Consider the following 55,910-nt stretch of genomic DNA (forward strand, 5'->3'; position numbering starts at 1 on the left):
TGCCGACCTCCTCGGCCTTCGCCGAGCCCCGCTTCGGCCGGTTGGGCTGTGCGGCCCTGGTCGCGGTTGCGTCCCTGGGTCCTGGCGCTTTCGTGGTGCGGGGTCCGGCCGGGCGGGGCGGGCGGGGCGGTTCGTCCGGGCGCGGGCCGGGCTGGTCACGGTCGGTCCGGCCGTCGCCGAGCGGGAGCAGTATCCGCGTCTCCAGCCGCTCGTAGACGATGGACGTGCGGACGTCGGCGACCTCGCGGCGCTCGGTGAGCTGGTCGATGACGAAGTCGTACAGGTAGTCCGTGTCGGGCACCGCCATGTGGATGAGGAAGTCGTCGCTGCCGGTGGTGACGAAGATGCCCACCACCTCCGGGCGCATCCGCACCCACTCGCGGAACCCCTCCAGCACCTTGCGGGACGGCGGTCGTATCCGCACCGCGATCAGGGCCTGGATCGGGCGGCCGATGGCCTCCAGATCGACCTCGGCCGTGAAACCCTTGAGGACCCCCTTGCGCTGGAGGGCGCGCAGGCGTTCCAGGGAGGTGGACGGGGCGACCCCGGCGGTGGCGGCCAGTTCGCGGTTGGTCTGCCGGCCGTCGCGCTGTATCTCGCGGAGCAGCAGGCAGTCGAGTTCGTCCAGTTCCATCCGGTTCCCCCTGGGTTGTGGACGCGCTATCTACCCCTCTCGCAAAAGGATGCCCGACAATGCATATTCACACGTACGGTCTGTCCGTACGTCCTCGACTCTGACGGAAAGACGTCACGGCTGTTCGGCGGGCACGGCGGAGGCGGGCAGGGCGTCGTCGGCGGGGTCGCGCACGGGGCCGGTGATGGGGGCAACGGCCGCCGGGGGCCGGTGTGCCCGCGTACGCAGGCGGCTGAGCACCCCGGGCGGGACGCTCACCGACACCAGGCCCACCAGCAGCAGGGCCATCCCCGCTTCGGCCGCAACCGACAGCCGCTCGTCCAGCACCAGCAGGCCCAGCACCGCCGCCACCAGGGGCTCGGCGAGACTGAGCGTGCCGGCCGTGCCGGCGGTCACCCGGCGCAGCCCGCCCACGAACAGCATGTACGCCACGGCGGTGGCGACCACGCCCAGCCAGAGCAGCAGCGCCGGCCCGGACCCGGTGGCCAGCCCCCCGGTGTCGCGCACCACGGCCGGCAGCAGCACCACACCGCCGGCCAGCAGGGTCGCGGCGACCGCGGCGGGCATGTTCGCGCCACGGTCGGAGAGCCGCTTGGCGGCCACCGTGTACAGGCCGTAGCAGACGCCGGAGAGGATGCCGAACACCACTCCGGAGCCCGCCACTTCGGCGCTGCCCGGCGCGAGCAGCAGCACACAGCCGGCGACGGCCGCGGCGGTGCCGACCGCCCAGGCGGCGGTGAGCCGTTCCCCGGTCACCACGCGTGAGCACACGCCGGTGGCGACCGGGGCCACCCCGAGCGCCACGGCGGTGGCCAGGGCCGCGCCCGTGCGGTCGACCGCGAACATGAACCCGGCCTGGTAGACGGCGGTCGCGAGGGCGGCCAGGGCGATCCACGGCCACACCGGCCGGGTCAGCAGCAGCCGCAGCCCCGAGCCGCGGCCGGCCATCAGCAGGGCGGCCGCCGCCAGCACCAGGCCGCCGATGAGCAGACGTAACGCTCCCAGGGACACCGGATCGGCGCCGGTGTCGGCCCACACCTGCGCGGGTCCCACGGTGCCCCACAGGCAGGCCGCGGCCAGTACGGGCAGGGTCCCCCGGGTGAAGTGGGAGCGAGCATGAGGTTCGGTCATGGCTCACGACGCTAGGTATCCGTTGGGCCCATGTCGACAGACGCCGAACTTCCTTCGACGACAGGCGAACCGGCCCGCAGATCCTCGAACCGCCGCCCGTGGCACGCCCCTCGCGGGGCAACGAAGTGCGGCGGCCGCCCCGGCTCACGCGGGCCTCACAGCGTGCGCGGCAGCCAGGCGGCCCGGCGCCCCTCGTACGCCCCGATCCGGTCCTCGTGCAGCAGGGTCGCGCCGATCTCGTCCAGCCCGTTCAGCAGCCGGAACCGGCTGTAGTCGTCCAGCGCGAAGGAGGCGCCCGCCCCGGCCGCCTCGACCCGGCACCGCTCCAGGTCGACGGTGAACACGGTCGCCGGGTCGGCCTCCGCGACCGCCCAGAACCGCTCGGTATCGGCCTGGCTCAGCCGCACCGGCAGCAGCCCGTTGCCGATCGCGTTGCCCCAGAAGATGTCGCTGAACGACGGCGCCAGCACGGCCCGGAAACCGTGGTCCATCAGCGCCCACACCGCGTGCTCACGCGAGGAGCCGATCCCGAAACCCGCCCCCGCGACCAGCACGCTCCCGCGCGCGTACTCGGGGCGGGCCAGCAGATAGTCCGGGTCGTCCCGCCACTCGGCGAACAGCGCGTCGGCGTACCCGGTGCGGCCCACGCGCTTGCAGTACTCGCCCGGGATGATCTGGTCGGTGTCGACGTTGGTGCGGCGCAGCGGCACCGCCGTCCCCTGGTGCACGGTGAACTTCCGCATGTCTCCCGCTCCTCGGGTCTCCTCGGCGTCCTGCGCGCCGTACGCGGCACGAACGTAGGAGCCGCGTGCCGCCCGCGGCCGAAGGTCTTGCACTGAGCGGAAAGGCCGGGCCGGGGCCGGCGGCGGGCGTGCTCCACTGAGGTGGCCGGGGCATGCCCCCCATCGCTCTCCCCTCTCCCTCCCCCTCCGCCCCCTCACCCCCAGCCGTGGAGCCGTACATGCCGCTGATCGAGGTCACCGTGGCCGAGGGCCGCTCCCCGGAGCGGCTGCGCGCCCTGATGGCCGCCGTGCACCGGGCGGTCCGGGAGTCGCTGGAGGTGCGGGACGAGCAGATCCGCGTCCTGGTCCGCGAGGTCCCCGCGCACCTGTGGTCGGCGGGCGGTGTGACGCTCGCCGAGCGGGCCGCGCACGGCCGCGCCCCGCAGGACGCCCCCTATGAGCAGCCGATCGGAAGGTGAGTCGCCCGGTATGAGGAACGTCGCGATCCAACGGCCCAGCGGTATGCCCGTCCACCGGTACCGGGCCTACCCGCCGATCGGACTTGCGGACCGCAGCTGGCCCGACGCCGTCATCACCCGGGCCCCCCGCTGGTGCTCGGTCGACCTGCGGGACGGCAACCAGGCGCTGGCCGACCCCATGGACCCGGAGCGCAAACTGCGCATGTTCCGCCTGCTGGTGGACCTGGGCTACAAGGAGATCGAGATCGGCTACCCCACGGCGAGCCAGGCGGACTTCGACTTCGCCCGCACCCTCGTCGAGCGGGACCTGATCCCCGACGACGTCGTCGTGCAGGTCGTCACCCCGTCGCGGGAGGACTTCATCGAGCGCACCTTCCAGGCCGTGGAGGGCGCCCCGCACGCCATCATCAACCTGTACAACTCGACCTCGGCGCTGCAGCGCAGGGTGGTCTTCCAGCTCGACCGGGACGGGGTGCGCGAGCTGGCGGTGGCCGGCGCCCGGCAGTGCGTGAAGCAGGCCGAGGCGACACCGTCCACCGAGTTCACCTTCCAGTACTCGGTGGAGTCGTACACCGGCACCGAACTCGACTTCGCGCTGGAGATCTGTGACTCCGTCAACGAGGTCTGGCAGCCCACCCCCGACCGCCCCACCATCATGAACCTGCCCGCCACGGTGGAGATGTCCACGCCGAACGTGTACGCGGACTCCATCGAGTGGATGCACCGGAACCTGGACCGCCGGGACGCGGTCGTGCTGTCGCTGCACCCGCACAACGACCGCGGCACCGGCATCGCCGCGGCCGAACTGGGCTACATGGCGGGCGCCGACCGGATCGAGGGCTGCCTGTTCGGCAACGGGGAACGCACCGGCAACGTCTGCCTGGTGACCCTCGCGCTGAACCTGTTCACCCAGGGCGTCGACCCGATGATCGACCTGTCCGACATCGACGCGGTCAAGCGGGAGGTCGAGGCCTGCAACCGGCTGCCGGTCCACCCGCGCCACCCCTACGGCGGGGAGCTGGTGTACACCGCGTTCTCCGGCACCCACCAGGACGCCATCAAGAAGGGCATGGACGCCCTCGCCCGCGACGCCGAGGCCGCGGGCGTGCCCGTCGACGAGCACCCCTGGGAGGTGCCGTACCTGCCGCTGGACCCGAAGGACGTCGGGCGCACCTACGAGGCGGTGGTCCGGGTCAACTCCCAGTCCGGCAAGGCCGGTCCGGCCTATGTGCTGCACCGCACGCACGGCTTCGACCTGCCGCGCGGACTGCAGGTCGAGTTCTCCCGCGCGGTGCAGCGGCGCACCGACGAGCTGGGCGGCGAGGTCACCGCGGCGGAGCTGCTGGAGCTGTTCGAGCGGGAGTACCTGTTCGCCCTGCCGGAGACCGGCACACCGGGCGACGGCGCGCCCGGCGTGACCGTGCTCGAGTCGCACACCCGGCCGCGCACCACCGGCGACCGCCCGCGGACCGTCGCCTACCTCCGGTACGCGGCCGGCGGCGCGGAGCGGTGGAGCGTAGGCCTCGGCGACGGCCCCGACCAGGCCCTGACCGCCGCCCACGAACGGGCCCGGCACACCGCCGCCCGGCTCGCCCCCGGCTGACCCCCGCAGAGTTCGGGCCGGCCGGCGGCGGCACGTCACGCCGCCGTGCCCCGCCGGACCGGCACGAGCGATCCCGTCCCGACGACCCCGCAGGAAGGAGGTACGCCATGAAGATCGAGCGTGTTCACGAGGAGGGCCTCGTCAAGGAGTGGCACACCAACGTCATCTGACGACGGACCCAGCGCACCACCGTGGCGGGGAGGCGGCCGGCCGTCTCCCCGCCACGGCGGCGGCCCGGACCGTCCCCGCTCCCGACCACCCGCCACCAGAACAGGAGACGCCGGATGCGGCGACCCAGGGTCAAGGAATTCCTGCGGATCTACCACGTCGCGGGGGAACCCCACCTGTACATAGGGATCGGACCGGAGAAGTTCCGGATCATGGATCCGACCGAGGAGATGGTCTCGTTCGTCCTGGACCTCGACGGCACCCGCACCCGTGAGGAACTGCGCGCACGCTACCCCGAGACCGAGGACTGGCTCGCCGTCCTCGACTCCCAGGGCGTCCTCGACGACGCCGCCGTGACCCCGCCGCTCGACCCGGACGACCTGCGGCGCTTCAGCCGCCAGATCAACCATCTGCGGCTGTACGACCGGGACGACTGGAACGGCTACGAGGGCATGCGCCGGCTGCGCGAGGCCCGCGTCGTGATCATCGGCACCGGAGCGGGCGGCACCACCCTGCTGCGGCTGCTCAACGCGGCCGGCATCGGCACCCTGGAAGCGGTCGACTTCGACACCTTCGCCGAGGAGAACCTGCCCACCCACCCCACCTTCGACGAGCAGGACGTCGGTGTGCCCAAACTGGACGCGCTCGAACGCCACCTCGCCCTGCAGAGCTCCCGCTCCCGGTTCATCGCCCACCACACCCGCATCGAGTCCGCCGACGACATCGTCAAACTCGTCGACGGTGCCGACTTCTTCTTCAACGCCTACGACCGTCCCCGCAACAAGGCGATCCGCTGGTCCAACGAGGCGAGTCTGCGCACCGGGGTGCCGTTCGGGCAGATCGGCATCACCAACAAGGGCGCGCGGGTCGGCCCCACCATGATCCCGGGCCGTACCCCCTGCATGGAGTGCGTCGGGATCCGCGACCTGGACGTGCTGCGGCCGGAGAAGTCGGGCAGTCTCACCGGCACGCTGGTGTCGATGGTCGCCGGTATCGCGGTCAACGAGGTCATCGGCCTGGTGTCCGGCGCGAAGGACACCTCCCGCACCGCGGGCCAGAGCCTCTACGTCAACGCGGAGACCCTGACCTTCGACTTCACCCCGTTCGCGTTCCGGGACGACTGCCCGTGCCGGGAGGGACGACCGCCCCGGTGACCGCGACCCACGACAACGCGCCGCCCGCCACGGAGTGGGCCGGAGTGCGGCGGCTGGCCCGCTCCTGGGTGCCGACCGCGCTCGGCTCCTCCATGCTGGCCTGGGAGATCCCGCTCGTCGCGGCGATCACGGCCCGGACGGCCGACGGGGCGAGCGCGCTCGCGGCGCTCGGCGCGGGCCTGTCCGTGCTGTTCGTCGTCAACTCCCCGGCGCTGGCCCTGGCGCCGCTGACCGTGGCGGAACTCGCCGGGCAGGGCTCGCGCAGGCTGCTGCGCCGGGCCGTGGGCACCGGCCTGGCGGGCTGCGCGGCCCTGCTGGTGCCGGCCGCCCTGCCCGGCGTCTCCACGGGCTTCCCCGCACTGCTCGGGCTGCCCGCCTACCTGCACGACGCCTTCCGCATCTGCCTGCTGTCGTTCGCGACGGCACCGCTCGCGGTCGCGCTGCGCCGGTACCGGCACGGCCGGCTGATCGCCGCCGACACCACCCGCCCCATCGCCGTGGCGACCGGCATCCGCATCGCGGCGACCACCCTGGTCGCGCTGGCCGTCTGGCGGGCGGGCCTGCCCGCCGCGGCCACCGGCGGCGTCGCCCTGTCGGCGGGCGCCTGGGCGGAGGCGGCGTACCTGGCCGCGGCGGCCCGCGCGCTGCCGCCCGTACCGGCCGGGGCGGGCCGGCGGCTCTCCGTGCAGCACGCCCGGATCACCTCGACCGTGCTGCTCAACATGAGCCCCTCGCTGATCACCACGGTCGTCCTGACCCGTTCCGCGGCCGCCGAGGACTCGCTGACCGTCTGGCCGGTGCTGTACGGGCTGGTCTCGCTCGGCATGGTCCCCCTGTCCGACCTGGACTCCGTGGGCGCGGCGTTCCTGCGCCGCTCGGGCTCCCCGCGGATCCTGCTGCGCTTCACCGCCCTGCTGACCGCCGCGCTGCTCGCCCTGGCCGCGCTCGTCGCGCTGACCCCCCTGGCCCGCTGGTACGTCGCCGGCTTCAGCAACGTCCCCGACGGCCCCGCCGACCTCGGCCTGCGCTGGATCGCCGTCCTCGCCGCCGTGCCGGCCCTGTGGGCGGTACGCGGCCGGCTGCGCGCCCTGGTCATCGCCGGCGGCGACACCCGCACCCTGCCCCGCGCCGCCGTCGTCCACCTGGCGGGCCTGATCGGCTGCGGCCTCGCGCTGACCCTCACGTCCCTGCCGGGCGTGGCCTGCGCCTCCCTCTCGCTGACGGCCGCCCTCCTCCTGGAGACCGCGGCCCTCGCCCACGGCCGCGCCACCGCCGCCGGGCGCCACCGGGACGCGCCGACGACCGCGGCCCCCTGACCCGGCTGCCGGAGACCGGGACGATCCGAGGGGCCGGGCGATCCGAGGGGCCGGGCGATCCGAGGGGCCGCGGTCCGGTCAGTCGCGGAGGCGGGCTATCGCCGTGCGCAGCGCCCGGTCGACGGGCTCCGGGACCGGCGTCGCGGCGTTCTCGGTGCTGGCGGTGACCGTGGCGGCCACCGTGCGCAGCTTGGTGTTGGACAGCTGGGAGGCCTCGCGGAGGATGTTCCAGGCCTCCTCGGAGGTGCAGGCGTGGGTGGCCATCAGGATGCCGCGGGCCTGGTCGATCACCGGCCGGGTCGCCATCGCCCGGCGCAGCTGTTCCACCTCACGGCACAGCTCCCAGAAGTCCCGTGCCTGACCGCGCCAGTTGACGGCGGCCACGGGGATCATGTGGCGCTCGCCCCAGTCGCGCAGCAGCTCCAGGAAGCCGCGCCCGGCCGTGTCCATGAAGTCCACCCCGGACATGTCCACCTCGACCCGGCGGGTGCCGGCGGGCAACTCGGCCAGTACCCGCGCCAGGGTGTCGGCACAGCCGTGGACGAGTTCACCGCGGGCGGTCAGCAGCGCCCGGCCCGTGTCGTCCGTGCGGCACTCTATGATCAGAGGGTTCGACTCGGCAGTCCTCACAACCGTCCTCGACTCAACCGTTCTCGTCCGTTCGGCGGGGCCGTCCTCAGCCGTCGGCGTGTCTTTCGCATCTGTTCGCGATACCGTGCGCCTTCCCGGTGCGGTACGTGGTACACCCACCGGGGGACGCTGAAGGGCGCCGAGGGGCGCTGAAGGACGCCGAACCGGGCATGGCCCCCGCCTGCCAGGGGTACGTGCGTTGACGTCCGGACGGAGTGCGGAGACAGGTGTGCAGCTGACGGTGTACCCGCTCGCCGAGGTGAGCGGGGTGCGGGCGGCCGGCGAGGTCGGCCTGAGCACGCACCCCCTCTGGGAGCGCACGCTCGACGGCATCGTCCGGGACGGCGAGGGGGTGTGCCATCTGGAACTGTCCGCCGTAACGTTCGTCGATGTGGCGGGCGCCGGAGCGCTCGCGGCCGCCGCCCGGCGATTGCCCGGGGGGCGGCGTCTCGTGCTGCACAGGCCGCCGGCCGCACTGTGCCGCACCCTGGAACTGTTCTGGCCCGACCTGCCGGCGATAGAGGTGTCGATGTCATGAGTGCCGATGCCCTGGCCGTCCGTGCCGAGGACGCCGCCGGCGACCCGTTCGTCCACCCCGCGCTGTTCTACCGCGACGACAGCGAGTACCTGGCGGGTACCGTCCCGTTCGTCCTCGACGGCCTCACCGCCGGCGAACCCGTCGCCGTGGCCGTGCCCGGGGAACGGCTGGAGCTGGTGCGCGACGGGCTCGGCGACGCCGCCGCCGAGGTGAAGCTGCTGGACATGCGCGAGGCCGGCCGCAACCCCGGCCGGATCATCCCCGGAGTGCTGCGCGCCTTCGCCGACGCCCAGCCGCCCGGCCGCCGGGTGCGGATCATCGGCGAACCCATCTGGGCGGGCCGCAGCGACACCGAGTACCCGGCCTGCGTCCAGCACGAGGCGCTGATCAACGCCGCGTTCACGGGCCGCCCGGTGACCATCCTGTGCCCGTACGACCTCGTCCGCCTCGACGCCGACGTCGTCGCCGACGCCTACGCCACCCACCCGCTCGTCGTCGACGCGGGCACCGGCACCATGACCGGGGAGCGGGTCAGCGACGCCTACGACCCCGACGGGATCGTCGCCCGCTACAACCGGCCGCTGCCCCTGGTCCCCGACGCCCTGGCCTACACGTTCGACTCCGAGACGCTGCCCGACGCCCGGCACACCGTCACCGCCGAGGCCCAGCGCCTCGGCCTCACCGGCGTCCGCCTCTCCGACCTCGCCCTCGTCACCGCCGAGCTGACCACCAACAGCGTGGTGCACGGCGGCGGCAGCGGCACCGTGCGGGTGTGGGCGCAGGACCGGTACGTGGTGTGCGAGGTGCGCGACAAGGGGCGGCTCGCCGACCCGCTGGCCGGACGCCGGCCCGCCCCGCAGGACCAGCGCGGCGGACGCGGGCTGCTGCTGGTGAACCTGGTCGCCGACCTGGTGCGGGTGCACAGCGACGACGAGGGGACGACGGTGCGCTGCTGGTTCGCGCTCTGACCCCGGCCTCGGCCCGCCCCCGAGGCCGGCCGGGACGCGTGCGACCGGGCGGACCCGCGCTCAGCCGGACCCGCGCTCAGGTGGACAGCGGGTCCAGCACCAGCGGCTCGATCTTGCCCTCCAGCATCGCGCCCAGCCCCTGCACCGCGCACACGTCCGGCCGCTCCGCGATGTGCACCGGCATGCCGGTCGCCTGCCGCAGCATCTGGTCCAGTCCCGGCAGCAGCGCGCTGCCGCCGACCATCATGATCCCCCGGTCGGCGAGGTCGGCGACCAGGTCCGGCGGGCAGGCCCGCAGCACCTTGCCGATCCCGTCGAGCACCGCGGTCAGCGGCGTCTGGATCGCGTCCCGGACGGCGGCGGTGTCGACCTGCACGGAACGCGCCAGCCCGGTCGCCACGTCCCGCCCGTGGATCTCCGTCGAGGCCGGCCCCTGCGACGTCAGCCCGTTGCCCGACAGGGCGATCTGCAACGGCCGTACCGACTGGCTCGGCAGCATCAGCTCGTGCTGGTGGCGCAGATGCTGGACGATCGCGTGGTCGACGGCCTCACCGCCGACGGGAATCCGCTCGGCCGTCACGATCGACCCGAGCGACAGCACCGCGACCTGCGTGGCCGCCGCCCCGCACACCAGCACCATCGTCGCCTCCGGCTGCTCCACGGGCAGCCCGCAGCCGACGGCGGCGGCGATCAGGGTGTCGACCAGCTCCACCCGCCGGGCGCCCAGACCCACCAGCGTCTCGATCGTGGCCCGCTGCGCCAGCGGATCCGCGTCGTGCGGGGTGCAGGCCGCGGCGCGCAGCCGGGGCTTGCGGCGCAGACTGCGGCGGATCTTGTCGCCGAGCAGATGCCGGAGCATCCGCTGCGCCATCTCGATGTCCACCACCGTGCCGCCGGACACCGGCCGCACCACACGGATGTAGCCCGGCGTACGGCCCGTCATCTTCTCCGCGAACTCGCCGACCGCGATCAGCGCGCCGGTCTTCGTGTTCACGGCGGCCACGGAGGGCTGATCGACGACCAGCCCGGCGCCCTTGACGTACACCCGCGTCCTCGCCGCGCCCAGGTCGACGGCGAAGTGGCAGCGACGCAGCTGCTCCAGACTGGCGGTCATGGCAGGTCCTCCCGAGGCACAGACCGTGCCCGCCGGACGGCGGGCCACTGTTCGCATCGTGCGCGGGCGGGGGAGGGGCCGCCTTTTGTGGGGGGCCGGGAGGGGAACGGCCGAACGGGCGATTCGGGGGCGTTCGCGGGTCCGCTCACAGGCCGCGGGCGGCATCGAGGAGCGGGAGCAGACCGGTCGGGTGGAACAGCGCCCCCACCGCGCGGGCCGCCTCCTGCTCCGCGGGGGTCACGCCGACCACCAGGCAGCGCGCGGGCGGCACGCCGACCGCGGCGACGGCCGCCCGCAGGATCTCGTCGTCGGGCGGCAGCGCCGTACGCCCCGTCTCCCGGCCGTGGACGCCGCCCGCCAGCAGACCGAGCAGGCCGTGCCGTTCCAGGAACGCGGTCGCCGCGGCGGGGGCGGTGTCGGTGACGACGGCCAGGCGCACGCCCTTGCGGTGGAGGGTGCGCAGCACCGTGTCCGCGTGGGGGCGCAGGCCCGCGTGTTCGGCCGCCGAGACCTCGGCCGCCGCGAGAGTGTCGTGCAGGTCCCGCGCGTACGGGCGCCCCCGGAAGGCACGGAGCAGGTCGACGGGGCGCAGCAGCCGGGAGTCGCGCAAGAGGTCCGGTCCCTCCGGCAGCAGGGGCCGGCCCGAGAGGGCGTCCTCCGGGTGGCGTTCCTCGACCAGCAGGCGGGCCAGCGAGCGGACGGTCCTCAGGCGCTCCGCCGTGGTGTACAGCCGCGTCAGCGTGCCGTCGAACCCGAGGATCACCGCTTCCGCGGCGCGCAGCGCCCGCGCGGCGGAGAGGCCGGAGGAGCCGCGCGGCTCGGGGGACGCGTCCGGGAACAGGCTGTCCGGCACCTCGTCCCGCGGCAGCGGCCGGTCGTCGCGGAACTCCTCGTCCCGGGCGAGCAGCGACGGCGGGTCCTCCTCCGTGGGGAAGGAGCCCGCCGGCAGGTCGTCCGGTTCGGTGCGCGGGTCCTCGTCCGGTGCCGTCGCCACGTCCTCGTCGGGCGGCCCGCCGTACTCCTCGCGCAGCTCCTGGCCCAGCGCCAGCAGCTCGGGACTGCGGCCGCCCGTCAGCTCGTACTCCTCGAACACCTCCAGGGCCTCCTCCAGCCGCCCCTGCCGGCGCAGGGCGATCAGATACAGGCGGCGGAAGTCCTCCCGTGAGGGGTGCTCACGCACCAGCTCCGCCAGGTCGGCCGCCGCGCGGTCCACCTCGTCCAGATCGAGGTCCAGCTCGGCCCGCCGGCGGCTGAGGGTGAGGCGCAGCTGCAGGAGGCGGGTGCGGGCGGTCTGCGCGGCAGGGCCCGAGACGCCCTCCAGCGCGGGCCCCTTCCACAGGACCAGCGCGGCGGTCAGATGGCCGCGCGCCCGCTCGGCGTCACCGGCGGCGCGCGCCACCTCGGCGCGCGCGACCAGCTGCTGGCACTCCACCAGGTCGACGTGGTCGGTGCTGGTGTGCAGGGCGTAGCCGTCGGGCAGCGCGGCCAGCACCCCGGGGCCGAGCGCGTTGCGCAGCCGGGAGGCGTAGGTGCCCAGCAGCCTGGTGGCGCGCGCCGGGGCCCGGGTGCCCCAGATGCCGTCGACGAGCTTCGCGTGGGTCACCTTGCGCCCGTGGGACAGCAGCAGCATGCACAGCATCGCCCGTTCCTGCGGTGAGCCGGTGGCGACCGGCTCACCGGCGCCGCGGGTGACGGCGGGGCGGCCGAAGAGGACGTAGCGCAGCGGGACGTGGTCGGCGCGGGCCAGGTCGAGCAGCGCGCGGCGCTGGAGCCGGGCCGCGCCCTCCCGCTGCCGGGTGAGGCTGCCGGACAGGGTGTCGGCGAGCGCGGCGCTGTACAGGCGGCGCAGCGCGGCCGGGAGCGCGGAGAGCCGGTCGGCGGTGACGCGGGTGCCGGGGCGGAAGGGCGCGCCCGCGGCCAGCTGCCACAGCATCGCCCCGAGCGCGTGCAGGTCCCCGGCGAAGGCCTCCGGGCCCGGCTCCTGACCCAGGTCGGGCACGGTGAGCTTGACCGTCCCGTCGGGCAGGAGCACCACCTGGCCGAGGTCGACGGCCCCGTGGGCCACGGAGGCCCGGTGCAGGGCGATGAGGGCGCGGGCCAGCTGGTTGCCGATCGACACGGTGAGCGGGGCCGGCAGCCGCAGCCCGCCCGGATAGCCGAGGGCGAGGGCGTCGAGGGTGATGCCGTCGGGGTCCTCCGTCGCGACGTACGGCACCCCGTCCCGCACGCCGTGGTCGAGGACGGTGGCGACGCCCGGGTCGTCGAGCCGGGCCAGGGCCTCGGCGTGCCGCAGGAACGCCTCGCGGCGCTCCGGGGTCACCGGTGCCGGGCAGAGCCGCAGCAGGACCTGCCGGTCCGTCCGGGTGTCGTACGCCTGCCACACCGAGCCGTCCGGCCGGCCGGGCCCGAGCAGCCGGTACCGGTCCCCGGGGGCCGCCGGCGGGGCGACGTTCCCGGCGAGCCGCCGCACGCTCTCCTCGCTGACCGAGGCGAACGCCTCGCTCTGCGCCGCGCTCGCCGTGCCGTTCTCCGCCGGGGTGGAGGCCAGGAACTCGCCGGGGGCGCGGCCCGCGCGGGTGTCGATCAGGGCGCCGACCTGTTCGAGGAGTTCGGTGGTCCGGGCGCGGGCCGTGCGGGGCAGGCCGCGCAGCAGGAGGTCGCGGACGCCGGGGCGGAAGGCGTAGGAGCCGGGCGGGCCGGGGACGGCGGTCAGCAGGCCGCCGAGGATGACCTCGGCGAGGTGCTGCGGGCGCGGATCGGGTTCCACCGCCGCCTGGACCAGCCGCATCACCGGCAGGTCGGGGCGGCCGAGCGCCAGATGGCCGGCCAGCCGGAAGGCCTGCGGGGAGGCCGTCGCGCGAAAGCGCAGGACGAGTTCCTCGGGGGTGAGGAGGGCGAGGTCCGTGCGGTCCAGGGCCGCGGCGGGCGCGGTGCCGTCGAGGCGGGCCACCGCCGCCGGGTACGGGGTGCCGCCGGAACCGGCGGTCAGCGCCGCCCAGTTCGCCAGCCAGTGCGGGTCCGGTTCCAGGACCGGGAGGAAGAGGGCGCCCTCGGCGGGGGCCTCCTGCGGGTCGTCGTCGTACGGGGTGAAGGTCAGCGTCGCCGTCGGGGCGGCCGGGCCGGGGGCCGACAGGTGGCCGGGGACCGTCGGGAGGGCCGTGTCCCGCCACAGGTGTTCCGGCAGCGGCTGGACCACCGCGAGCGGCATCCGGTGCGCCCAGCGGCGCAGGGTGGCGTACCAGAGGCCGGCCGCCGGGCCCCTGCGCCACTGCGGGCCCATGCAGTCGCTGACCAGCAGGACGACGGTGCGGCCGTCGGCGGGGGTGTGCGCGGCGTCGGCGGGCACCGAGCCGTCGGGGCCGGCCGGGTGCACGGTGACCGTGCGGAAGACGCCGGACTGGGCGAGCGCGGTGTGCAGTTCCCGCACCAGGGGCCGCCATACGGGCATGGTGGGGCCGGTGTCGTGGACGAGCCGCAGCGACAGCCAGCGTTCCCTCGCGGGGCGCATGACCGGCAGCCACGTGTCCGGGTCGCCGCCCAGGCGGGCGATGCGTTCGGCGGTGGCCCGCTCGTCCAGCTCCTGGCCGAGCGGCGCGTCGGCACGGCGTTTGAGGGGCCGCAGGGCGCGCTGCAGGGCCAGCGGGTGGCGCAGCATCGGCGGCGCCGGGGCGAGGAGGGCGGCGTGCCGGGCGGTCGCCGTCCCGGCGGGCGCCGGGAGGTGGAGGGGCGCCCGCGGGGGGTCGGGCCGCCGTCGCCCGGGTGCGGACGGTGGCGAGTCGTCCCCGGGCGGGGGCGGGGGCGCGGGCGGCGGCTCAGCGGCCGGCGTACGGCCGTCCTCCCGCTGTCCCGCCGCCCCGGCTCCCGCCCCGCCCGCCGCCCCGGCTCCCGCCCCCGCGTCCGGGTCCCGCTCCGGCTCGTGCGGTGCCCGCATGTGCCGGGCCAGCCACAGCAGTTCCGCCAGTTCGCGCGGGCTGGGGCGGTCGCCGCCGGATACCTCGGCCAGCAGGTCGGCCAGGCGGGCGAGACCGTCCGCCGGGGGCTGCTCAGAAGGCATCGGGCTGCGGGCTCCGGCCGAGGTACGGCATGAGCTGTTCGGCCAGTGCGTCCAGGGACTCGGCGCCCAGGTCGGAGGCGCGGGCCAGGTAGATGGCGTTCAGCAGCTGGTCGGTGGCCAGTTCGCCGCCGCCCACCCGGGACAGGAACCGCTCGATCAGCCGCTGCGCGTGGTCGTCCGGCTCGCCCAGGTGCGCGCGGACGATGTCGGCGAGGTGCCGGTCGTCGGGCTGGCGCAGCCGCAGGGTGACGCAGCGGCGCAGGAACGCGGGTGGGAACTCGCGTTCGCCGTTGCTGGTGAGGACGACGAACGGGAAGGCCCGGCAGCGGACCCGGCCCCGGGTGACGGGGACGCGGGCGTCGGTGCCGTCCGCCAGCACCTGGGCGACCGGTGTGTGGCGGGCGGCGCGCACCAGCTCGGGGATCTCGTACTGGCCTTCCTCCAGCACGTTCAGCAGGTCGTTCGGCAGGTCCAGGTCGCTCTTGTCGATCTCGTCGATCAGCAGGGCGCGGGGGCGGTCGTGGGGCAGGAGCGCGGTGCCCAGCGGACCCAGGCGCAGATGGTTCTCGATGCCGGACTCGCCGGGGCCGCCCTCCAGGTTCTGCCGGGCGGCGTACAGGCGGGACAGCGGGTCGTACTGGTAGAGCCCGTCGTGGAGGGTGCTGCGGCTGGTGATGTTCCAGCGCAGCACCGGGCCGAGCCGCAGTTCCCGCGCCACCGCGTACACCAGCGAGGACTTGCCGGTGCCGGGCGGGCCGGTGACCAGCAGCGGGCGGCGCAGGTAGAGGGCGGCGTTGACCAGCTGCACCGTCTCCGGGGTGGCCTGGTAGGTCTCCGCGCGGTGGGTGCGGTCGGGTGAGCCGGCGGAGGCGTCGTCGGCGTCGGACGGCGGGTCGAGCGCCGGGCCGCCGTCGAAGTGCCGCCACGGCGGCGGCGGGGGCAGCCTGAGGATGCCGTCGTGCGGCTCGTTGGTGCCGGTGTAGACGGGCCACAGGGACATGACGGGTCCTTCTCGTGAGGCGCGGGGCGAGGCGCGGGTCGGGGGTCAGGCGCGGGTCGGGGGTCAGGCGCGGGTCGGGGGTCAGGCGCGGGTCGGGGGTCAGGCGCGGGAGGCGACGGGTTCCACGGGTGAGTGCAGGCAGGCGGCCGGCTCCGGGAAGCAGCGCGGGTCGTCCCACAGCAGCTGCAGATCGCGGGCCCAGTGCCGGTCGGGTTCGTCGGCGGCCTCCGCGGTCTCGCGCAGGGTGCGCACATGCCGGGGCAGATCGCCGGGCGGCACGCCGGTGACCGACTCGGTCAGCTCGTCGAGGAACGCCTCGCCCGGGCAGGGGCCGTCGTGCTCGCTGCCGGGGCAGCCGGCGCGCGGCCACAGCAGGATGGGCACGGGCACGTTGAGGCCGGCCTCGAAGTGCTGCCGTACGGCCGTGGGCGGCGCGGCGTAGGCGGCCACCCCGGCCTCGTGGTCGCGCAGCCGCTTGCGCAGGCTCGGCGGGCGCTCCGCGGGGGAGCAGTCGACCCGGTGCGGGGCGGTGCCGCCGCACACGTCCAGCTTCTGCCACTTCTTCGCGAGCTGGTGGCGCAGCCGGCCGCTGCGGTGCCGGGCGCGGTCGGCGACCACGAGGGGGTAGGCGCAGCCCAGCGGCGTCGGGTCGTCGGGACTGCACTCCCAGCGGGCCACCGGCTCGTTGAGCCACTCCCGCGGCAGCACGAAGGTGATCAGCTCCTCGGCGTCCGGGGCGAGCTGGGTGAACGCCGCGTCGATGCGTTCCTGCACATAGGCCCGCACCCCGGTGCGCGGCAGGCGGCGCGCGCCGACCGGGCGGCGGTGGCCGTCGCGGTACGCGGACACCTCCACGGTGACCTGGTCGGCGCCCGCGCCGCTGTGCTCGATCTCCACGACGATGGGCGACCAGGCGGCGTCCGGCGCGTCCGGAGTGCCGGGCCCGGCCGGCCGGGCCCGCCCGTCCCGCGCGTCGAGCAGGTCCGCGAGCCGGTCCGCGAACGCGGTCACCGCCTCCGGGTCCGGCACCTCCCACTGCACGTACGCCGCCGCCCGCGCCGTCGAGCCGAAGCCGCCCTCGGGCAGCGGCGGCCCGAACGGGCCGACCGCGTCGACGTACAGCCGGTCGGGATCGACCCGCAGCCCGGCCTCGCCGGCCTGCCGGACCAGCGCGTACAGCCGCCGGCGGGCGCCCGCGTGATGCCCGGGGGTGGGCACCAGCTCGCCCAGCTCGTCCCAGTAGCGGGCCATGACCTCGGTGGGCAGCATCCGGCCCACCCGGACGCCCCGGTCGCCGGCGACGGCCGCGACCATGCCGACCACGGTCTCGTCGTCCAGCGTCACCGCGGCCCCGCTGAACCCGGCGGCCAGCGGCTGCCCGTGCCCGGTCAGCGCCTCCAGCTGGACCCACTCACCGGCGATCAGCGGGCCGGGCAGCGCCCGGTACTCGGCGAGCATGCCCTCGTCGTAGCCCTTCGGGAAGCCGTACGCGACCAGCCGGGGGCTGCCCCGCTCGGCGCCGGGCGGGGCGAAGACGGCCGGGGCGACCGGCACCTCCCACGCCAGCTCCAGCACGGCCAGGTCGCCGGGGTCGGTGACGCCGCCGCGCCAGCCGCCGTGCACGGCCACGGAGGCGGGGACGGGGTCCAGGTCGCGCCGGCCCGGGAAGGTGACGGCGATCTCCGCGGTGTCGCTGAACCGCACGACGTGCGCGCAGGTCAGCAGGCGGCGACCGGACACCAGGAAGCCCGCGCCGACCTCCTTGCCGCACACGATCCGGGCGTGCCAGGCGTACCCGCTCACGGGCGCCCGGCGGTCCGGTCCGGCGTCCAGCTCAGCCGGACGGTCAGGTGTCCCTCCGCGGTCCCCTTGGCGATCACCGCCCCGGACTCCGCGCTGAGCTTCACGCCGAACTCCAGCTCCACCGCGTCCGGCCGGAGCGTGCCGTCCCGGAACACCCGCAGCGCGGACTCGGCCGCCGCGCGCACCCCGTCGAGGGCGCCCTCGAAGGTGCGGGCCGCCCGCGCGGGCCCGTCGCCGCGCGAGACGAGCCGGGCGCCGGTCTCGTCCTCGACGCCCTCCACGACGACCAGGGCGCCCTCCTCGGTCGTGAACTCCACCAGACCGTCCATGTGTTCGCTCGCTCCCCCGTGTGTGTGGCGTGTGACCTCGGTGAACTCCATTGTTGCCGAGCCCTGTTGGCGGTGTCCCGGCTTCCACCGCGCACCGCGCGTCCCACTGGCGGAAAACCGCCACGGCGTGAGCCCGCCCGCGGGGGCTGGGCGGCTCCCGTGTCGCTGCGGTTCCGCTGCGGCTGCGGGCGGCCGGGCGGGCGAGAGCGGCGGAGCCGCCGGACACGGCCGCCGGGCCCTCGGCGGGCACCCCGGCGGCTTCCCGGACGGCGGGCGCCGCCGCCCGCGTCCTCACCCTCGTCACCGGCCACCCGCCGACGGCCACCGGGTGAGCGTCACCGAACTCGGCGACGGGAAGCGGACCGTGGAGGTCGAGCGGAGGACGGGAGTTCTGGCGGGCGTTCACCCGGCGGGGCACCGTGATCGACGGTGTCCGGCCGGACGGGCGGATCAGCGCCGACATGGCCGAAAGCAACGCCCACCCCGTCGCTCGCGCACCGTGAGTATCGCCGGTCACGCGAGCCACAGGCGATCTCACAAACGGCGCTCACCTGCTCCAGGGGACGGCTCGCCGCCTGTTCGGACCCGGGCGACGCCCAGCCGCTCCAAGTCCTGTGGACGGATGAGGAGTTGTTCCGCCGTGGCCTCCACCTCCGCCGGCGGGCGCTTGAGGATCGCCGCCGCCGACTCCGGCGCGATGACGGAGAAGTAACTGTCCGGAGTGGCCCAGGTGTTGCCGGGCGCGGCCAGCGCCAGCGCGCCGCCCGAGCCGCCCTCGCCGATGACCAGCGTGGTCACCGGCGTACGGGCGGCGGCCACCGCGCCGAACAGCTCCGCGATCGCCGCGCCCGCGCCCTGCCGCTCCGCCTCCGCGTCATTGGCGGCACCGGGGGTGTCGACCAGCGTCAGCACCGGGATGCCCAGCCGGTCCGCGAGCCGGATCAGCCGGGCGGCGGTGCGGTACCCGGCGGGGCGGGTCGCCGTGCCGGTCTGGGCGGCGTAGGCGACGGTACGGCCGCCGGGCTCGTCCTCGTGCGTGCCGAAACCGCACAGCATTCCGTCGTCGGTGCCGCCGCAGCGGTCGCCGCCGATCGCGACCCGCTCGGTGAAGTAGGCGTCCAGGTAGCGCTCGGCGCGGGGGCGGTGGGGAGCGCGGGCGCGCAGCACGGCGTCCCAGCCGGTGGCGGGCAGGTCGGTGGCGCCGAGGGGCGGGGGCGGGGGAGCGGGCCGGGCGGAGGGCGCCGTCAGCAGCCGCAGCCAGCGCCCGAGCGTCGCCCGCAGCTCTGCGGGCCGTACGACGGCGTCCGCGGCTCCCGCGGCGACCTGCGCCTCCGCCGTGTACGCCGCCGGATCGGCGTCCGCCGGCCGCACCCGGGAGCCCGCGAACCCGACCTGGGCGCCCGGCAGCGCCAGCACCACGTCCGCGCCCGCGCCCAGGGTGGCCCAGCCGCCGCCCGTGGTCGGATCCCGCAGGACCGCGATCTGCGGCAGCCCCGCCTCCCGGGTGAGCACCGACTGGCGGGCCACCCGCTGGAGCTGGGTGAGGGCGAGCATGCCCTCCTGCATCCGGCTGCCGCCGGTGGCGATGAGCGGCACGACCGGCAGCCGGTGCTCGCGCGCGTACGTGTACGCCGCCTCCAGCCGGTCCCCGGTGCGCTCGCCGAGCGAACCGCCGAGGAAGCCGAACTCGAAGGCGATCAGCACGGCGGGCACGCCCTCGACCTCCGCGGTGCCGCACACCACCGACTCGTCCTCGCCGGTGCGTGCGGCGGCGCGGGCGCGGGAGGCGTCGTAGCCGTGCCAGCCGAGGGGCCCGTCGGGCGCGGACTCCCGCTCGGGGTACGGCAGTTCGCGGAAGCCGTCGGTGGCCAGGCCGATGACCTCGCGGGCGCTGTGGCGCGGGCGCTCAGCCACGGCCCAGCGCCCGCTTCATGATCTTGCCCATGTCGTTGCGGGGCAGCGCGTCGAGGTGGTGCAGCACGCGGGGCCGCTTGTGCGGGGCGAGCCGACGGGTCACGTGGTCGGCCAACTCGGGCAGTGACGGCGGCCGTTCGGCGTCGGCGGGGACGACCCAGGCGACGATCCGCTCGCCCAGATCCGGGTCGGGCTCCCCGGTGACGGCGGCCTCCCGCACCGCCGGGTGTTCGAGCAGGGCGTTCTCGATCTCCCCGGCGCCGATCTTGTATCCCCCGCTCTTGATCAGGTCGGTGGCCTTGCGCCCGACGATCCGTACATACCCGTCCGGGTCGCGCACCGCCACGTCCCCGGTGCGGAACCAGCCGTCGGCGGTGAAGGCGGCGGCGGTCGCGTCGGGCCGGTTCAGATACCCGGTGAACAGATTCGGGCCGCGCACCTGGATCTCCCCGACCGTCTCCCCGTCGTACGCCGTGACGACGCTGCCGTCCTCCTCCACCAGCCGCAGCTCCACACCGGGCAGCGGCACCCCCACGGTCCCGGCGCGGGCCTCGCCGTCGGCGCGCACGCTGGTGTTCATCAGCGTCTCCGTCATGCCGTACCGCTCGACGACCCGCCGGCCCGTCGCCGCCGCGATCCGCTCGTGATCGTGCACGGGCAGCGCCGCCGACCCCGACACCAGCAGCCGGGCGCCGCTCAGCGCCCTGACCAGCTCCGGATCACCCGGCAGCGCCTCCGCGATCCGGTGATACATCGTCGGCACCCCGAACAGCATCGTCGCGCCCGAGTTCAGCTCCCGCGCGACGCCCTCCGTGCCGAACCGCCCGAGATGCCGCACGCTCCCGCCGCGCCGCAACGGCCCGAGGATCCCCAGCACCAGCCCGTGCACATGGAACAGCGGCAGTCCGTGCACCAGCACGTCGTCCCCCGTCCACTGCCAGGCGTCCGCCAGCGCGTCCAGGGTCGCGGCGACGGCGCGGCGCGGGATCACGGCACCCTTGGGCGGGCCGGTGGTCCCGGAGGTGTAGACGATCAGGGCCGGGTCGGCGTCGTCGGCGTGCTTGTCGGGGAGGGGTTGTTCGGTGTCGGAGGGGGTGCAGGTGTCGGAGGGGGCCCCGGAGCTGGAGGGGGCTGCTGAGTCGATGTCGGCGTCGGTGCCTGCGTCGACGTCGATCCGCCGGAGCGCGCGCAACGGGCCGGGGAGTCCGTCGCCTGGCGCGGCGAGGACCGCCGCGGGCGCGCTGTCGCCCACGATGTGCGCCAGCTCCTGCTCGCCCGACTTCGGGTTCAGCGGCACCACCGGCACCCCGGCGAGCAGCGCGCCCACCACCCCGACGGCCGTCTCCGGCGTCGGCGTCGCCCACACGGCGACCCGGCGCACGTCACGCACCCGCCCGGCCACAACACCGGCCGCCGAGGCGAGCTGCGCGTACGTCAGCGAACGGTCACCGAAGCGAAGAGCGGGACGTGCACCGGCCGCACGGTCGGCGAGTGCGGGGAAGAGGGAGGACACGCGGCGTACTCCTTGCGACTGGGGGACGACACCACCGTTCCTATCAGGCGCACCCCCGCGCCAGGCCCGACCGCGGGTGGACTCCCGCCACGACGGACGCCGAACGCCGGCTCCCGCCGGAGGGACCCCGCGAAGCCCCCGCTCCTGACCTCTCCGACCTCTCCCCGACCTCTCCGACCTCCTCGACCTCACCACCCCGCGCGGACGGTTGTTACCCTGCGCGCGGCCGACCGCGGTCCAGTCCGCCGTCTCCTCGTCACCCGGAGGGAAAGCAGCCATGTCACCCCGAATAGCCCTCGTCACCTGCCGCCCCGGCCCCGAAGTGGCCGTCGACAAAGACCTCCCGCGGCTGGAACGGGCCCTGCGGGAAGCGGGCGCGGACGCACGGACCGTGGTCTGGGACGACACGGCCGTCGACTGGTCCGCCTTCGACCTGGCGCTGATCCGCTCCACCTGGGACTACAGCTGGCGGGCGGCGGAGTTCCTGGAGTGGACGCAGAAGTGCCAGGCCGTGACCCGGCTGGCCAATCCCGCCGAGGTGGTGCGCTGGAACGCCGACAAGCGCTACCTCGGCGACCTTGCGGCGGCGGGGGTCCCGACGGTCCCCACCCGCTACCTGGCCCCCGGCGACCCGGTGACGGACCTGCCCGACTCCCACGACTACGTCGTCAAGCCGACCTCCGGCGCGGGCGCCCGCTTCGCCGCCCGCTACACCCCCGGCGAACGCGAGACGGCCCTGCGCCACCTGGAGCGGATGCACGCCGAAGGCTTCACGGCGATGCTCCAGCCGTACATGCCGGCCGTCGACGTCAGCGGCGAACGAGCCCTCCAGTTCTTCGGCGGACGACTGCTCCACGCCAGCCGCAAGGGCGCCGTCCTCGCACCCGGCACCCCCTACGACGCCCGCAAGGTGGCCCACCCCCGCCTGGAACCCTGGACCCCGACCCCCACCGAACTCGCCGTCGCCGAGCGCGCCCTGGCCGCCGTACCGGTTCCGACGGCGGACCTGCTGTACGCCCGCGTCGACCTCGTCGACGGCGAGGACGGACGCCCGGTGGTGATGGAACTGGAACTGGTCGAGCCGAACCTGTTCCTGAGCCTGCATCCGGGCTCGGTGGCGGGGGTGGCGGAGGCGGTGCTGGGCGCCGCCGGGTGAGCGAGCCGGGCGGGCACGGCGATCACCCGCCCGGTGCGGCCGCGTACACCCGCAGCGGGTCGAGATGCAGCTCGTACGGCCCCACGCAGTCGGCGGCGAGCGTGGCCACCAGCGCCCCGCACCCACAGGCCAGGTTGCGGCCCCCGGTCCTGAGGGGGGCCGCAGCACCGTGATGCGGCCCGAGGTCCCCGGTCAGCCGCAGTCCCGGCACGTCCCGCGGGTGCACGATCACCGAGTCCCTGGGCCCCGCGGAGACCATCCCGGCCATCCCGGGCGGCATGAGCAGCGCCCCCTCCCCGCCCCCGGCCGCCGTCCCGGCCTCCGGCACCACGAAGGGTGCGCCCCACGGCTCGGGGTCCACGGCGTAGCTCCCCCGACGCACCGTGGAGGGCGCGAGCCCGGTCCCGCGGTCCCGGTCCTCGCCGTGCACCGAGACCTCGGGAACGTGCGCCAGCCGGCGCAGCTCGGGCGTGAGGGCAGCGCCGCACCTGGCGCAGTGGAAGACGGTCATGGCATCCGTGGTAACCGGTGTCGGGGCGGCGGTGACGGCAGGGCTCCCGGGGGCCGTCGCCCTGCCGTGCCCTACCCCGGCAGCACCCGCTGGAACAACCCCCAAGTGAACTCCGCGATCACCTCCCGCCCGTCGGGGGCCGTGAGGGCGAGGCCCCAGCGGGTCGGGGCCGTGCCCTGGAGGGGGCGGGCGGGGGAGAAGGCGCGGGCCGCCTCGTCGACGGTGCAGGACCAGGGGGTGAGGTCGTCGAGGGTGTGGAGGCGCGGGGAGGGGGCGCCGGGGGCGCGGACCAGCCATTCGTTCCAGACGGCGTTGCCCTCGCCGACCAGGACCTCGAACCGCAGGTCCGGCCAGAGCGGGACCGGCCAGAGCCAGGCCTCGCAGGTCAGGTCGCCGATGCGGCGCGGGGTGCGGGACTCGGGGGTGCCGAGGACGGAGCGGTAGCGGGCGGCGGCCGAGCGGGCGCGGGGGGAGCGGAGCATGGCCTGCCAGCGTTTGTTGGCCTCCCGCATGTCGGTCAGGGAGACGCCGAGCGTGCGGCGGGCGTCGGCCACCAGGCCGGGGTTGTGGTCGGCCATGCGGCGCAGCAGGACCAGCTGGAAGTCGAGGGGGGTGAAGGGGCGCGCCGGACCGGTCATGGGGCGAGTGTGGCAGAAAGTGTGGCAGCGGAATCCGGTTGCGCGGCGGGTGCCGGGGCCGGTGAGGATGGGGCATGGACAGGGAGGCGGACGACGAGGTGCGGCAGGCGATCGCGGGTGAGCTGCGGCTGATGGATCCGCGGGTCCGCGCCTCGCGGGAGCTCGCCGGGCGGCTGCTCGACCCGGAGTTCACGGAGGTCGGCGGGTCGGGGCAGCGGTGGACGTACGAGACGATGCTCGCCGGGCTGGCCGGGCATGAGGGGAGTTCGGTGGACGGGCCGCGCTATGAGCCCTCGGAGATCTCGGGGGTGCGGCTCGCGCCGGGGCTGGTGCACCTGACCTTCGAGACGACGCTCGGCGAGCGCCGGACCCGCCACAGCTCGATCTGGCGCAAGGGCGACGGTGACGCGGGCTGGCGGATGTACTACCACCAGGCGACCCGGGTGCCGCCCGGCGTGGAGCAGGCCGGCGGAACGGCCGGAATCGGTTGCCGCGGTGATCTTCGCTGCGTAGGGTCCCCGACGGGGGATCGGGGATCGGGCAACTGTTCGTGTTGGCCTGCGAACGACGCTCCCGCCGGAGAGGGAGTGGATGCAGGGATGCAGCCGACGTTCGTACTGGTTCACGGGGCCTTCGCCAACTCGTTCTCGTTCGCGCCGCTCCAGGCCGAGCTGGGACTGCTCGGGCACCGGTCGGTCGCGGTCGATCTGCCCGGCCACGGGTTCCGGGCGACTTACGCGCGGGCCTACCAGGCGCCGCAGGATCTGGACGCGCTCGCCACCGCGCCCGGCTCGATCAAGGGCGTGACGCTCGCGGACAACGCCGCCCACCTGATCGGGATTCTGGAGCGGGCCAAGGAGAACGGGCCGGTGATCCTCGTCGCGCACAGCCGGGGCGGCATCACCGCCACCGCGGCGGCCAACGCCCGCCCGGACCTGATCGACCGCATCGTCTACGTATCGGCCTGGTGCCCGGTCGACCTGGACGTCAACGACTACTACGCCGAACCGGAGATGGCCACGGTCGACGCCTCCGCGCTGGGCCTGGCGCTGGTCGGCAACCCGGCCGAACTCGGGTTGCTGCGCGTCAACTTCCGCACCGCGGATCCGGCCGCCCTCGCCGCGTTCAAGGCCGCCTTCCTCGCCGACGGCACCGACGAGGAGTTCCTGACCTTCCTGAACACCTTCCAGCCCGACGAGAACCTGGACGTCGGCACCTCCGCCGACCGCGCGCAGGCCGCGACCTGGGGCCGTGTCCCGAAGACGTACGTGCGGCTGGCCGGTGACGCGAGTCTGCCGCTCGCGATGCAGGACCGGCTGATCCGCGAGGGCGACGCGCTGACACCGGAGAACCCGTACGACGTCCGCACCCTCGAAGGCAGCCACCTGAAGTGGCTCATCGACCCGGCCCCGGCGGCCCGGACCCTGGGGGAGCTGGCCGCGCTCACGGGAGCCAGTTCCTGAACTGGGCGAGGACGCTGGTAAGTTGAGCGTATGGCCGTTTTCGTGAAGTGACTCCGGTGTGCCGCCACGCCCCCGTGACGGGGTGGTGGCACGGAAGCGTCGTGTCTTCCGTTGCCCCGTTGCCGACGGCTTCGGGGCCGATCTGGAGTACCCGTCTTCATGAACGCCTTTTCCGCGGCCGCGGACGGTTCCGTCCGCCCCGTGCGTGACCGGCGCCCCTGGGCGCTGGCGCTGCTCTCCCTGCTTCAGTTCCTCATCGCGGTCGATGTGACCGTGGTGAACGTCGCTCTACCGTCCATCGGCGCGCAGTTCCGGTCGGACGTCGCCGATCTGTCCTGGGTCGTCACCGGGTACACCCTCGTCGGGGGTGGTCTGCTGCTGCTCGGGGGGCGGCTGACCGATCTGCTCGGCAGGCGGCGGATGTTCCTGCTCGGCGCCGCGCTGTTCGGGCTCGCCTCGCTGGCCGCCGGGCTCGCCCCGGATCTGCCGACGCTGGTCGCGGCCCGGCTGGCGCAGGGAGCGGGGGAGGCACTGGCCTCGCCCGCCGCGATGTCCCTGATCGCGTTGTTGTTCCCCGGACCCGAGGAGCGGGCGAAGGCCCTCGGCGTATGGGGGGCCATCTCGGCCGCGGGGCTCGTGGTCGGGGTCGTGCTGTCCGGGGCGATCGTGCAGCTGCTGCACTGGCGCTGGATCTTCGGTGTGAACGTGCCGATCGTGGCCTTGGTTCTGGTCCTCACGCCGGGGCTGGTGCGCCGTGACGGTAGCGGGGCGCGTGAGCGCCGGCGGCTCGATCCGGCCGGTGCCGCGCTGCTCACCTGCGGGCCGCTCGCCCTGGCCTACGGGCTGCTGCGGCACTCCGCCGCGGCGGCGGTGGCCGGCCTCGTCCTGCTCGGCGTCTTCGTGCTCGTCGAGTCGCGTACGCGCCATCCGCTGGTGCCGCTGTCGTTCTTCGCCCACCGCGTCCGGGCCGTGGCGAACGCGGCGACCGTGCCGCTCAGCGCGGCCCTGTCCGCGACGTTCTTCCTGCTCACCCTCTATCTGCAAGACGTGCTCGGCTTCACGCCACTTCAGGCCGGGCTGGCGTATCTGCCGTTCTGCGCGGCGCTGATGCTCGCCATCTCGCAGGTGTCCCGGCTCATCGGCGCGATCGGCGTCAGGCGCACCAGCGTACTGGGGCTCGTGCTGACGGCCGCGGGCCTGGCCTGGCTGGCGCGCCTGCCCGATCACGGCGGCCTGTGGGCCGATGTGCTGCCCGGCATGCTGGGCGTGGCGGGCGGCATGGGGATCGGGCTGGTGGCGTTGCAGAACGCGGCCCTGGCGGACGTCACCGAGGAGGACGCCGGTACGGCCTCCGGCGTGCAGCGGTGCGTCGACCAGCTCGGCGGCTCCCTGGGCCTCGCGGTGCTGGTGGGCGCTGCCCTGGGCGGCGGCGCGGTGCGGGTCGCCGAGTTCCGTACGGCCTTCGCCTGGGCAGCCGCCGCCCTGGTGGCCACGGCGGCTGCCGTGGCGCTCACGGCGAGGGACACGCGGCAGCGCGGGTGACGGGCCGCCCTCGCTAGCGCAGGGACCCGCGCCGGCGCCGGGATCCGCGTGGGCGCGCGCGGGTCCCGGAGGCGCCCGGAGTGCGCCCGTCCGGGAGGAACAGGACCGAGTTGACGTACCGGGGGCGGTCCGTCAGGGGGAGGACGCGGCGCAGCAGGCCGTGGGTGGCGACGTGGGAGGTGGCCGCCTGGTGGGCCTGCAGCGGGAAGGCGGACAGCGGCAGCCACCGGTCGGCGGGCAGCACCCAGCCGTCGTAGCCGAGCCCCCGCAGATACGTCACCACCGGGCCGATGGGCTGGATACGGGACTCCAGTTCCACGAAGAGGGCCGGCCGGTCGCGGGTCAGGAGCGCCGTCGCGCCCCGCAGCACCGGCAGTTCGCCGCCGTCCACGTCGATCTTGATGAAGCCGACGTCCCGCAGGCCCAGGTCGTCCAGGGCCACACAGACGACCTCCAGGGCCCGGGCGTGGATGTCCCGGCGGAGCAGGGACGACACGCCCCGGCTGCCCGAGCCGTCGCCCGCGGGCAGCCACAGGCGGGCGGTGCCGGAGCGGTCCGCGGCGGCGGCCCGGACGACCCGGACGTTGGCGGGGGCCGTCGCCGACAGCAGGTCCGCCAGGTGCGGGACCGGCTCCACGGTCACCACCCGGCGGGCGCGGCGGCTCAGCCGGCGCGTCCACGGGCCGTACCAGCCGCCCACGTCCACGGCCGTGCCGCAGCCGGGCGGGCACAGGTCCGCGATCCTGGCCAGCTCCGGCTCGAACCGCGGGTACACCGCGCGGGCCGCCGCCGCGACCAGACGGGGCGGGAGGAAGGGGGCCAGGCGCGCCGCCGGGGTGGCCGGGGTGGCGGGGGTTGACGGGGTCGACGGGGTCGCCGTCATGGGAGCATCCGGCGCAGCAGCTCCTCGTGCTCCTCCTCCGACACCTGCTCCCCGGACGACGGCAGCAGCTGCGGTATGCCGTCGACGATGGGGTAACGGCGGCGCAGGCGCGGGTTGTACAGCGCGTCCTCACGGGTCCCCGCCCCGGCCTCCTCCCGCCTCAGCAGGTGCAGCGGGCCCTTGTCCAGCGGGCACGCCAGGATCCTCAGCAAGGGGTCGTCGGGGGTCATCGCGGCGTCAGCTCCTCACGCGGGGACGTCGGTCGGGGTGGCGCGTCGTGTTTCGGCATCGTCAGCAGGACCGCCACCGCCAGCACCGTGCCCGACAGGCGCAGCGCCAGCCGCACCGGGTCGCCGGGCAGGGCCTCGCCGAACGACAGCGTGCCCAGCACGGCCGTGTACAGGCAGGTCACCGTCGTGCACACCGGCACGATCAGCGAGGCCCGGCAGCGTTGCAGCGCGGCCTGCGACATGACCAGCCCGAACCCGCCCGTGCACAGCAGCAGATAGGGGTACGGGGAGCGCAGGACCGCGCCGAGGGTGCCGGCGAGGTCGCCCGGCGCCCAGTGGCCGGACACGCCCTTCACGGCCAGCGAGCTGACCCCGTAGAGCAGCCCCACCGCCACGCCGTACTCGACACCCGCCGTCGGCAGCCGGTGGCGGCGCGCGGCGCGGCGTTCGGCGGCCCGGTAGAGCCAGACCCCGGCCGCCAGGGACGGTACGCACAGCAGGAGCAGCAGCGGGTACGGCGCCCCCCGGCCGACCGTGTCCGTGTCCTCGTCCAGGGACAGGACGACCATCAGCAGCGCGCCGAGGATGCCGGCCAGCGCGTACCGCTCCCGCCCGCTGGTCTCCTCGCCCAGCAGCCGCGCCGACAGCAGCACCAGCAGCACCAGCCCGGACACGGACAGGCCCTGCGCGGCGGCGATCGGCAGGGTGCGGTAGACGACGAGCTGGGCGGCGAAACCGGCGGCCAGCGCGAGCGCGCCCGCGATCCACAGCGGGCTGCCGAGCACCAGCCGCAGCAGCCGGCCCGGCGCCCGGACCGTCACCTCGGGCAGCCTGCCCAGCGCCCGCTTCTCCAGCACGAAACCCCCGCTGTACAGGACGTTCGCCAGCAGCGCGGCGCCCACTCCCCACCACACGGCCTACGTCCTTCGCGCGTGCAGCAGGAGGATCGAGGCGAGCGGCGGTCGCGCGCAGGCCAGCCGGTCCAGGGCGCGCAGCGGGCGCGGTACGCCGTGGAAGGGCGCCCCGGCGAGCCGTACGACCTCGAAGCCGGCCGCCGTGACGAACTCCCGCAGCGCGCGGGCCGTGTACAGGCGCAGGTGACCGACCACCTCGCGGCCCGGACGGCCGTGGATCGCGCGCAGGCTCACCTCGGAGAACACCGGCTGCACCCCGGCGGCCAGCAGAGCGCGGTTGTACCAGGCGGCCAGGTTCGGGGTGGACAGCATCAGGTGGCCGCCCGGTCGCAGCACCCGGCGGATCTCGTCGAGCGCGGCGTCCGGGTCCACCAGATGCTCCACCACCTCGCTGAACAGCACCGCGTCCACCGCGCCGGTGCGGAACGGTAGTCCGCCGCCGGTGAGTTCGCCGCGCACCGCGTACGGCAGGCGGGTGCGGGCACGGGCCAGGGCGTCCTGGGACCAGTCGACGCCGACGAGGCGGTGGCCGGGGAGCAGGGGCGCCGCGGTGGCGGCGGCGGTGCCGTCGCCGCAGCCGATGTCGAGGACCGTGCGCCCGCCGCCGGGCGCCGCGGGGCCGAGCGCGGCGGCCAGCATCCGGGCCTGGCGCAGCGAGCGCGCGGTGCCGGAGGCGACCGGGACGGCGGGGTTCTCGTAGAAGTCGCGCAGCCCGTCGCGCGGTCCGTCGCGCGGTCCGTCGGGCGGTCCGTCGGGCGGTCCGTCGGGCGGTCGGCCGTGCGGTCCGTCGGGCGGGCCGCCGTGGGGGCCGCCGTGGGGTGCCGCGGCGAGGGTCATGCGGGGTCCACCTCCGTCGCGTGCAGGTAGTGCGTGAACAGGTCCCGCAGACGGGCGCCGTCCTCGTCGCCGAGCAGGGCGCGGGACCAGCGCAGGGCGAGGTGCAGCCGGCCGGCCGTGGAGGCGGTGGTGACCGTCAGTCCGCGCGGCATCCGGGCGGGCGCCGAGAACCACACCGCCCGCGCCCGGCCCGCCTCCGCGCCGAAGTCGAGCGGGTACGGGATGCGGCCGATGTTGCTCAGCAGGGTCGTCGAGGTCCACGGGGACACGGCCCGGCGCAGCCCGCGCGTGACGGCGCCCCGCCAGGCCACCGGCACGACGGGGGCCGTCAGCAAGGCGGCGCCGCGGCCCAGTTGAGGGCGGGGGAGGGACTTCAGGGCGCGGGTGCGGGCGGCGGTGCGGTGCAGCAGGGCGACCATGCCGGTGCCGTCCGCGTCCGCCAGCTCCGCGTGGGTGAAGGGGACGTCCACCAGCCTCGTGCCGTTGCCGATGGGCATGGTGAGGTCGCGGGGGCGGTCGTCCACGGGCATGGTGATGCGCAGGGGGCGGGGGCGGGCGCCGTGCTCGCGGTTCCAGTGGGCGAGCGATAGGGCCGTGGCCACCATCAGCTGGTCGTTCACCGTGTACGGGGCGCCCTTGGGGCGGTGCGGGACGGGGAGTTCGGTGACGAGCATGCCGTTGCCCGTGCCCGTGCCCGTGCCCGTGCCCGTGCCGCTGGCGCCGGGGGCGGTGTCGGGGACGCCGGGGGCGATGCGTGCGATGCGGGACCAGGCGGAGGGCGTGCCGGTGGGCGTCCGCGCGGGTTCGGCGGACCGCACCGGGGGCGGCGCGGCCGGGGAGTTGTCCCGGCCGCCGTACAGCTCCGCGGCCGTGGCCACCACCCGCAGGCAGGCCGGCCCGTCCAGGGCGGTGTGGTTGAGGGTGAGCAGCAGCACCGTGCCGCCCGCCTCCGGTATCGCCTCCAGCCGCACCGGCGGGGCGAGCGTGAGCGGCGGCGCCTGCGCCAGTGCCCGCGCCCGCGCGTCCCGTACGGCGTCCGGGCCCGGCTCGGGGAACGTCACCACCTCCCCGTCCGGCCCGTCCGTCAGCTCCCACTCGTACCGCCGCCGGTACCAGGGCCCCGGAGCCTCCCGCACCAGGATCCGCGGGTGCCGGCGCAGCGCCTCGCCGAAGGCCTTGCGCAGCCGGTCCGGGGCGACGGGGCCCGGCAGCCGCACCTCGATGTGCACCGTCTCCGGCTCCTCGTCCCGCACGCAGTGCCGGGTGATCTCGTCCACGACGGGGAACGGCACCCGCTCCCCCGGCCGCGGGCGAGGACCGGGGGACGCCGGACGCTCGACTGCGCTCATGGGCGATCGCCTCCCGCGGGGTCGCCGACATGTCGGGCGCCGGGTGGTGGGGCGCTGGATGGTCGGGCGCCGGGTGGTGGGGTGCCGGGTTCCCGGGTGTCGCCGACCTGTCGGGTGCCGGGTTCCCGGGTGCCGGCTTCGCGGGTGTCGCCGACGTGTCGGACGCCGGGTTCCGGGGCGCCGAGTTCCCGCGTGTCGCCCGGCGCGGCGCCGTCACGGTCCCGCTCCCGCACGCTCACCACCGCCGCGAACAGCCCGACGAGCGCCAGCAGTTGGGCCGTATGCCCGAACGCGCCCGCCCCCTCCGCGACCGGCTCCCCGGCCCCGGTCGCGGCGACCAGACCGGCCGCCGCGAGGCTCAGGAACGCCACCGGTACGAGCGCGGTGTGCCGCCGGTGGGCCAGCAGCGCGAGGGCCGGGACGAGCAGGGAGAGCCAGCCCGCGACGAGCACGCCGACCACCGTCACCGCCACCGTGCCCAGCCACGGCCCCGGCGCGGGCGGCCGCGGCGCGGGCGGGTCCGGGTCGGCGGCCCGGCGCCGCCACAGGACCAGGCCCGCCAGCACGGCCAGACCGGCACCGCTGCCGACCAGCCCCGCCTCGTACGTCGTCGCGGGCTCGTACGACAGCCGGAGCGTGCCGCCCGCGCCGGCCGGGACGTACCAGCCCTGCTGCCAGCCGTCGAGGCGCACGGGGGTCAGCTCCTCGCCGTCGAGGGTGGCGCGCCAGCCGTCGTTGTGGTTCTCGTACGTCGTCAGGTAGGCGGCGCCCCCGGAGCCGACGGTCAGTTCACGGCGGTCGCCCAGCCAGTCCCGCACGCGCAGGTCACGCCCGGCGGTGACCGGTCGCGGCGCGCCGCCGCGGGTGAGGGTGACGCCGGTGACGACGAGCGGGCCGGCGTCGTCCGCGTCGAGCCGGTGGGCGCCCGCGGGCAGGTCCAGCCCGGCCGGCCGGCCGCCGTCCTCCGTCCCGCACGGCGTGACGTCCACCTGGCGCCGCTCGACCAGGTCGCGCACCGTGCCCCGGACGCTCGTGCGGTGCCGCTCGCCGTCCACCGTCAGCACCGGGCCCTTGCCGCACGGCAGGGTGAAGGCGCGGGTGGGGGAGGGCTGCGGGGTGCGGTAGCGGTCAAGGGACGGCAGGTATGCCTCCGTCAGGCCGACGGGCAGTTGCAGGTCCTCGTCGACGACCGGGTTGTGCAGGGTCAGCGGCGCGGTCTTGGTGATCGTGATGTCCAGGCGGTCGGTGGTGATCGGCGGGAAGCGGACCCAGCCGTTGTCGTCGACGGCGGCGATCACCGCGCCGTCCGGGGAGCTGAGGTGCACCTCGGCCGGCCGGGACGACAGCCCGCCCGCCGCGGCCAGCACCAGCTCGTCCACCGGCTGCCGGTCCGGCCAGCGCAGACGGATCGTGGGCCGGTCGCCCGCGATCCACGCGGTGGTCAGGTCGCCGTCGGTGAGGTTGCGGGCGGCGAGGCCGGTGCCGAGGCGGGCGGTGGAGTCGGCGGTGGCGGTGACGCGCTGCCGCTGTCCGGGCGCGGCCGCGTACAGCAGCCGGTCCAGTTCCGGGCCGGGCACGGCCACCGCGCTCGCCGCGACCTCGTACGTGCCGGCCGTGCCCGTGGTGAAGCGGCGGTGCAGGCCCGGTTCGGTGCCGGTGGGGGACATCCCGGCGGGGTCGGCGGCGCGGCGCAGGGAGACGATCTCCGTGGCGGCGGTGGCGGTGGCGGCGCGGGCGGCGTCCACCGGCAGCCGCAGCGTCCGCGTCACCCGCACCCGCGGCAGCTCGATCTCGGCGAAGCCCGCGCCGAGCAGCCCGGCCCGCCGCGCCACCGAGTCCACGACGGTCAGCGTCATCCAGCGGGTCGCGCCCCGCGGGGCGCGCACGGTCTGTGTCGTGCCGTCCGGGCGGAGGTGGCTGGTCACCCGGCCCCGCTCGGTCTCCACCCGCACCCGGGTCGGCGCGGATCGCACGCCCTCCTGCGGCAGCGGTGTCACGGCGAACGAGCCGGGCATCGCGTAGCCGTCGCCCGCGAAACCGATCCGCAGCCACTCGCCGTCCGGGGAGCCGCCGGAGCCCTCCGTCCACACCGTCTCCGGGTCGCCGTCGAAGGCGTTCACCGGGTCGAACTGCGGCAGGTGGAACAGCCAGCTGCCGTACGACGAGGCGGTCACCGACCGCGCGCCGCTCAGCTCGGCCACCGACTGGTGGTCGAGGCCGGTCACCGGCAGGATCTGGTGCGGCGGCTCGCCCGCGTCCTGGTGGGCGCCGGGCGCGTTGCGCTCGTCACGGGTGTACGGGTACGACGTGTTGGCGTTGACCAGCCCGAACCGGGTGTCCGCGCGGCGCAGCCCGTCGCCGGTCAGCTGCACCTCGGGGGCACCGAGTCCGGGGTGGGGGTCGCCGGTCAGGACGGCGGCCCGGCCGCGCAGCCCGGCGGCGAGCGGCAGCAGCGCCTCAGGGCCGCCGGAGACCCGTACGGTGCCGGCGACCGGTCGCAGCGCCGCCTGTCCGGGACGCGGCACGTCCGGACCGGCGGGCCGGTAGATCTCCACCGCCCGCTGCCTCGGGTACAGGCCCTCCACCTGGAGCGGGGTGTCGTCGGCGATCCGGCCGCCGGTCATGACGGGGCCGATTCCGGTGACCCGCTGGTAGCCGGACTGTTCGAGGGCGCGCTTGACGGTGGTGGTCGGCGTGTAACCGATCTGGTCGGGGTCGAGGTCGTTGCGGACGACGACGTAGTGGACGCCCGCCCGGCTCAGGTAGTCGGCGAGCCCCGGCACCTCGCCGCCCGTCAGCAGCGCCTGCTCGACCGCGTCCATGGCGCGCCGGCTGCCGGGGGTGCCGAAGGGGACGTAATCGCGCTGGGCCCAGCGGGAGCCGGCGAGCACGTCGAGGGGGTGGTCGATGGTCGAGCCCCAGGTGTACACGCCGTGCGCGGTGGCCGGGACGACCAGGGCGCGCGAGTCGGGCGAGTGCTTCTCCAGCCAGTCGGCGGTGGCCTGCCAGTACCGCGGGATCCGCGGGAAGGAACCGGGGCTGAGGATCGACCCGTTGAGGTACGGCCACACCAGGCCGGGCAGCACCAGCACGGCGGCCCCGAGCGGGACGTACCGGCGGGCGCGCGCCCCGGGCGCCCCGCGCGCCCCGCCGGCACCGGGCACCCCGCGCGCCCCCTCTGCCCCGCGCGCCCGGCGTGTTCCGCGCGCCCCGCGCCGCTCCACCGCCACCGCCACCGCCACGAGATGCGCGAGCCCCAGCACCAGCGCCAGCGCGAGCCCCGTCTGGAACTTGTAGATGTTCCGGAAGGGCGCCAGCCAGCCGTTCAGCCAGTCCTGCACGGTCGCGTGGAACGGCGCCCCGAACCCGCCCCCGTACCCGGCGAGCAGCACCGGCGCGCACACCAGCACCGTCAGCACCAGCCAGCGCCGCTCCGGCATGTCCCGCCGGGCCAGCCCGGCCAGCCCCAGCCCGGCCGCGAGCGCCGAGCACAGGATCACCACCGCCGAGGCGGCCACCGTCCACCCGGCGGGCAGCCACGCCTCGCCGAAGCGCAGGTAGGCCACCCAGTTCCCGGCGCCGCGCAGCGCCTCCGTCGCGGACATGGTGGCCGTGGTCGTCTGCGAGGTCTCCACGTACGGCAGGAAGTTCTCGCCGTACGCGCCGAGCAGCAGCAGCGGGATCCACCACCAGGCCGTCGCCACGAGCACCGCCGGCGCCCACCAGGCGATCAGCCGCCAACGCCGCGGGCCGGGCGGCCGGGACAGCAGATACAGCCCCACCGGCAGCAGCGACGCCAGCGTGGACGCCGCGTTCACCCCGCCCATGAACGGCACGAGCAGCGCCGAACGCAGCGCGGCGACCCGCGCGGCGTACCGCTCGTCCGCCAGCGGCAGCAGCACCCACGGCAGGAACGCGCCGGGCAGCGCCGCCGCCGACGTGGAACCGACGACCGTCGTGAACACCGGCCACAGCGCGTACGCCACCGCCGCGAGCAGCCGGGTCGCCGGGCTGCCGACCCGCAGCCGTTCGGCGAGCCGCAGCGCGCCCCAGAACGCGGCGGTCACCACCAGCGACAGCCACAGCCGCTCGGCGATCCACACCGGGATCTCCACGGCCCGGCACAGCCAGTGGAACGGCAGCATCGGCCACAGATAGCCGGCGTACTGGTCCTGGATGCCGCCGAACCCGGCCCGGTCGTGCCACAACTGCCCCAGATCGGCGAGGAAGCGGCCGGGATCGACGGTCACGCCCAGCTTGGTGTCGAAGGTCTGCCGGCCGGGCCGCGCGGCCAGGAACGCGGCGAACACCACGGCCCAGAACCCCAGCGGCCAGCGCCGCGACCGGGGCCCGTGGGGCGGGCCCGCGGTGGTCGCGGAGGTGGGGACGGCTGCCGGGGGAGGGGTCTGGACCGTGGTCGTCATACGGGACACCGCCGGAGGATGAGGAGGAGGTTCCAGGTGGCCACCTCACGCAGCCCGGGGACCTTCACGATCGCCTCGGTGAGGAACGGCCAGTAGCGGGAGCGGGCCGAGACGAGCGTGACGTCGTCGCGGGCGCGCACCTGCCGCAGGGTGGGGCCGATGTGCAGGGCGAACAGGTTTTCGCCGAGGGTGTGCTTGGCGGGCCGCCCGGTACGCCGCTCGTAGCGGGCCCGCGCCCGCGGTGCGCCCAGGTAGTGCCAGGGCGCCCACTCGTGACCGCCCCACGGGGACAGCCAGTTGGTGAACGACACGTAGACCAGCCCGCCGGGCCGGGTGACCCGCACCAGCTCGCTCAGGAACGTCTGCGGATCGGCCACGTGCTCCAGCACGTTGGAGCAGAACGTGACGTCGGCGGCCCCGTCGCGCAGCGGCAGCAGATATCCGTCGGCGACCACCGCCCCCTCGGGCGGCCTCTCGCCCAGCTCCCGCGCGTCCGGCTCGAACAGCCACGCCTGCGCGCCGCGCCGCCGGAACTCGGCGGTGAAGTACCCGCTGCCGCCGCCCACGTCCACGACGGTCCGCCCGGCGACGGCACCGCCGTACGCCTCGACCTGGTCGACGGAGTGACGGGCGAGCAGCGCGTAGCAGGCCTCGGGGTCGCTCTGCTCCCGCAGGAAGCCACGGAACAGCTCGAGGGACGTGCGCACAGAAGTGCCCAGGGGGCGCGGGGCGGTCACCTGTGCGGCTCCGCCGCGCGGGCGCGACGGACCACGACGCACCGGCACGCGCGCGACCGCGTCACGGATACGGCGCACGGGCGTCACCGGACCGCCTCACAGGCAACCGCACGGAACTGCCGCACGGTCCGGTCCCAGCGATAGCGCGCCGCCCGCTCCCGCGCCGCCTTGCCCATCATCTCCCGGCGCCGGCCCGACAGGGCGAGCGTGCACCACGCCGCGGCGAACGAGGACTCGCCGTGCGCCAGCACCCCGGTCTCCCCGTCCACGACGGAGTCCCGCAGCCCGGGCACGTCGAAGGCGAGGGCCGGGGTCTCCCGCGCCGCCGCCTCGGTCACGACCAGCCCCCACCCCTCGACCGCCGAGGGGTGCAGCAGCAGCCACGCCGCGCACAGCAGCCGGTGCTTCTCGGCCTCGGAGACGTGCCCGGTGAACTCCACACCGGGCCCGGCCTGCCGCTCCAGCCGGGCGCGTTCGGGGCCGTCCCCGACGATGACGAGCCGGCCGCCGGTGACGGGCCGCACCCGTTCCCACAGCCGCAGCAGCAGATCGATCCGCTTGTACTCGACGAGCCGCCCCACCGCCACGAACAGCGGTTCCGGCGAGCGCTCGCCGCGCGGTCCGGGGTCCTCGACGCCGTTGTGCACGACGCGGATGCGTTCCCGCTCCACGCCGATCGCGCGCAGCGCGTGCGCCGTCGACGGGGAGACGGCGACGAGCAGGCCGGGGGAGCGGGGCCCGGTCAGCGCCCAGTGCTCGAGCCGCCGGCCGAGGCGGGCGGCGGGCGCGAGGGGGCCGCCGAACCGCATCGCCCACAGGTCGGTGTGGACGTGGTTGACCAGGCACAGGGTCGGCCCACGGTGCCACAACGGCGCCAGGTACGGCATCCCGTTGCACACCTCCACCAGCAGGTCGGTCTCGCCGACCTGGCGGGCGAAGGCGGAGCGGGCGCGCAGATAGTGGTCGTAGGGGCCGCCCATCGAGACGACGCGGTAGTCGCGGTACGAGGCGGGGCCGCCGCACAGCAGGGTGACCTCGTGGCCCAGCCGGGTCAGCCCCTCGGCGAGCCGGTCGACGAGCAGTTCGGAGCCGCCGGCGGCGGGGTTGCCGAGGTCGCGGTGGGCGAGGAAGACGATCCGGCGCGGGGGTGGGGGGAGCGCCGGAGGGCGGTGCTGCGGCGGCCTGGGGAGGGCGGCGCGCAGCGGGGGCACGTGCTGGGGCATGGGTGCTCCAACTCGTCTCTGGGTGCGGAACGCGGTGTGGGGGGAGGGGGATTCGGTGGGGACGGGCGGGTGGGGGACGGTGGGTTGGACGGTGGGTGGGGGACGGCTGTGGACAGGCTGTGTCCGGGGTGGGTGGACAGTTTTGGCCCAGCGCATCGCCACGGCTACTCACGGGGATGACAATTTCGGCGGCTGTCACAGCTGACGTCACATCAGTTCGTGAGCGCGGGCCGGTCCTCTTCCCTTGACGGCCTGTGACCGCCGTGTCGACACTGAGCAGCGACAGGCAGGAGCGACAGGCAGGAGCGACGGGCGGGGGCGACGGGCAGGGCGACGGACAGGGCGACAGGCACGGACGGGCTCCCGGGGTGGGACGACCTTCGGACGATCTCCGGTCCTCGGACCAGGGAGGCAGACCCGCATGCCCAGACTGCTCGCCGCCGCCGTGACCGCCGTGGCCGCCGCCGCCCTCGCCGTCGGTGCCGCGTTCGGCATCGTCGCCCTGCTCGAAGCCACCCCCGAACAACCCAACACCCCGCTGATCACCTACGAGCAGGCGGGCCGCGGGAGCCGGCCGTGACCGCGCACCCGGCGGCGACCGTGCCGCCCCGCTCCGCCTGGGACGACGTGCCCCGGCTCCAGGTGCGCCGGTTCGCCGCGCTCGCCCTGGCCGAGGCGCCCGTGCTCGCGGAGGAGATCATGCGCGAGATCCGCCGCGAGTACCCGCACCTGCCCGTCGTCCTCGACGAGAACGGCGAGCCGATGGCGCTGGTCGGGATCCGCCGCGCCATCGAGTCCTTCGTACGGCACCTGGAGCACGCCCACGACGCGCCGGGCAGCCCCACCGTGCCGCCCGGCCTGTTCGAGAACTTCGGCCGCGGCGAGGGACTGGGCGGGCGCAGCCTGGACTCCCTCCAGGCGATCTACCGGATGGGCGTACGGCTCGCCTGGCGCCGCTTCGCCGACATCGGGCAGCGCGTGGAGATCCCGCCGCCCGCGATGTACGAACTCGTCGACGCGGGCTACGAGTACCTCGACGGCCTCGTCGACCAGTCCGTGCGCGGCTACGCCGAGGCCGCCGCCCGTCAGGCCGGGGAACGGCTGCGCCACCAGCGCCGGCTGCTGGAGGTGCTGCTCGCCGAGAGCCACCGCGACGACCCCGCCGACGCGCTGGTGGAGCGGGCCGCGCGGATCGGCTGGCCGCTGCCCGAGAAGGTCGCCGTGGGCGTCCTGCTCCGCCCGGCCCGGGAGGCGGTCGCGCCGGCCGTCGGGCAGGGGGTGCTGCTCGACATGGAGTACGAGCGGCCCCGCATGGTCGTGCCGGAGCCGGACGCCGCGGGCCGCCCCGAACTGCTCCTGCGGGCCCTGACCGGCTGGGCGGGCGCGATCGGCCCGCCGGTGCCGCTGGCCGAGGCCGCCAAGTCGCTGAGCTGGGCGGAGGCCGCCGTAGGGCTGATGGAACGGGGGCTGTTGCCGGCCGGGGAGGTGCTGCTGTGCACGGAGCACACCGAGGCGCTGGTACTGCTCCGGCCCGAGGAGCTGATCGACGATCTCGCCGTGCGCTGCCTGGCCCCGCTCGCCGGCTGCGGGCCCGCCCACGGGCGGCGGCTCGCGGAGACCCTGCTGGCGTGGCTGGAGACGCGGGGCGGGGCGCCCGAGGTGGCCGCGCGGCTGGGCGTCCACCCGCAGACCGTGCGCTACCGGTTACGCCAGATCCGGGAACTGTGGGGCGACGGCATCGACGACCCCGACCGGCGCTTCGAACTGGAACTGGTCCTGCGCGCCCAGCGCCTGCGCGGCGAGCTCGGCCACCTCGGCCCCCAGCCCCGCCGCCCCACCGGCAGACACACCGGCTCCCGACCGACGCCGACCCGCCCCGAGCAGCCGGGTGGCGGAGCCTGGTGACCGCGGCGCGGCCCCGGCGGCATCCTGCGACCGCGGCATCCTGCGACCGCGTCGGCTGCTCCCCGTGTCGGCGGCTCTCCGCGCCGCCGGTTCCGCGCGTCGGCGGTTCCCCGTGTCGGCGGTTCCCCGCGCCGCCGGTTCCCCGTGTCGGCGGCTCTCCGCGCCGCCGGTTCCCCGTGTCGGCGGCTCTCCGCGCCGGGCGCGGCACGCTCGTCTCACCGCAGGGGCGCGACCGCGGTCAACCGATCCGTGATCTCCTCGGCGGTCAGCACGAGCGCGAAGCCCTTGCGCAGGACGGCGAGTTCGGGTTCCTGGCGGGACTCGTCGTCGGTGGCCGTGACGTCGGAGCCGACGACGACCCGGTAGCCGCGCTCGTAGGCCTGCCGGGCGGTGGTGCCGCAGCAGTAGTTGGTGAGCGTTCCGGTGACGATGACCGTGTCGCGGCCGAGGTTGCGCAGGATCGTGTCGAGCGGGGTGTCGTAGAAGGCGCCGTAGGAGGGCTTGCGGATCAGGACCTCGTCGGGGCGGCGGCCCATCGGGGCCCAGACCTCGGCGGAGCCCGGCCGGCGCCAGTCGGTGCCGGCGTGCGGGAGGAACCGCAGGGCGTGCGGCCGGTCCAGTCCGAGGTGCGTGTCGTCGAAGATCGTCCAGAGCACCGGGACGGAGGCTGCCCGGCACACCTCGGCCAGCTGCCGCAGCCGGGGTGCCATCCGGGTCGCCGCGGGCACCCAGTAGGGGCTCCAGCCGGGCCGGACGAACTCGTCCTGCATGTCGATGACCAGCAGCGCCGTCCGCTCGGGCCGCACCTCGAACGAGGCCCGGCCGTGCTCGTAGGCGTCCCGCGCCCGCGCGGTCACCCATTCCTCGGTGTACGTCATTCCCGCTCCCCGCCCTCTCTGCATCGATTCGAGGTACCTCGTTTCGATGTGCGAGAGTAGCAGCATGCTCGAACTCGCGATTCTGGGATTCCTGGCCGAGGGGCCGCTGCACGGCTATCAACTGCGCGTCCGCATCGCCCACTTGTCGGGCCACGCGCGGCCGGTCAGCGACGGCAGCCTCTACCCGGCGATCAACCGGCTGGTCGCCGCCGGGCTGCTGGAGCGGCGGAGCGAACCGGGCGCCTCGGCCGCCCGGCGGCACACCCTGAGCCTGACCCGCGCCGGCCGGGACGAGCTGCTGCGGCGGCTGCGGGAGGCCGACGGCCTGGACATCAGCGACAGCACGCGGTACTTCACGGTCCTGGCCTTCCTCTCCCTGCTCCCCGACACCGCCGACCAGCACGCGGTACTGCGCCGGAGGCTGGAGTTCCTGGAACGGCCCGCGAGCTTCTTCCACGACGGCGACGGCCCCCTGCGCGCCGAGGACACCGACGACCCCTACCGCCGCGGGATGCTCCTCGTCGCGCGCGCCACCAGCCGGGCGGAGCGGTCCTGGCTGCGGGAGATCCTGGGCTGACGTCGCGCCCGCGGTGCCGGTGCGGGCCGCGCCCGCGGGTGCCGGCGCGGGACCCATTGCCCTGCCCGACCCTCCATGAGTAGCCTGTGTTCGCTATTCCGACCATCTGTTGAAATCTCGAACACAGGGAGGGGGCCGGTCGTGGGACGCCTCGTACCCGCCGTGACCCGGGCTCTCGACATCCTGGAGCTCTTCCTCGACGGTGACGGGACGCTCTCCGCCCCCGACATCGTGCGCAAGCTCCAGCTGCCCCGCACCACCGTCCACGAGCTGGTCACCACGCTCGCCGCCCGGTCGTACATCGTCCAGGTGCCCGGCCAGCCCGGACGCTACCGGCTCGGCGTACGGCCGTACCAGCTCGGCAGCCGCTACGCCGAGCAGCTGGACCTCGCCGCGGAGGGCCAGCAGGTCGCCCGGTCCGTCGCCGAGACCTGCGACGAGACGGTGCACGTGGCGATCCTGGAGGGCACCGACGTCATCTACATCGCCAAGGTCGACTCCACGCACGCCGTGCGCATGGTCTCCGCGGCCGGCCGCCGCCTCCCGGCGCACTGCACGTCCGTGGGCAAGATGCTGCTCGCCTCCCTCCCGGAGCAGGAACTCGCGGCGCGCGTCCCGGACGACGCCGAACTGGTCGCGATGACGCCGAACAGCATCACCGATCCGGCCGCGCTGCGCGAGACCCTGGCCGAGATCCGCCACCGCGGGATCGCCGTGGAGAGCCGCGAGTCCAACCCGGACGTCAGCTGTGTCGCCGCCCCGGTCCGCGACCGCACCGGGCAGGTGGTGGCCGCGCTGTCCATCTCGGTGCCGATGATCCGCTGGAGCGAGGAGCGCCGCGCCGAACTCGAACAGCTCGCCGCGAAGGGCGCCGCGGAACTCTCCGAGCGGCTCGGCCACCGGAGCGTGGCATGAGGACGTACGGCATCGAGGTCGCGGTGCGCGCCGAGGCCGCCCTCGGCGAGGGCCCGACCTGGGACGCGGCGCGGGGCCGCCTGCTGTGGATCGACATCCTCGGCTGCCGGCTCCACGGCTTCGACCCGTCGACGGGCCGCCGCACGGTCCGGACGACGGAGCAGCACATCGGCGCGGTGAAGCCGCGCGCGGGCGGCGGCCTGGTCCTCAACCTCCGCGACGGCGTGGGCCTCCTCGACCCGGACGGCGCCTTCCGCTGGCTCCACCACGAGCCGGTCCCCGGCCGCCGCGCCAACGACGCGGCCGTCGCCCCCGACGGCGCGCTGTGGGCGGGCACCATGCGCTACGACGAGGCGCCGGGCGGGGGCACGCTGTCCCGGCTGACCGGCGACGGCACGGTGGAGGTCGTCCTCGACGACGTCGCGGTCAGCAACGGCACGGGCTGGAGCCCCGACGGCCGCCGCATGTACTACATCGACTCCCCGACCCGCCGGATCGACGTCTTCGACGTCGACGGCCCCCGCGTGACCGGCCGCCGGCCCTTCGCCGCCGTCGAGGAGGGCGCCGGCTTCCCCGACGGCCTCACCGTCGACGCCGACGGCTGCGTCTGGGTCGCCCTCTGGGACGGCGGCGCCCTGCACCGCTACACCCCCGCCGGCACCCTCGACCGCCGGATTCCCCTGCCCACCCCGCGGGTCACCGCCTGCGCCTTCGGCGGCCCCGGCCTCCGGGACCTGTACCTCACCACGGCCCGGGTCGGCCTCTATGACCCCCACCCCCTGTCGGGGTCCCTCCTGGTCGTCCCGGACGCGGGCCAGGGCCTGCCCCAGCCGGCGTTCGCGGGCTGAGCCCGCCCCCGGCTACGGCAGCCCCGCCACCTTGCGTTCCTCCGGACTGAGCGGCGGCCCGGTCAGCGGCCGCTTGACCGGGCCGATCGCCGCGGCGAGGACCGCGCGCGGGCGCAGCAGCCGGGTGGGGCCCGCCGTCATGCTCGTGACGTCCCAGACGGCGGTGGCCGCGCTGTAGGAGCCGGTGGTGGCGCGGATCATGCGGCGGGTGTAGCGCATCATCAGCCGGTCCGGGAGGCCGGGGCCGGCGCCGCGGGTGCCGGGGAACCAGATGTCCTGGCCGACGGCCATGGTCCAGGCCGCCTCGACGACGCCGGCGGCCCCGCGCTGGACCTTGCGCGCGAGGCCGGGCCCGGTGAGACCGGTGCGCTCCAGTTCGCGGGCGAGGATCCGCGCGCCGAGCGCCGCCACCGACATGCCCTGCCCGTACGCCGGGTTGAAACTGGCCAGCGCGTCCCCGAGGACGACGAAACGTTCCGGCCAGTGCCGGGCCTTCTCCGGATAGCGGCGGTGGTTGCTGGTGGAGCGGCTGACGTGGACGTCGGTGAGCGGTTCGGCGCCGGCGATCAGCCGGCCCACGAGGGGGTGCGGCAGCTCCAGCGCGTACCGGAGGAAGGCGTCCGGGTCCGACGGCGGCTCGCCGCCGCGCGTGCCGGCGAGGCTCGCCATCCACCGGCCGCCCTCGATCGGCAGGACCATCCCGCTGCGGCCGGGCCGGGACCCGTACGGGTCGGCGTTGAGCACCGTGACGGGGAAGTCCTCCGCGCCCTCGGGGATGCGGTAGATCCGCGTCGCGTTGACCAGCCCCGAGTCGACGGTCCGCTCCCGCACATCCGTGACCCCGACCGCGCGCAGCCAGGCGCCGACCCGTGAGCCCCGGCCGCTCGCGTCGACCACGAAGTCCGCGGGGACGTCCTCGTCGCCGTCCGCCGCCGACACCCGTACGCCCTCGATCCGCCGCCGGTCACCGGCCAGTTCGACGACCTGCCCCTTGCGCAGCCGCACGCCGCCGCGGGCGAGCACCGCGTCCCGGACCGCCCAGTCGAGCAGTGCCCGGCTGCACGACAGCATCCGCGGCCCCGGACCACGCCAGCGCCGGAACCAGCCCTCCGTGCCCAGGGACACCATGTCCGAGGCCAGCGACACCTCCCGGGCGCCCTCGGCGAGCAGCCGCTCGCGGATGCTCCCGCCGGGCACCAGGTCCTCCATCGCCGCCAGGCCCCCGGCCAGCAGCAGATGCGCGTGCCGCCCCTGCGGCAGCCCCTTGCGGTGCTCCGGTCCGTCGGGCAGGTCGTCGCGGTCCCATACGACGACCTCGTCGACGACGGCGGACAGGGCCGCCGCGGCCAGCATGCCGGCCAGACCGGCACCGATGACGACAGCTCTACGCGACACGGGGCTCCTCGCACTCGGCCATGACACAGGCCCACAGAGGGCGGCGCACCGACCCGCCGCACCTGTGCCGGCCCGGCGGGACACCCCCTAGTCCTGGAAGGCTCTCACCGTACCTTCACGAGCCGTTCCCCAGGGAGGAGTTCGGGTCAGCGCCTGGGCCAGCTCGACCAGGCCGGCGGCGCCGGAGACCTCCGTGGCGTGCAGGCGGTAGGTGCTGGGGTCGGTGAGCGGGGCCTCGCGGGCGGCGGCCCGGTGCGCGGCGGCGGCGAGCATGGCCGCCTCGGCGGCCACCCGCGCCTCGTGCGGTGAGCGGCCGTCCCCCAGGGCGGCCGACAGCGCCGCCTGCCGCACCCGCTCGTCGAAGTACGGCGCGAGCGCGAGCAACGCGTCGTGGATGGCGACCTCACGCCAGTGCAGCCGCTCCAGCGGCAGCTGCCACCAGGACACGGGCGGCTTCGGGGCCGTCGACACGAACGCCACCCGCGACCACAGCGGCCCCAGCCGCCAGTAGTCCCGCAGCCCGCACCAGTGCGCGACGGCGGCGGGCAGCAGCCGCGGCAGCACGAAACCGGCGGAGCAGACGAGGGCCCCGAGGGCGGCCATCGGCGGGGCGACGCTCGTGGACAGGAAGTCCAGGTCGTGGCCCGTCCAACGCGCCACCACCGCCGTGTACTTGGCCACCTGGAACCCGACCAGGTCCAGCAGCGCCCCGATGAGGATCAGCCGAAGTCCCGCGCCCAGCAGCCCGGTGACCTCCCGGCCCCACTTGCGGCACACCGCGCACATCGCCGCCATCGCCGCGGTGTGCCCGAGCAGGTACAGCACGATCATCTCGCGCATGAACGGCGTGTTCGCGTAGTACGTGTCGAGGTCGGTCAGCCGCTCGGCCCGCGCGTCCGCGAGCGCGAACAGCACCACGATGGCCACGATCAGCGCACCGTAGGCGAGCACGCAGTCCCGGATCAGCCGCCGCACCCGCTCGCGGGCCCCGCCCCGCCAGTTGATCAGCAGGATCAGCAGCGAGCAGCTGTACGCCGAGAGCATCCCGTACGTGAGCGGCGCCCCGAAGTTGGGGATGCCGGTCAGCTCGTTGACGGCGGCCAGGGTCGCCGGAGCCGAGCAGCAGAACACGAGCGCGCCGAGCAGGATCGCCACACAGGTGGACACGGTCAGCGGGTTGCGCACGGGCCGCGGCGGCCGCCGGAACAGCACGACGGCGGAGAGCGTGAGCGCCACGGCCGCCCCGTAGACGACGAGGCTCATACGCGCGAGCCCCGCGCGGCCGGCACCGGCTGCGGCCCGTCGGCGCCGTGCGGCGGCGCGGCGGTGGCGAGGACGTCGGCGAGCGCGTCGGCGATGTCCACCAGGGCGTCCGGATCGGGCGCCCGGTCGGGGAACCGGTCCGGGAACCGGTCCGCGAACGGATCGGGGAACGGGTCGGCGAGCCGGTCCGACAGCGGGTCCGTGAACCGGTCCGCGCGCGGGTCCGAGAGCGGGCCCGTGAACCGGTCCGAGAGCGGGCCCGTGAACCGGTCCTCCGCCACCGGCCCCGCCGCTGCCCCAGACTCGGCCGCCGCCGGTCCCGCGACCACCGATCCCGCGACCAGCGGTCCCGCGACCACCGATCCCGCCACCACCGATCCCGCAGCCACCGGCTCCGCCGCCACCGTCTCCGACGCCTCCCGCACCGCCGCCGCGATGACCGTCGCCCACGCGCGGGCCGCGGCCCGCCGCGGATCGCCCGTGGCGCGCAGCGCCTCGCGCAGGGTCTCGTCGTACAGCTCGCGGTCGACGTACGCGTCGAGATGGCTCAGCGCGTTGTGGATGCTGGTCTGGCGCCACACCAGCCGGGTGACGGGGGAGGCCCAGCGCGGGCGCGGCAGGCGCAGGGCACGGCGTACCAGGAGGTCGTCCAGTTCGCGCTCCAGGGGTTCGAGGCGGCGGTACGTCCGCCGCGCCTGCCGCCACCGGGTCAGCCGGGGGCCGGCGAGCGGGATCAGGATGCCGATGACCGTCACGAGCGCGCCCAGGCCGGCCGCCGCCGGGGACACGCTGCGGTCGAGCGCCGACCAGTCGAGGCCGCCCCAGCGGGCGGCGACGGCGACGAGCTTGATGACGCTGTAGCCGGCGCCGCACAGGGTGCCGATGCCCAGCGTCACCAGGCCCGCCCGCAGCCAGCCGTCCACCCGGCGGGCCCAGCGCAGGGACGAGACGGTGGTGACGGCGACGGCGGTGAGATGCGCGAGCAGGTACAGCAGGATCATCTCGCGGATGTACGGCGTGTTCGCGTAGTAGGTGTCCAGGTCGGTGCGGCGCTCCACGGGGGCGTCGCCGAGGGCGAACATGGTCACGATGCCGGTGACGACGCAGGCGTAGGCGAGGACCCAGCGCCGGGTGGTGCGCCGTACGCCGGGGCCGCCGCGCCAGCGGACGACCAGCACCTGGGAGGCGGCGCTGTACGCGGTGATCGCCACGTACGTCACGGGCGCGGCGAGGTTGGGGATGCCGCTGATCCGGTTGACGGCGCCGATGGTGGGCGGGGCGCCCAGGACGAAGCACAGGCCGGCCAGGCCGAGGACCGTGCACAGGGAGCGCAGGTAGGGGTCGTGCCGGTGGCGCAGCAGGTCCGGTGACTTCAGGAGCAGGCCGAAGCCGAGGAGGCCGGCGCTGAGGTAGTTGGTCAGTGCGTTCATCGTCGGGTCCCGCGGTAGTTGAGCGCGGCCCCGATACGGCCCGCGAGGTCCTGTGGGTCGCCGCCCCGGTCCGCGTACACGGAGTCCGCCGGGGCGTCCAGCCAGGTGCGCAGCCGACGGCCCATCAGCATGCCGAAGCGGTCGGCCTCCTGCTCGTCGGCGAGGGTGAAGTCGGTGCGGGCGGCGGTGGCCCTGCCGTCGTCCTGGCGGGCGGCGGTCTGGCGCTGGTGCATGTGCCACACCTCGTGGCAGAAGATGACGATCTGGTGCCAGACGGCGGCGCGCCGGTCGACGACGACGTCGTCGTGCGTCTCGCCCTCCAGCCAGAGCCCGCTGGCCGTGTGCGGCGGGAACACCTCACGGTGGACGACGATCCGGCGGCCCCGCCACTTGATGGCCGACTCGACGACCGCCTGGAACATGACCTCGGGATCCGCGGGAACCGGCACTCGGATGGGTTCGATGAGGGCGTCGGCGAGGCGACGCATCTCCCTGTTCGTACGCACGGTTCTCCCCGTGGCTGCGCGGGTGTTCGATGCAGCAATATGCCAAGACCGGCGTCGCTTGAGCCACCTCTGCACGGCCCGGTGCGCGCGGCCCCGCGGGAGAAATGAGGCCGTTAGGGACGAAGAAGCCAAGGGCAGCGGACAACAATGGCCGAAAAGCGGACACCCGCCCGTGGGGGAGTGGCGACGGCAGTGGGTGGTGTGGGACGGCTTGTGGTCGTGGCGTGTGGGACGGCTTACCGGAGCGGGTCCGGCGGAGCGCGAGCCACGCGGCCGGGCACCGGCCCGCACGCCGGGACACGCCTCGGCGCCGGCCGGTTCACGCCGTGCCGGCCACGAGGGGTGACAGGGCGGACCGGACCGTGAGCGGAGAGCAGGGCGGGTGACTCCGCTCACCGCCGAGAACCGACCTACCGACTCGTGCGCACCCCGCCCACCCGCCGGACCTGCGCCTTCGCCGCCACCGGCGGCAGCGGCCGCCGGTCGGCCCGACCTCCGGCCGCGCCCCCGGCGCCGGTCCACCGCGCGGGCCAGGGCCGCGGGCGAACCGGCGGGGTGGCACGTCAGGGAAGGCCCGCGGGAGCGGGACGTGCGGCACTCCGGGCCGCCTTCGCGGTCGACGGCCGCCCGAGACCCGTCGACCGCCCTCATTCCGGCCGCCCGCGTGCGTGCGTCAATTCCGGTCGTTGTCGAACACCTCCGCGCGACCACCCGCTGACGCGGTGCCCTGCGAACCGCCGCCCCGGCGGCCGTCCGAGCGTACGCGGCGGGACCGGAGGACGACCATGCCCGTCGCGAAAGATTCGTGCCGGACCCATTGACGCGCACGCGCTTCGACCTTACGGTCCGTTCGAAGTTACGAGCGGTATTCGATATCTCGAACAATCCTCTGGCATCCTCTGAGAGTAAGGGCAGGGAATGGGACAACCTGGCCTGAACCGCAGGCAATTGCTGGCCACCCTCGGCGGGCTGACGATCGCGGGAAGCTTCGGCTTCGCCGCGCTCGGCACCGGCGCCGACGCCCTCGCCTCCGGCGCCCGTACGCGCGTGCGGTACTGGAACCTCTTCAGCGGCGGTGACGGCTACAACATGATCGCGATGCTGGACGCCTTCCGCGCGGAGCACCCGGACATCGCCGTGAAGGACTCCACCCTCCAGTGGGGCAGCCCCTTCTACACCAAGCTCGCCATGGCCGCCGCGGGCAACCGCGCCCCCGACCTCGGCGTCATGCACCTGGGCCGGGTCACCGGCTTCTCCCCCGGCCGCCTCCTGGACCCGTGGGACGTCGGCCTCCTCGCCGAGTACGGCGTGCACGAACGGGACTTCAACCCCGCCCTGTGGCAGCGCGCCGTCGTCGACGGCAAGCTCTACGCCCTGCCCCTCGACATCCACGTCCAGCTCTGCTTCTACCGCAAGGACGTCCTGAGGACGGCGGGCCTGCTCGGCTCCGACGGGCGGATGGTGACCCCCACGTCCACCGGCGAGTGGTTCGCCATGCTCAAGGAGGCGAAGGCCGCCACCAGGAAGGGCCTGCAGACCATCGGCTTCTGGCACAACGACCAGAACTTCCAGTGGTGGTTCTTCGTCGCCTTCTACACCCAGCTCGGCGGCAGCTGGTTCGACGACACCCGCACCGAGGTCACCTTCGACACCGAAAAGGCCGCCGAGGTCCTGCGGTTCCTGCGCCGCCACATCACCGACGGCTACGCCGACCCCGGCTACGGCGGCGCCGCGGGCGCCGAGCAGTTCGTCAACGGCTCCCCGTTCGCCTGGGAGGGCAACTGGTCGGTGCCCGTCTTCGACAGCGCGAAGGTCGAGTACGGCGCGACCCCGCTCCCGCCGGTCTTCGGCAAGCCGGCCACCCACGCCGAGTCGCACGCCTTCGTCCTGCCCCACCAGGCCGAGCGCGGCGGCCCCGCCAACGAGGCCGCGCACCGGCTCGCCGCCTACATCGTCCGGCACGCCCGGCAGTGGGCGGCCGGCGGCCACATCCCCGCCTACACGCCCACCCTGTCCACCCCCGCCTACCGCGCGCTGACCCCGCAGAGCGAGTACGTCTCGGCGATGGACCACCAGGCCACCGAACCGAAGGTGTGGTTCGCGGGCTCCACCGGCATCCTCGCCCAGCGCGTCGGCCCGGTCGTCGTCTCCGCGACCACCGGCTCCGCCGGCCCGGACGCCGCCGCCCGCCGGATGCGGCGCACCCTCACCGAACTGCTCGCCTCGAGTAACCCCATGGACGGCAGGACCGCGGCGCAGGGAGGTGCGGTCGCATGACGACGACCAGCGCGGAGACCGTCATCGCACCGGCCCGCCCCCGCGCCGCCGCGGTCGGCGCCACCGCCCGCCGGAGGCAGGGCTTCCAGCACGGCGGCTGGTTCGTCGCCCCGTTCCTCGTCCTGTTCGCGCTGTTCGTGGTGTGGCCGCTGCTGCGCGGCCTGTACCTCAGCTTCACCGACGCCAACATCTCCGGCGAGGGCGCGAGCTTCATCGGCCTCGACAACTACCGCGAGGCGCTGCGGGACGACCTGATGTGGGAAGCGCTCGGCCACAGCGCGTACTTCACGCTCCTGGTCGTGCCCTGCATCACCGTCATGGCGTTCCTGCTCGCGATGCTCGCCCACCACATCGAACGCGGCAAGTGGCTGTGGCGGCTGTGCTTCTTCGCCCCGTTCCTGCTGCCGTCCACCGTCGCCGCCAACCTGTGGCAGTGGCTGTTCAACCCCGGCACCGGGATGATCAACCACGTCTTCGGCATCGACACGCCCTGGCTGACCGACAAGACGTACGCCATGCTCGCCGTCGTCATCACCACCCTGTGGTGGACGGTCGGCTTCAGCTTCCTGCTCTACCTCGCCGCCCTCCAGGGCATCCCCGGCCACCTGTACGAGGCCGCGAAACTGGACGGCGCGAACGCCTGGCACCGCATGGTCCGCATCACCCTGCCGATGCTGCGCAACATCACCGGCCTCGTCGTCGCCCTCCAGATCCTCGCCTCGCTCCAGGTCTTCGACCAGGCCGTCGTGATGCAGGACTTCGGGCCCGGCCCGGAAGGGTCGACCCGCACCTTCGTGCAGTACACCCTCGAAGAGGGCTTCACCAGCTACCGCGTGGGCTACGCCTCCGCCATCTCCATCATCTTCTTCGTGATCATCGCGGCCGTCGCCCTCGCGCGGATGTGGCTGCTGCGCACCCGTGAGGAGGGCGGCCGATGAGCGACGCCGCACGGATCCGCCTCAGGCCCCGCAAGGCCTGGACGCCCAGCCAGATCGTCCTCACCCTCCTCGGCACCGCCGTCGCCGCGGTGTTCCTCGCCCCGCTCGCCTGGGCCCTGTTCACCTCGCTCAAGTCCGAGACCGAGGCCGTCGAGGTGCCGGCACACTGGCTGCCCAGGGAGTGGACCGGCCAGGCCTGGAAGGCGATCTTCGAGAACGGCAACATCACCGACTGGTTCGTGAACTCCCTGGTCGTCTCCGTCTGCGTGACCACCGTCGTGCTGGCCGTCTCCGCGCTCGCCGGATACGGCTTCGCCCGCACCGAGTTCCGCGGCAAGGCCGCCCTCATGGGCGTCGTCATGACGGGCCTCATGGTCTCCCCGGCCGTCCTCGGCGTCCCGCTGTTCACCACCGTGCAGCAGATGGGGATGGTCGACACCTACTGGGGCATGATCCTGCCCCAGTGCGCGCCCGCCGCGATGGTCTACATCCTCTACAAGTTCTTCCAGGGCGTGCCGCGCGAACTGGAGGAGGCCGCCTTCATCGACGGCGCGGGCCGCTGGCGGGTCTTCTTCACCATCGTCGTCCCGCTCGCCCGCCCCTCCCTCGCGGCGGTCGGCATCTTCACCTTCATCGCGTCGTGGAACAACTTCCTGTGGCCGTACATGGTCACCAACAACCCCGACCTGATGACCATGCCGAACGGCATCGCGACCGTCATGAACTCCTACGGCATCCAGTGGGCCCAGCTCATGGCCGGCGGCCTGATGGCCGGACTGCCCCTGATCGTCGTCTTCGTCTTCTTCCAGCGGCAGATCGTGGCGGGCGTCGCCCACACGGGACTGGCGGGCCAGTGACCGAGCCGGGCCCGGACCGGCTCGCCCGGACGGAGGACGGCCGCCCCGAGCCGCTGTGAGGGCGCGGGAACCACCCGCGCGCCCCCACACCGCACACCGCACACCGCACACGACCCGCACCCGACCACCACACCTGACAAGCCACGCACACGGAAAGGCGCCCATGCGACCCGCCCGCTTCACCCTGGACCCCGCTTTCACCGTCGGCGAGGTCAGCCCCCGCCTCTTCGGCAGCTTCGTCGAACACCTCGGCCGCTGCGTCTACACCGGCATCTTCGAACCCGGCCACCCCACGGCGGACGCGTCCGGCATCCGCCGGGACGTCCTCGGCCTGGTCCGCGAACTCGGCGTGACGGCCATCCGCTACCCGGGCGGCAACTTCGTCTCGGGCTACAAGTGGGAGGACTCCGTCGGCCCCGTCGAGGACCGCCCCCGCCGCCTCGACCTGGCCTGGCACTCCACGGAGACGAACCGTTTCGGCCTCTCCGAGTACATCGCGTTCCTGAAGAAGATCGGCCCGCAGGCGGAGCCGATGATGGCCGTGAACCTCGGCACGCGCGGCGTCGCGGAGGCCCTGGAGCTCCAGGAGTACGCCAACCACCCCGCCGGCACGGCCCTGTCCGACCTGCGCGTCGCCCACGGCGACAAGGACCCGTTCGGCATCCGCCTGTGGTGCCTGGGCAACGAGATGGACGGCCCCTGGCAGACGGGCCACAAGACGGCGCGGGAGTACGGCCGTATCGCCGCCGAGACGGCCCGCGCGATGCGCCAGGCGGACCCCGCCGTCGAGCTGGTCGCCTGCGGCTCCTCGGGCCAGTCGATGCCGACGTTCGCCGAATGGGAGGCGACGGTCCTGGCGGAGACGTACGACCTGGTCGACTACATCTCCCTGCACGCCTACTACGAGCCGGTCGACGGCGACGTGGACTCCTTCCTCGCCTCCGCCGTCGACATGGAGTCCTTCATCGAGAACGTCGTCGCCACCTGCGACCACGTGGGCGCCCGCCTGAAGTCGAAGAAGAGGATCAACCTCTCCTTCGACGAGTGGAACGTGTGGTACCTCTCCCGCTGGGAGGAGCGGGCCCAGACCTTCGAGCAGCACGACTGGCCGGAGGCACCCCGCCTCCTGGAGGACAACTACAGCGTCACCGACGCGGTCGTCTTCGGCTCGCTCCTGATCGCCCTGCTCCGCCACGCGGACCGCGTCACGGTCGCCTGCCTCGCCCAGCTGGTGAACGTCATCGCCCCGATCATGACGGAGCCCGGCGGCCCCGCCTGGCGCCAGACGACGTTCTTCCCCTTCGCCCAGGCGTCGAAGTACGGCCGCGGCGAGGTGCTGGACGTCCGCGTCGACTCCCCGACGTACGAGACGGCCAAGTACGGCGAGACGGACCTGCTGCACGCCACCGCCGTCCGCGCCGAGGACGGCACGGTCACCGTGTTCGCCGTCAACCGCGGCCGCGCCGAGTCCCTGCCCCTGGAGGTCGCCCTGAACGGCCTGGGCCTCACCCGGGTCGTCGAGCACACCGCCCTCGCGGACGCCGACCCCGACGCCCGCAACACCCTCACCGACCCCGACCGGGTCACCCCCCACCCCGTCGAGGGCACGACCCTCACCGACGGCCGCCTCACCGCCGTCCTGGAACCGCTGTCCTGGAACGTGATCCGCCTGGCCTGACCCGCCACCTCACCGGAGCCGCCGGAGCACCCCTCACCTCCGGCGGCACCGCCGCGCTCGCTACCGTGGCGGCATGGCGGTACGCGACAGACGGACAGGCCCGGTGCTCGCCGGACTCGCCTCGGCGCTCCGGTCGCTGGGCGTGGCGGACCCCGCGCCGCGCGAGCGGTGGGAGGGGGACGCGTGGGTGGCCGACTGGGACGGCGACGTCCACGGCCACGACGTGTACGTCCTCGTCATGGGTGCCCGAGAGCACCCCCAGAGCGTCCGGCTCATGCTGGACGAGTTCACGTTCGAGGACGTGCGCACGGAGCACGTGGGGGAGCTGGTGCGCAAGGCGCTCACCGGAGACGCCCGCGTCACGCGCCGCCGCGCGCTGCTGTCCAGACAGCTCGTCCTCGAAGTCCGGACCGGCCCGGCGACGTACTCGGCGAGCGTGAGCGGCGACTGCGCGGACGACCTCTCCGCCTGGGCGAGGCCCCTGGCAACGGGCTGAACCAAGCGACCGGCGACGCCCACCGCGGTGGCCCCCGTCAGCGGCCGTGTGCTTCCCGCGCCCACGCGCTCGCCGCGTGGACCCCCGGCCCCTCGACGTGGGTGCCGCCGGCCGTGTACAGCAGCCACAGCAGCTCCAGGGACCCGAAGAAGGACTCGCCCCAGCTGTCGACCCACACCCGCACCTGCGAGGCGCCGACCGGGACGACGTCCCAGAACTCCCAGCCGCGGGAATCGTCGTCCGGGTCGAATCGATGGAGCCAGCCCTGCGGGGACCAAGGGCCGCCTCCGCTGTGGCGCCGGTACGCCGTGTTGTCGGTGGCCGCGACGAACCAGTCCGGCAAACCGTCCGTCGGCAGGTCCTCGTCACCGAACTCGGCGGTGCGGGCCAGTTCCAGCGCGGCCAGGAGCACCTGGCGCACCCGCCCCGGGTAGCCCGCCGCGAAGCCCTCGGCGACCTCGACGGTGAACTCCGCCAGAACCGGCGGCGCCGACTCGACCGCCGGGCGCCGCCGCACGCGGCCCAGCTCGGCGGTGACGCTGGCGAGGTCGTGCATCACGGGGTGTCGCCGCTCTCCCGGCCAGGTGCCACGGCACCGAGGAAATCGCCCCAGGCGCGGGGGAGAGGGCGAGGCGGGGGCCGGCCTTGTCCTTGGAGTCACGGACGTGGATGGTGGCGGGGGTGAGGGCGACTTCGACGCAGTCGCCGGACCCGCTGCTGCTGTAGCTGCTCTTAAACCAGGCCAGCTCCGACGTGCTGCTCATAGCGCTCCTCGCATTCGCTCCAGCAGGCTCCTGGATTCCCCGGAGCCGAGCCGCCGGTTGCGCCCGGCGCCCCGGCTGTGTGCGCTACGCCCGCTGTCCGCCCGACACCGGCGAAGCCACGGCACCGAGGAAGTCGCCCCAAGCGGCGGGGGAGAGGGCGAGGCGGGGGCCGGCCTTGTCCTTGGAGTCACGGACGTGGATGGTGGCGGGGGTGAGGGCGACTTCGACGCAGTCGCCGGAAGCGCTGCTGCTGTAGCTCGACTTGCGCCAGGAGAACGCGACCTCTACGCAGTCACCGTCGCCGCCGCTGCTGTAACTGCTCTTGGACCAAGCCAGTTCGGACGTGCTCATAGGTCTCCTCGCATCCGCTGCAACAGGCTCGCGGAGTTCCGGATGGTGTGAGCCTGTGACCGCATCCTGGCATAACGCCCTTGGAGCACGCTGACCACTTTGCGATCGGTGATCAGCTGGCCGCTCTCCTGCCCTTCAATGTAGGCGTACCACTTGTTGTCCGGCGTTTCCAGCAGTTGAAAGGAGCCTTGCAGCCCAGTGTGGTTCTCCTGAACCAGAGGCATGATCTGGACCTCGACGTTCCGTAGATTCGCCAGCTCCAGTACATGGTCGATCAGTTCGCGAGTCACAGCCGCACCGCCTGTCCGCCGCAGGAACGCGTGCTCTTCGATGATGAAGCTGAACGCGGTGTTCGGCCGGTCACGCAGCAACTGCTGCCGGGCGGCTCGTGCGGCCCAGCGCTCCTCGATCTGCCGGTCGTCCAGCGGCGGCACGTGGTCGACGGCCATCGCCCTCGCGTACGACTCGGGCTGCAACAAGCCAGGAACCATACGGCACTCGTAGGTGTACAGCGCGACCGCCACCTGCTCCATCCGCGCCCACTGCCTGAACCACGCCGCCAATCCCGGCTGCCGGGCCAGATGCGCCGCCGCCCTCCGTACCGCCCCCGTGTTCCCCGTCGCCTCCTCCGTCCCCTCCACGAACGCGGAATCCGGCATGCGGCGGCCCAACTCCACTGACGCCACCGTGTGTTTCGAGTAACCGATCCGCTCGGCCAGTTCCTCCCTGCTCAGCCCCGCGTGCTCGCGCAACGCCTGGACCATCGCGCCGAACGTCCGCATGCTGTCCGACGACTCGGGCTCGCCGCCCGTCCCCACCGCGACCTCGACCACCATCGGCCTCACCTCCCGCGCATATGGTCACGGTCGGTGACCGGTACTGTCCAGGCCGTGACCGCGTACGCTGCCCCTGCGTACGCGGCCCTCACCTGGTGAACAGCCCTTCCGCACCGCCACATTGGCCCCATGACCGCACCCTCCACCCCCCACGGGCCGATTACCGTACGTGTGTTCACCCAGCGCCTCAGTGCGACCCCGCGCGGTGCCCGCCTCGCCCGTCACCTCGCGCTGCACCAACTCGCCGCCTGGGGCGTGCCGTACGGCACCGACGCCTCCGACGCCGTCGCGGCGATCGTCGCCGAGCTGGCGGCGAACGCCGTGACCCACGGCCGTGTGCCCGGCCGGGACTTCGAGCTGCGGCTCGCGCTCGTGCCGGGAAGCGTGCGGATCGAGGTCGCCGACACGCGCACCCCGCAGCGCCCGCCGGGCCCCGGTGACGTACGGCCGCCGCACCCGCTCGCCGAGGCGGGGCGGGGCCTCGTGCTCGTGGACGCGCTGGCCGACCGCTGGGAGGTGCTGGAGCGCGCGCCGGGCAAGACCGTGCGCGCGGAGGTCGATCTGCCGGGATGGCTGCGTTTGTTCCGTACGTGACGGGCGAGTTCGTGTGCGAACCGTTGACGGCGAAACCGTTCGATTCTACGGTCCCGTTCGCAGTGGCGATCGTTGTTCGAAATGTCGAAAACACGACCCGCAGAACGGGAGCACCCCCACATGAGCCGCACCCGCGCCACCCTCCTCGCCCTCCCCGCCGCCGCCCTCCTCGCCCTGGTCCCCTCCACGGCGTCGGCGTACCCGAACCCCGGCCACGTGACCGGGGCCACCGTCGTGCACGACCCGACGATGATCCGCACCTCGTCGGGCCAGTACCTGCTGTACGCCACCGGCGGCGGCATCGCGAACCGGACCTCCACCGACCGCACCGCCTTCCGGGCGGGCGCCGACGCGTTCTCCTCGCGGCCCGGCTGGTGGTCGGCCTACTCCTCCGTCCCGGAGGCCTGGGCGCCGGACATCTCGTA

The 55,910-nt window shown here is 74.7% G+C and carries 50 protein-coding genes and 2 pseudogenes (1 of these 52 running past the window's edge); 22 read left to right on the forward strand and 30 right to left on the reverse strand.

Going from position 1 to position 55,910, the window contains the following annotated elements; all coding sequences use genetic code 11:
* The 3 genes from AB0K92_RS06220 to leuD form a co-directional block, all read right to left on the reverse strand.
* On the reverse strand, window positions 1-634 hold a 634-nt coding region (locus AB0K92_RS06220), incomplete at its 3' end, for an Lrp/AsnC family transcriptional regulator (protein WP_365919923.1).
* A gap of 114 nt (window positions 635-748) precedes the next feature.
* Window positions 749-1,765 carry an EamA family transporter gene (locus AB0K92_RS06225; RefSeq protein WP_365919925.1) on the reverse strand — a complete coding sequence of 339 codons (1,017 nt, stop codon included), beginning with the start codon at window positions 1,763-1,765 and terminating at the stop codon, window positions 749-751.
* A 155-nt stretch (window positions 1,766-1,920) separates the two neighbouring features.
* Window positions 1,921-2,508 carry a 3-isopropylmalate dehydratase small subunit gene (gene leuD, locus AB0K92_RS06230; RefSeq protein WP_365919927.1) on the reverse strand — a complete coding sequence of 196 codons (588 nt, stop codon included), beginning with the start codon at window positions 2,506-2,508 and terminating at the stop codon, window positions 1,921-1,923.
* Between the two features lie 152 nt (window positions 2,509-2,660).
* Between leuD and AB0K92_RS06235 the strand changes: the two genes are divergently transcribed.
* The 4 genes from AB0K92_RS06235 to AB0K92_RS06250 all read left to right on the forward strand — a co-directional run bounded on the left by AB0K92_RS06235 (window position 2,661) and on the right by AB0K92_RS06250 (window position 7,207).
* Window positions 2,661-2,966: a tautomerase family protein gene (locus tag AB0K92_RS06235; RefSeq protein WP_365919929.1), complete on the forward strand. Its 306-nt coding sequence runs from the start codon at window positions 2,661-2,663 to the stop codon at window positions 2,964-2,966.
* 10 nt (window positions 2,967-2,976) lie between these two features.
* Window positions 2,977-4,569 (forward strand): 2-isopropylmalate synthase, encoded by a 1,593-nt coding sequence (gene leuA, locus AB0K92_RS06240; RefSeq protein ID WP_365919931.1) that lies wholly within the window; start codon window positions 2,977-2,979, stop codon window positions 4,567-4,569.
* A gap of 284 nt (window positions 4,570-4,853) precedes the next feature.
* Complete coding sequence (locus tag AB0K92_RS06245; RefSeq protein ID WP_365919933.1) at window positions 4,854-5,891, forward strand: ThiF family adenylyltransferase; 1,038 nt, start codon at window positions 4,854-4,856, stop codon at window positions 5,889-5,891.
* Window positions 5,888-7,207, forward strand: a complete 1,320-nt coding sequence (locus tag AB0K92_RS06250; RefSeq protein WP_365919935.1) for a hypothetical protein — start codon at window positions 5,888-5,890, stop codon at window positions 7,205-7,207. Before AB0K92_RS06245 ends, AB0K92_RS06250 begins: the two co-directional genes overlap by 4 nt.
* A 78-nt stretch (window positions 7,208-7,285) precedes the next feature.
* Here AB0K92_RS06250 and AB0K92_RS06255 read toward each other — a convergent pair whose 3' ends face one another.
* Window positions 7,286-7,837, reverse strand: coding sequence for an ANTAR domain-containing protein (locus tag AB0K92_RS06255; protein WP_365919937.1), 552 nt, complete (start codon window positions 7,835-7,837; stop codon window positions 7,286-7,288).
* A 229-nt stretch (window positions 7,838-8,066) separates the two neighbouring features.
* Between AB0K92_RS06255 and AB0K92_RS06260 the strand changes: the two genes are divergently transcribed.
* Both AB0K92_RS06260 and AB0K92_RS06265 read left to right on the forward strand, forming a co-directional pair.
* Window positions 8,067-8,375, forward strand: coding sequence for an STAS domain-containing protein (locus AB0K92_RS06260; RefSeq protein WP_240926170.1), 309 nt, complete (start codon window positions 8,067-8,069; stop codon window positions 8,373-8,375).
* A complete protein-coding gene (locus AB0K92_RS06265; RefSeq protein WP_365919939.1) occupies window positions 8,372-9,343 on the forward strand; it encodes an anti-sigma factor RsbA family regulatory protein in 972 nt (323 codons plus the stop codon). Before AB0K92_RS06260 ends, AB0K92_RS06265 begins: the two co-directional genes overlap by 4 nt.
* A gap of 76 nt (window positions 9,344-9,419) precedes the next feature.
* Here the strand turns inward: AB0K92_RS06265 and AB0K92_RS06270 are convergent, their stop codons facing one another.
* From AB0K92_RS06270 to AB0K92_RS06300, 7 genes are all read right to left on the reverse strand, one after another.
* Window positions 9,420-10,457 carry a rod shape-determining protein gene (locus AB0K92_RS06270; protein ID WP_365919941.1) on the reverse strand — a complete coding sequence of 346 codons (1,038 nt, stop codon included), beginning with the start codon at window positions 10,455-10,457 and terminating at the stop codon, window positions 9,420-9,422.
* A gap of 145 nt (window positions 10,458-10,602) precedes the next feature.
* Entirely contained in the window at window positions 10,603-14,511 is a 3,909-nt protein-coding gene (locus AB0K92_RS06275; RefSeq protein WP_365919943.1) for an SAV_2336 N-terminal domain-related protein, read from the reverse strand.
* Window positions 14,501-15,511: a MoxR family ATPase gene (locus tag AB0K92_RS06280; protein ID WP_365919945.1), complete on the reverse strand. Its 1,011-nt coding sequence runs from the start codon at window positions 15,509-15,511 to the stop codon at window positions 14,501-14,503. Before AB0K92_RS06280 ends, AB0K92_RS06275 begins: the two co-directional genes overlap by 11 nt.
* Window positions 15,512-15,610: 99 nt before the next feature.
* Window positions 15,611-17,314, reverse strand: a complete 1,704-nt coding sequence (locus AB0K92_RS06285) for a trypsin-like peptidase domain-containing protein (RefSeq protein ID WP_365919947.1) — start codon at window positions 17,312-17,314, stop codon at window positions 15,611-15,613.
* A complete protein-coding gene (locus tag AB0K92_RS06290) occupies window positions 17,311-17,643 on the reverse strand; it encodes a CU044_2847 family protein (protein WP_165998107.1) in 333 nt (110 codons plus the stop codon). The genes AB0K92_RS06285 and AB0K92_RS06290 overlap by 4 nt, the downstream gene beginning before the upstream one ends.
* Window positions 17,644-18,177: 534 nt before the next feature.
* The gene (locus tag AB0K92_RS06295; RefSeq protein WP_365919949.1) at window positions 18,178-19,557 is read right to left on the reverse strand and encodes a carboxyl transferase domain-containing protein; all 1,380 of its coding nucleotides are present in this window, start codon (window positions 19,555-19,557) and stop codon (window positions 18,178-18,180) included.
* Window positions 19,550-21,070, reverse strand: coding sequence for an acyl-CoA synthetase (locus AB0K92_RS06300; protein ID WP_365919951.1), 1,521 nt, complete (start codon window positions 21,068-21,070; stop codon window positions 19,550-19,552). Before AB0K92_RS06300 ends, AB0K92_RS06295 begins: the two co-directional genes overlap by 8 nt.
* 277 nt (window positions 21,071-21,347) lie before the next feature.
* On the opposite strand from AB0K92_RS06300, the gene AB0K92_RS06305 reads away from it, so the two are divergent.
* Entirely contained in the window at window positions 21,348-22,226 is an 879-nt protein-coding gene (locus tag AB0K92_RS06305) for a hypothetical protein (protein ID WP_365919953.1), read from the forward strand.
* 22 nt (window positions 22,227-22,248) lie between these two features.
* Here AB0K92_RS06305 and AB0K92_RS06310 read toward each other — a convergent pair whose 3' ends face one another.
* Both AB0K92_RS06310 and AB0K92_RS06315 read right to left on the reverse strand, forming a co-directional pair.
* Window positions 22,249-22,737 carry a hypothetical protein gene (locus tag AB0K92_RS06310; RefSeq protein WP_365919955.1) on the reverse strand — a complete coding sequence of 163 codons (489 nt, stop codon included), beginning with the start codon at window positions 22,735-22,737 and terminating at the stop codon, window positions 22,249-22,251.
* A gap of 71 nt (window positions 22,738-22,808) precedes the next feature.
* Window positions 22,809-23,375 carry a hypothetical protein gene (locus tag AB0K92_RS06315; RefSeq protein ID WP_365919957.1) on the reverse strand — a complete coding sequence of 189 codons (567 nt, stop codon included), beginning with the start codon at window positions 23,373-23,375 and terminating at the stop codon, window positions 22,809-22,811.
* Window positions 23,376-23,506: 131 nt separating this feature from the next.
* On the opposite strand from AB0K92_RS06315, the pseudogene AB0K92_RS06320 reads away from it, so the two are divergent.
* From AB0K92_RS06320 to AB0K92_RS06330, 3 genes and pseudogenes are all read left to right on the forward strand, one after another.
* Window positions 23,507-23,785: pseudogene (locus tag AB0K92_RS06320) on the forward strand (nuclear transport factor 2 family protein); the annotation flags it as partial.
* Window positions 23,786-23,974: 189 nt separating this feature from the next.
* Window positions 23,975-24,838: an alpha/beta fold hydrolase gene (locus tag AB0K92_RS06325; RefSeq protein WP_365920334.1), complete on the forward strand. Its 864-nt coding sequence runs from the start codon at window positions 23,975-23,977 to the stop codon at window positions 24,836-24,838.
* Between the two features lie 159 nt (window positions 24,839-24,997).
* On the forward strand, window positions 24,998-26,380 hold the full coding sequence (locus tag AB0K92_RS06330; RefSeq protein ID WP_365919959.1) for an MFS transporter: 1,383 nt from the start codon (window positions 24,998-25,000) through the stop codon (window positions 26,378-26,380).
* 13 nt (window positions 26,381-26,393) lie between these two features.
* On the opposite strand, the gene AB0K92_RS06335 is transcribed toward AB0K92_RS06330, so the two are convergent.
* The 8 genes from AB0K92_RS06335 to AB0K92_RS06370 form a co-directional block, all read right to left on the reverse strand.
* Window positions 26,394-27,263, reverse strand: a complete 870-nt coding sequence (locus AB0K92_RS06335; protein WP_365919961.1) for an FkbM family methyltransferase — start codon at window positions 27,261-27,263, stop codon at window positions 26,394-26,396.
* Entirely contained in the window at window positions 27,260-27,493 is a 234-nt protein-coding gene (locus AB0K92_RS06340; RefSeq protein WP_365919963.1) for a Trm112 family protein, read from the reverse strand. The genes AB0K92_RS06335 and AB0K92_RS06340 overlap by 4 nt, the downstream gene beginning before the upstream one ends.
* On the reverse strand, window positions 27,490-28,395 hold the full coding sequence (locus AB0K92_RS06345; protein WP_365920336.1) for a hypothetical protein: 906 nt from the start codon (window positions 28,393-28,395) through the stop codon (window positions 27,490-27,492). The genes AB0K92_RS06340 and AB0K92_RS06345 overlap by 4 nt, the downstream gene beginning before the upstream one ends.
* A gap of 15 nt (window positions 28,396-28,410) precedes the next feature.
* A complete protein-coding gene (locus AB0K92_RS06350) occupies window positions 28,411-29,244 on the reverse strand; it encodes a class I SAM-dependent methyltransferase (RefSeq protein ID WP_365919965.1) in 834 nt (277 codons plus the stop codon).
* Window positions 29,241-30,593: a condensation protein gene (locus tag AB0K92_RS06355; protein WP_365919967.1), complete on the reverse strand. Its 1,353-nt coding sequence runs from the start codon at window positions 30,591-30,593 to the stop codon at window positions 29,241-29,243. Before AB0K92_RS06355 ends, AB0K92_RS06350 begins: the two co-directional genes overlap by 4 nt.
* Window positions 30,590-35,017 carry an alpha-(1->3)-arabinofuranosyltransferase family protein gene (locus AB0K92_RS06360; protein WP_365919969.1) on the reverse strand — a complete coding sequence of 1,476 codons (4,428 nt, stop codon included), beginning with the start codon at window positions 35,015-35,017 and terminating at the stop codon, window positions 30,590-30,592. The genes AB0K92_RS06355 and AB0K92_RS06360 overlap by 4 nt, the downstream gene beginning before the upstream one ends.
* Window positions 35,014-35,724: a class I SAM-dependent methyltransferase gene (locus tag AB0K92_RS06365; protein ID WP_365919971.1), complete on the reverse strand. Its 711-nt coding sequence runs from the start codon at window positions 35,722-35,724 to the stop codon at window positions 35,014-35,016. Before AB0K92_RS06365 ends, AB0K92_RS06360 begins: the two co-directional genes overlap by 4 nt.
* A gap of 113 nt (window positions 35,725-35,837) precedes the next feature.
* Entirely contained in the window at window positions 35,838-36,977 is a 1,140-nt protein-coding gene (locus tag AB0K92_RS06370) for a glycosyltransferase family 4 protein (protein ID WP_365919973.1), read from the reverse strand.
* A 421-nt stretch (window positions 36,978-37,398) separates the two neighbouring features.
* Between AB0K92_RS06370 and AB0K92_RS06375 the strand changes: the two genes are divergently transcribed.
* Window positions 37,399-37,557, forward strand: a complete 159-nt coding sequence (locus AB0K92_RS06375) for a hypothetical protein (protein ID WP_365919975.1) — start codon at window positions 37,399-37,401, stop codon at window positions 37,555-37,557.
* Complete coding sequence (locus AB0K92_RS06380) at window positions 37,554-38,882, forward strand: helix-turn-helix domain-containing protein (protein WP_365919977.1); 1,329 nt, start codon at window positions 37,554-37,556, stop codon at window positions 38,880-38,882. The genes AB0K92_RS06375 and AB0K92_RS06380 overlap by 4 nt, the downstream gene beginning before the upstream one ends.
* A 215-nt stretch (window positions 38,883-39,097) precedes the next feature.
* On the opposite strand, the gene AB0K92_RS06385 is transcribed toward AB0K92_RS06380, so the two are convergent.
* The gene (locus AB0K92_RS06385; RefSeq protein ID WP_365919979.1) at window positions 39,098-39,760 is read right to left on the reverse strand and encodes an isochorismatase family cysteine hydrolase; all 663 of its coding nucleotides are present in this window, start codon (window positions 39,758-39,760) and stop codon (window positions 39,098-39,100) included.
* A 64-nt stretch (window positions 39,761-39,824) separates the two neighbouring features.
* Between AB0K92_RS06385 and AB0K92_RS06390 the strand changes: the two genes are divergently transcribed.
* The 3 genes from AB0K92_RS06390 to AB0K92_RS06400 all read left to right on the forward strand — a co-directional run bounded on the left by AB0K92_RS06390 (window position 39,825) and on the right by AB0K92_RS06400 (window position 42,100).
* Window positions 39,825-40,337 carry a PadR family transcriptional regulator gene (locus AB0K92_RS06390; RefSeq protein WP_365919981.1) on the forward strand — a complete coding sequence of 171 codons (513 nt, stop codon included), beginning with the start codon at window positions 39,825-39,827 and terminating at the stop codon, window positions 40,335-40,337.
* A 141-nt stretch (window positions 40,338-40,478) separates the two neighbouring features.
* Complete coding sequence (locus tag AB0K92_RS06395; protein ID WP_365919983.1) at window positions 40,479-41,252, forward strand: IclR family transcriptional regulator; 774 nt, start codon at window positions 40,479-40,481, stop codon at window positions 41,250-41,252.
* Window positions 41,249-42,100: an SMP-30/gluconolactonase/LRE family protein gene (locus AB0K92_RS06400; RefSeq protein ID WP_365919985.1), complete on the forward strand. Its 852-nt coding sequence runs from the start codon at window positions 41,249-41,251 to the stop codon at window positions 42,098-42,100. The genes AB0K92_RS06395 and AB0K92_RS06400 overlap by 4 nt, the downstream gene beginning before the upstream one ends.
* 12 nt (window positions 42,101-42,112) lie before the next feature.
* Here the strand turns inward: AB0K92_RS06400 and AB0K92_RS06405 are convergent, their stop codons facing one another.
* The 4 genes from AB0K92_RS06405 to AB0K92_RS06420 form a co-directional block, all read right to left on the reverse strand.
* A complete protein-coding gene (locus AB0K92_RS06405) occupies window positions 42,113-43,495 on the reverse strand; it encodes an FAD-dependent monooxygenase (protein ID WP_365919987.1) in 1,383 nt (460 codons plus the stop codon).
* Between the two features lie 87 nt (window positions 43,496-43,582).
* Window positions 43,583-44,758, reverse strand: a complete 1,176-nt coding sequence (locus tag AB0K92_RS06410) for an MAB_1171c family putative transporter (RefSeq protein ID WP_365919989.1) — start codon at window positions 44,756-44,758, stop codon at window positions 43,583-43,585.
* Window positions 44,755-46,188: an MAB_1171c family putative transporter gene (locus AB0K92_RS06415; RefSeq protein ID WP_365919991.1), complete on the reverse strand. Its 1,434-nt coding sequence runs from the start codon at window positions 46,186-46,188 to the stop codon at window positions 44,755-44,757. The genes AB0K92_RS06410 and AB0K92_RS06415 overlap by 4 nt, the downstream gene beginning before the upstream one ends.
* Entirely contained in the window at window positions 46,185-46,694 is a 510-nt protein-coding gene (locus AB0K92_RS06420) for a toxin (RefSeq protein ID WP_165998073.1), read from the reverse strand. The genes AB0K92_RS06415 and AB0K92_RS06420 overlap by 4 nt, the downstream gene beginning before the upstream one ends.
* Window positions 46,695-47,612: 918 nt before the next feature.
* On the opposite strand from AB0K92_RS06420, the gene AB0K92_RS06425 reads away from it, so the two are divergent.
* The 5 genes from AB0K92_RS06425 to AB0K92_RS06445 all read left to right on the forward strand — a co-directional run bounded on the left by AB0K92_RS06425 (window position 47,613) and on the right by AB0K92_RS06445 (window position 52,940).
* Window positions 47,613-48,971: an extracellular solute-binding protein gene (locus AB0K92_RS06425; protein ID WP_365919994.1), complete on the forward strand. Its 1,359-nt coding sequence runs from the start codon at window positions 47,613-47,615 to the stop codon at window positions 48,969-48,971.
* Window positions 48,968-49,909: a sugar ABC transporter permease gene (locus AB0K92_RS06430; RefSeq protein WP_365919996.1), complete on the forward strand. Its 942-nt coding sequence runs from the start codon at window positions 48,968-48,970 to the stop codon at window positions 49,907-49,909. The genes AB0K92_RS06425 and AB0K92_RS06430 overlap by 4 nt, the downstream gene beginning before the upstream one ends.
* Window positions 49,906-50,766: a carbohydrate ABC transporter permease gene (locus AB0K92_RS06435; RefSeq protein WP_365919998.1), complete on the forward strand. Its 861-nt coding sequence runs from the start codon at window positions 49,906-49,908 to the stop codon at window positions 50,764-50,766. The genes AB0K92_RS06430 and AB0K92_RS06435 overlap by 4 nt, the downstream gene beginning before the upstream one ends.
* A 163-nt stretch (window positions 50,767-50,929) precedes the next feature.
* Complete coding sequence (locus AB0K92_RS06440; RefSeq protein ID WP_365920001.1) at window positions 50,930-52,444, forward strand: alpha-N-arabinofuranosidase; 1,515 nt, start codon at window positions 50,930-50,932, stop codon at window positions 52,442-52,444.
* Between the two features lie 73 nt (window positions 52,445-52,517).
* Window positions 52,518-52,940 (forward strand): hypothetical protein, encoded by a 423-nt coding sequence (locus AB0K92_RS06445; RefSeq protein WP_365920003.1) that lies wholly within the window; start codon window positions 52,518-52,520, stop codon window positions 52,938-52,940.
* 37 nt (window positions 52,941-52,977) lie between these two features.
* Here AB0K92_RS06445 and AB0K92_RS06450 read toward each other — a convergent pair whose 3' ends face one another.
* The 4 genes and pseudogenes from AB0K92_RS06450 to AB0K92_RS06465 all read right to left on the reverse strand — a co-directional run bounded on the left by AB0K92_RS06450 (window position 52,978) and on the right by AB0K92_RS06465 (window position 54,891).
* Window positions 52,978-53,496, reverse strand: a complete 519-nt coding sequence (locus AB0K92_RS06450) for a hypothetical protein (RefSeq protein ID WP_365920005.1) — start codon at window positions 53,494-53,496, stop codon at window positions 52,978-52,980.
* A 58-nt stretch (window positions 53,497-53,554) separates the two neighbouring features.
* Window positions 53,555-53,704 (reverse strand): annotated as a pseudogene (locus tag AB0K92_RS06455) (DUF397 domain-containing protein); the annotation flags it as partial.
* A gap of 84 nt (window positions 53,705-53,788) precedes the next feature.
* Complete coding sequence (locus tag AB0K92_RS06460; protein WP_365920007.1) at window positions 53,789-54,055, reverse strand: DUF397 domain-containing protein; 267 nt, start codon at window positions 54,053-54,055, stop codon at window positions 53,789-53,791.
* Window positions 54,052-54,891 (reverse strand): helix-turn-helix transcriptional regulator, encoded by an 840-nt coding sequence (locus AB0K92_RS06465; RefSeq protein WP_365920009.1) that lies wholly within the window; start codon window positions 54,889-54,891, stop codon window positions 54,052-54,054. The genes AB0K92_RS06460 and AB0K92_RS06465 overlap by 4 nt, the downstream gene beginning before the upstream one ends.
* A 129-nt stretch (window positions 54,892-55,020) precedes the next feature.
* On the opposite strand from AB0K92_RS06465, the gene AB0K92_RS06470 reads away from it, so the two are divergent.
* Together AB0K92_RS06470 and AB0K92_RS06475 are read left to right on the forward strand one after the other, a co-directional pair.
* On the forward strand, window positions 55,021-55,485 hold the full coding sequence (locus AB0K92_RS06470) for an ATP-binding protein (RefSeq protein ID WP_365920011.1): 465 nt from the start codon (window positions 55,021-55,023) through the stop codon (window positions 55,483-55,485).
* 120 nt (window positions 55,486-55,605) lie between these two features.
* Window positions 55,606-55,910, forward strand: the 5' portion of a protein-coding gene (locus AB0K92_RS06475) for an arabinan endo-1,5-alpha-L-arabinosidase (RefSeq protein WP_365920013.1). It continues 664 nt past the right edge of the window; 305 of the gene's 969 nt are visible here — the first part of the coding sequence; it begins with the start codon at window positions 55,606-55,608; its stop codon lies off the right edge, out of view.

This window comes from Streptomyces sp. NPDC052687 (assembly GCF_040678395.1).
In the GTDB taxonomy this organism is placed as follows: domain Bacteria; phylum Actinomycetota; class Actinomycetes; order Streptomycetales; family Streptomycetaceae; genus Streptomyces.

Coding starts and splice junctions, on each gene's coding strand:
- AB0K92_RS06225 (WP_365919925.1), bottom strand. CDS start 1,765: ATGACCGAACCTCATGCTCGCTCCCACTTCACCCGGGGGACCCTGCCC.
- leuD (WP_365919927.1), bottom strand. CDS start 2,508: ATGCGGAAGTTCACCGTGCACCAGGGGACGGCGGTGCCGCTGCGCCGC.
- AB0K92_RS06235 (WP_365919929.1), top strand. CDS start 2,661: ATGCCCCCCATCGCTCTCCCCTCTCCCTCCCCCTCCGCCCCCTCACCC.
- leuA (WP_365919931.1), top strand. CDS start 2,977: ATGAGGAACGTCGCGATCCAACGGCCCAGCGGTATGCCCGTCCACCGG.
- AB0K92_RS06245 (WP_365919933.1), top strand. CDS start 4,854: ATGCGGCGACCCAGGGTCAAGGAATTCCTGCGGATCTACCACGTCGCG.
- AB0K92_RS06265 (WP_365919939.1), top strand. CDS start 8,372: ATGAGTGCCGATGCCCTGGCCGTCCGTGCCGAGGACGCCGCCGGCGAC.
- AB0K92_RS06270 (WP_365919941.1), bottom strand. CDS start 10,457: ATGACCGCCAGTCTGGAGCAGCTGCGTCGCTGCCACTTCGCCGTCGAC.
- AB0K92_RS06275 (WP_365919943.1), bottom strand. CDS start 14,511: ATGCCTTCTGAGCAGCCCCCGGCGGACGGTCTCGCCCGCCTGGCCGAC.
- AB0K92_RS06280 (WP_365919945.1), bottom strand. CDS start 15,511: ATGTCCCTGTGGCCCGTCTACACCGGCACCAACGAGCCGCACGACGGC.
- AB0K92_RS06290 (WP_165998107.1), bottom strand. CDS start 17,643: ATGGACGGTCTGGTGGAGTTCACGACCGAGGAGGGCGCCCTGGTCGTC.
- AB0K92_RS06305 (WP_365919953.1), top strand. CDS start 21,348: ATGTCACCCCGAATAGCCCTCGTCACCTGCCGCCCCGGCCCCGAAGTG.
- AB0K92_RS06310 (WP_365919955.1), bottom strand. CDS start 22,737: ATGACCGTCTTCCACTGCGCCAGGTGCGGCGCTGCCCTCACGCCCGAG.
- AB0K92_RS06315 (WP_365919957.1), bottom strand. CDS start 23,375: ATGACCGGTCCGGCGCGCCCCTTCACCCCCCTCGACTTCCAGCTGGTC.
- AB0K92_RS06325 (WP_365920334.1), top strand. CDS start 23,975: ATGCAGCCGACGTTCGTACTGGTTCACGGGGCCTTCGCCAACTCGTTC.
- AB0K92_RS06330 (WP_365919959.1), top strand. CDS start 24,998: ATGAACGCCTTTTCCGCGGCCGCGGACGGTTCCGTCCGCCCCGTGCGT.
- AB0K92_RS06335 (WP_365919961.1), bottom strand. CDS start 27,263: ATGACGGCGACCCCGTCGACCCCGTCAACCCCCGCCACCCCGGCCACC.
- AB0K92_RS06340 (WP_365919963.1), bottom strand. CDS start 27,493: ATGACCCCCGACGACCCCTTGCTGAGGATCCTGGCGTGCCCGCTGGAC.
- AB0K92_RS06350 (WP_365919965.1), bottom strand. CDS start 29,244: ATGACCCTCGCCGCGGCACCCCACGGCGGCCCCCACGGCGGCCCGCCC.
- AB0K92_RS06355 (WP_365919967.1), bottom strand. CDS start 30,593: ATGAGCGCAGTCGAGCGTCCGGCGTCCCCCGGTCCTCGCCCGCGGCCG.
- AB0K92_RS06360 (WP_365919969.1), bottom strand. CDS start 35,017: ATGACGACCACGGTCCAGACCCCTCCCCCGGCAGCCGTCCCCACCTCC.
- AB0K92_RS06370 (WP_365919973.1), bottom strand. CDS start 36,977: ATGCCCCAGCACGTGCCCCCGCTGCGCGCCGCCCTCCCCAGGCCGCCG.
- AB0K92_RS06375 (WP_365919975.1), top strand. CDS start 37,399: ATGCCCAGACTGCTCGCCGCCGCCGTGACCGCCGTGGCCGCCGCCGCC.
- AB0K92_RS06385 (WP_365919979.1), bottom strand. CDS start 39,760: ATGACGTACACCGAGGAATGGGTGACCGCGCGGGCGCGGGACGCCTAC.
- AB0K92_RS06390 (WP_365919981.1), top strand. CDS start 39,825: ATGCTCGAACTCGCGATTCTGGGATTCCTGGCCGAGGGGCCGCTGCAC.
- AB0K92_RS06400 (WP_365919985.1), top strand. CDS start 41,249: ATGAGGACGTACGGCATCGAGGTCGCGGTGCGCGCCGAGGCCGCCCTC.
- AB0K92_RS06410 (WP_365919989.1), bottom strand. CDS start 44,758: ATGAGCCTCGTCGTCTACGGGGCGGCCGTGGCGCTCACGCTCTCCGCC.
- AB0K92_RS06415 (WP_365919991.1), bottom strand. CDS start 46,188: ATGAACGCACTGACCAACTACCTCAGCGCCGGCCTCCTCGGCTTCGGC.
- AB0K92_RS06425 (WP_365919994.1), top strand. CDS start 47,613: ATGGGACAACCTGGCCTGAACCGCAGGCAATTGCTGGCCACCCTCGGC.
- AB0K92_RS06430 (WP_365919996.1), top strand. CDS start 48,968: ATGACGACGACCAGCGCGGAGACCGTCATCGCACCGGCCCGCCCCCGC.
- AB0K92_RS06435 (WP_365919998.1), top strand. CDS start 49,906: ATGAGCGACGCCGCACGGATCCGCCTCAGGCCCCGCAAGGCCTGGACG.
- AB0K92_RS06440 (WP_365920001.1), top strand. CDS start 50,930: ATGCGACCCGCCCGCTTCACCCTGGACCCCGCTTTCACCGTCGGCGAG.
- AB0K92_RS06445 (WP_365920003.1), top strand. CDS start 52,518: ATGGCGGTACGCGACAGACGGACAGGCCCGGTGCTCGCCGGACTCGCC.
- AB0K92_RS06450 (WP_365920005.1), bottom strand. CDS start 53,496: ATGCACGACCTCGCCAGCGTCACCGCCGAGCTGGGCCGCGTGCGGCGG.
- AB0K92_RS06460 (WP_365920007.1), bottom strand. CDS start 54,055: ATGAGCACGTCCGAACTGGCTTGGTCCAAGAGCAGTTACAGCAGCGGC.
- AB0K92_RS06465 (WP_365920009.1), bottom strand. CDS start 54,891: ATGGTGGTCGAGGTCGCGGTGGGGACGGGCGGCGAGCCCGAGTCGTCG.
- AB0K92_RS06470 (WP_365920011.1), top strand. CDS start 55,021: ATGACCGCACCCTCCACCCCCCACGGGCCGATTACCGTACGTGTGTTC.